This is a genomic window from Synergistales bacterium (genome assembly GCA_021736445.1).
Taxonomy (GTDB): domain Bacteria; phylum Synergistota; class Synergistia; order Synergistales; family Aminiphilaceae; genus JAIPGA01.
Genome location: JAIPGA010000011.1, coordinates 1 through 46,697, shown reverse-complemented (window position 1 = coordinate 46,697; position 46,697 = coordinate 1). Strand labels below are relative to the sequence as shown.

At 64.6% G+C, this 46,697-nt stretch carries 42 protein-coding genes and 1 riboswitch; of the genes, 14 read left to right on the top strand and 28 right to left on the bottom strand.

The annotated features are described in order from the left end of the window. Positions 1-892 (top strand): hypothetical protein (locus K9L28_03395; GenBank protein ID MCF7935376.1); only part of this gene is annotated, 892 nt, incomplete at its 5' end. A gap of 145 nt (positions 893-1,037) precedes the next feature. On the opposite strand, the gene ilvB (K9L28_03390) is transcribed toward K9L28_03395, so the two are convergent. The 8 genes from ilvB (K9L28_03390) to ilvN all read right to left on the bottom strand — a co-directional run bounded on the left by ilvB (K9L28_03390) (position 1,038) and on the right by ilvN (position 10,689). After that, positions 1,038-2,726, bottom strand: a complete 1,689-nt coding sequence (ilvB, locus tag K9L28_03390; protein ID MCF7935375.1) for a biosynthetic-type acetolactate synthase large subunit — start codon at positions 2,724-2,726, stop codon at positions 1,038-1,040. Positions 2,727-2,796: 70 nt separating this feature from the next. After that, positions 2,797-4,482 (bottom strand): biosynthetic-type acetolactate synthase large subunit, encoded by a 1,686-nt coding sequence (gene ilvB / locus K9L28_03385; protein ID MCF7935374.1) that lies wholly within the window; start codon positions 4,480-4,482, stop codon positions 2,797-2,799. Between the two features lie 39 nt (positions 4,483-4,521). Then, entirely contained in the window at positions 4,522-5,655 is a 1,134-nt protein-coding gene (locus K9L28_03380; protein MCF7935373.1) for an isocitrate/isopropylmalate dehydrogenase family protein, read from the bottom strand. Then, entirely contained in the window at positions 5,652-6,164 is a 513-nt protein-coding gene (locus K9L28_03375; protein MCF7935372.1) for a 3-isopropylmalate dehydratase small subunit, read from the bottom strand. Before K9L28_03375 ends, K9L28_03380 begins: the two co-directional genes overlap by 4 nt. Then, entirely contained in the window at positions 6,164-7,447 is a 1,284-nt protein-coding gene (locus K9L28_03370) for a 3-isopropylmalate dehydratase large subunit (protein MCF7935371.1), read from the bottom strand. Before K9L28_03370 ends, K9L28_03375 begins: the two co-directional genes overlap by 1 nt. After that, positions 7,428-8,987 carry a 2-isopropylmalate synthase gene (locus K9L28_03365; GenBank protein ID MCF7935370.1) on the bottom strand — a complete coding sequence of 520 codons (1,560 nt, stop codon included), beginning with the start codon at positions 8,985-8,987 and terminating at the stop codon, positions 7,428-7,430. Before K9L28_03365 ends, K9L28_03370 begins: the two co-directional genes overlap by 20 nt. A gap of 146 nt (positions 8,988-9,133) precedes the next feature. Beyond that, positions 9,134-10,144 (bottom strand): ketol-acid reductoisomerase, encoded by a 1,011-nt coding sequence (ilvC, locus tag K9L28_03360; protein ID MCF7935369.1) that lies wholly within the window; start codon positions 10,142-10,144, stop codon positions 9,134-9,136. Positions 10,145-10,185: 41 nt separating this feature from the next. Next, positions 10,186-10,689, bottom strand: a complete 504-nt coding sequence (gene ilvN, locus K9L28_03355) for an acetolactate synthase small subunit (GenBank protein MCF7935368.1) — start codon at positions 10,687-10,689, stop codon at positions 10,186-10,188. Between the two features lie 472 nt (positions 10,690-11,161). Here ilvN and K9L28_03350 point away from each other — a divergent pair, with 472 nt between their 5' ends. From K9L28_03350 to K9L28_03340, 3 genes are all read left to right on the top strand, one after another. Continuing rightward, on the top strand, positions 11,162-11,407 hold the full coding sequence (locus K9L28_03350) for a ferrous iron transport protein A (GenBank protein MCF7935367.1): 246 nt from the start codon (positions 11,162-11,164) through the stop codon (positions 11,405-11,407). Then, positions 11,404-13,197: a ferrous iron transporter B gene (locus K9L28_03345; GenBank protein MCF7935366.1), complete on the top strand. Its 1,794-nt coding sequence runs from the start codon at positions 11,404-11,406 to the stop codon at positions 13,195-13,197. Before K9L28_03350 ends, K9L28_03345 begins: the two co-directional genes overlap by 4 nt. A gap of 224 nt (positions 13,198-13,421) precedes the next feature. After that, complete coding sequence (locus K9L28_03340; GenBank protein ID MCF7935365.1) at positions 13,422-14,693, top strand: ArsB/NhaD family transporter; 1,272 nt, start codon at positions 13,422-13,424, stop codon at positions 14,691-14,693. Here K9L28_03340 and K9L28_03335 read toward each other — a convergent pair. From K9L28_03335 to K9L28_03325, 3 genes are read right to left on the bottom strand one after another with little or no spacing between them, the layout of a single operon-like run. Then, complete coding sequence (locus K9L28_03335; GenBank protein MCF7935364.1) at positions 14,690-15,502, bottom strand: metal ABC transporter permease; 813 nt, start codon at positions 15,500-15,502, stop codon at positions 14,690-14,692. The genes K9L28_03340 and K9L28_03335 overlap by 4 nt on opposite strands. Beyond that, positions 15,495-16,292 (bottom strand): metal ABC transporter ATP-binding protein, encoded by a 798-nt coding sequence (locus tag K9L28_03330; GenBank protein ID MCF7935363.1) that lies wholly within the window; start codon positions 16,290-16,292, stop codon positions 15,495-15,497. The genes K9L28_03335 and K9L28_03330 overlap by 8 nt, the downstream gene beginning before the upstream one ends. Positions 16,293-16,294: 2 nt before the next feature. Beyond that, positions 16,295-17,071: an enoyl-CoA hydratase/isomerase family protein gene (locus K9L28_03325; GenBank protein ID MCF7935362.1), complete on the bottom strand. Its 777-nt coding sequence runs from the start codon at positions 17,069-17,071 to the stop codon at positions 16,295-16,297. A gap of 276 nt (positions 17,072-17,347) precedes the next feature. Between K9L28_03325 and K9L28_03320 the strand changes: the two genes are divergently transcribed. Both K9L28_03320 and K9L28_03315 read left to right on the top strand, forming a co-directional pair. After that, positions 17,348-17,770 carry a J domain-containing protein gene (locus K9L28_03320; protein ID MCF7935361.1) on the top strand — a complete coding sequence of 141 codons (423 nt, stop codon included), beginning with the start codon at positions 17,348-17,350 and terminating at the stop codon, positions 17,768-17,770. Between the two features lie 98 nt (positions 17,771-17,868). Continuing rightward, positions 17,869-18,078, top strand: coding sequence for a DUF3343 domain-containing protein (locus tag K9L28_03315; protein MCF7935360.1), 210 nt, complete (start codon positions 17,869-17,871; stop codon positions 18,076-18,078). A gap of 34 nt (positions 18,079-18,112) precedes the next feature. On the opposite strand, the gene K9L28_03310 is transcribed toward K9L28_03315, so the two are convergent. Further along, complete coding sequence (locus K9L28_03310) at positions 18,113-18,604, bottom strand: hypothetical protein (GenBank protein ID MCF7935359.1); 492 nt, start codon at positions 18,602-18,604, stop codon at positions 18,113-18,115. Between the two features lie 155 nt (positions 18,605-18,759). Between K9L28_03310 and pepF the strand changes: the two genes are divergently transcribed. The 6 genes from pepF to K9L28_03280 all read left to right on the top strand — a co-directional run bounded on the left by pepF (position 18,760) and on the right by K9L28_03280 (position 25,735). Beyond that, the gene (gene pepF, locus K9L28_03305; protein MCF7935358.1) at positions 18,760-20,637 is read left to right on the top strand and encodes an oligoendopeptidase F; all 1,878 of its coding nucleotides are present in this window, start codon (positions 18,760-18,762) and stop codon (positions 20,635-20,637) included. A 32-nt stretch (positions 20,638-20,669) separates the two neighbouring features. After that, positions 20,670-21,593, top strand: coding sequence for a YitT family protein (locus K9L28_03300; protein MCF7935357.1), 924 nt, complete (start codon positions 20,670-20,672; stop codon positions 21,591-21,593). Between the two features lie 119 nt (positions 21,594-21,712). Next, positions 21,713-23,347, top strand: a complete 1,635-nt coding sequence (locus K9L28_03295) for a PAS domain-containing protein (protein ID MCF7935356.1) — start codon at positions 21,713-21,715, stop codon at positions 23,345-23,347. Then, positions 23,340-23,666, top strand: a complete 327-nt coding sequence (locus tag K9L28_03290; protein ID MCF7935355.1) for a circadian clock KaiB family protein — start codon at positions 23,340-23,342, stop codon at positions 23,664-23,666. Before K9L28_03295 ends, K9L28_03290 begins: the two co-directional genes overlap by 8 nt. Further along, positions 23,659-25,179 carry a circadian clock protein KaiC gene (gene kaiC, locus K9L28_03285; GenBank protein ID MCF7935354.1) on the top strand — a complete coding sequence of 507 codons (1,521 nt, stop codon included), beginning with the start codon at positions 23,659-23,661 and terminating at the stop codon, positions 25,177-25,179. Before K9L28_03290 ends, kaiC begins: the two co-directional genes overlap by 8 nt. A 97-nt stretch (positions 25,180-25,276) precedes the next feature. After that, the gene (locus K9L28_03280) at positions 25,277-25,735 is read left to right on the top strand and encodes a hypothetical protein (protein MCF7935353.1); all 459 of its coding nucleotides are present in this window, start codon (positions 25,277-25,279) and stop codon (positions 25,733-25,735) included. On the opposite strand, the gene K9L28_03275 is transcribed toward K9L28_03280, so the two are convergent. The 8 genes from K9L28_03275 to K9L28_03240 form a co-directional block, all read right to left on the bottom strand. Continuing rightward, positions 25,732-26,898 carry a ribonuclease H-like domain-containing protein gene (locus K9L28_03275; GenBank protein MCF7935352.1) on the bottom strand — a complete coding sequence of 389 codons (1,167 nt, stop codon included), beginning with the start codon at positions 26,896-26,898 and terminating at the stop codon, positions 25,732-25,734. The two genes, K9L28_03280 and K9L28_03275, sit on opposite strands and share 4 nt — an antisense overlap. A gap of 129 nt (positions 26,899-27,027) precedes the next feature. Then, entirely contained in the window at positions 27,028-28,212 is a 1,185-nt protein-coding gene (locus K9L28_03270; GenBank protein MCF7935351.1) for a thiolase family protein, read from the bottom strand. Further along, positions 28,209-28,898, bottom strand: a complete 690-nt coding sequence (locus K9L28_03265; protein MCF7935350.1) for a 3-oxoacid CoA-transferase subunit B — start codon at positions 28,896-28,898, stop codon at positions 28,209-28,211. The genes K9L28_03270 and K9L28_03265 overlap by 4 nt, the downstream gene beginning before the upstream one ends. Further along, positions 28,882-29,544, bottom strand: a complete 663-nt coding sequence (locus K9L28_03260) for a CoA transferase subunit A (GenBank protein ID MCF7935349.1) — start codon at positions 29,542-29,544, stop codon at positions 28,882-28,884. The genes K9L28_03265 and K9L28_03260 overlap by 17 nt, the downstream gene beginning before the upstream one ends. A gap of 53 nt (positions 29,545-29,597) precedes the next feature. Beyond that, on the bottom strand, positions 29,598-31,562 hold the full coding sequence (locus K9L28_03255) for a TRAP transporter permease (protein ID MCF7935348.1): 1,965 nt from the start codon (positions 31,560-31,562) through the stop codon (positions 29,598-29,600). A 104-nt stretch (positions 31,563-31,666) separates the two neighbouring features. Continuing rightward, a complete protein-coding gene (locus tag K9L28_03250) occupies positions 31,667-32,617 on the bottom strand; it encodes a TAXI family TRAP transporter solute-binding subunit (protein ID MCF7935347.1) in 951 nt (316 codons plus the stop codon). A gap of 157 nt (positions 32,618-32,774) precedes the next feature. Continuing rightward, positions 32,775-34,118, bottom strand: coding sequence for an aspartate aminotransferase family protein (locus K9L28_03245; protein ID MCF7935346.1), 1,344 nt, complete (start codon positions 34,116-34,118; stop codon positions 32,775-32,777). A gap of 47 nt (positions 34,119-34,165) precedes the next feature. Next, a complete protein-coding gene (locus tag K9L28_03240; protein ID MCF7935345.1) occupies positions 34,166-35,020 on the bottom strand; it encodes a MurR/RpiR family transcriptional regulator in 855 nt (284 codons plus the stop codon). Positions 35,021-35,274: 254 nt separating this feature from the next. Between K9L28_03240 and K9L28_03235 the strand changes: the two genes are divergently transcribed. Next, entirely contained in the window at positions 35,275-36,237 is a 963-nt protein-coding gene (locus K9L28_03235; protein ID MCF7935344.1) for a hypothetical protein, read from the top strand. 60 nt (positions 36,238-36,297) lie between these two features. On the opposite strand, the gene K9L28_03230 is transcribed toward K9L28_03235, so the two are convergent. The 5 genes from K9L28_03230 to K9L28_03210 form a co-directional block, all read right to left on the bottom strand. Further along, on the bottom strand, positions 36,298-37,689 hold the full coding sequence (locus tag K9L28_03230) for a HAMP domain-containing protein (protein MCF7935343.1): 1,392 nt from the start codon (positions 37,687-37,689) through the stop codon (positions 36,298-36,300). Further along, on the bottom strand, positions 37,682-38,398 hold the full coding sequence (locus tag K9L28_03225; GenBank protein MCF7935342.1) for a response regulator transcription factor: 717 nt from the start codon (positions 38,396-38,398) through the stop codon (positions 37,682-37,684). The genes K9L28_03230 and K9L28_03225 overlap by 8 nt, the downstream gene beginning before the upstream one ends. Before the next feature lie 160 nt (positions 38,399-38,558). Then, complete coding sequence (locus K9L28_03220) at positions 38,559-39,512, bottom strand: substrate-binding domain-containing protein (GenBank protein MCF7935341.1); 954 nt, start codon at positions 39,510-39,512, stop codon at positions 38,559-38,561. 64 nt (positions 39,513-39,576) lie between these two features. After that, positions 39,577-40,605, bottom strand: coding sequence for an ABC transporter ATP-binding protein (locus K9L28_03215; protein ID MCF7935340.1), 1,029 nt, complete (start codon positions 40,603-40,605; stop codon positions 39,577-39,579). Next, entirely contained in the window at positions 40,602-41,399 is a 798-nt protein-coding gene (locus K9L28_03210; GenBank protein ID MCF7935339.1) for an ABC transporter permease, read from the bottom strand. The genes K9L28_03215 and K9L28_03210 overlap by 4 nt, the downstream gene beginning before the upstream one ends. A 50-nt stretch (positions 41,400-41,449) precedes the next feature. Beyond that, positions 41,450-41,565: riboswitch (molybdenum cofactor riboswitch) on the bottom strand. A 719-nt stretch (positions 41,566-42,284) separates the two neighbouring features. On the opposite strand from K9L28_03210, the gene K9L28_03205 reads away from it, so the two are divergent. Continuing rightward, entirely contained in the window at positions 42,285-44,009 is a 1,725-nt protein-coding gene (locus tag K9L28_03205) for a hypothetical protein (protein MCF7935338.1), read from the top strand. A 3-nt stretch (positions 44,010-44,012) separates the two neighbouring features. On the opposite strand, the gene sdaAA is transcribed toward K9L28_03205, so the two are convergent. From sdaAA to K9L28_03190, 3 genes are all read right to left on the bottom strand, one after another. Continuing rightward, a complete protein-coding gene (sdaAA, locus tag K9L28_03200; protein MCF7935337.1) occupies positions 44,013-44,882 on the bottom strand; it encodes an L-serine ammonia-lyase, iron-sulfur-dependent, subunit alpha in 870 nt (289 codons plus the stop codon). Position 44,883: 1 nt separating this feature from the next. Then, complete coding sequence (gene sdaAB, locus K9L28_03195; GenBank protein MCF7935336.1) at positions 44,884-45,555, bottom strand: L-serine ammonia-lyase, iron-sulfur-dependent subunit beta; 672 nt, start codon at positions 45,553-45,555, stop codon at positions 44,884-44,886. Further along, positions 45,545-46,697, bottom strand: a 1,153-nt coding sequence (locus tag K9L28_03190) for an AMP-binding protein (protein ID MCF7935335.1), incomplete at its 5' end; no start/stop codon positions are given. The genes K9L28_03190 and sdaAB, both read right to left, overlap by 11 nt.

Genomic DNA, 46,697 nt, shown 5'->3' with positions numbered 1-46,697 from the left:
GGTGGTGGAGACCGGGGCGGGGACGGTTCTCCTCGACCCCGGTATCGCCCTGGGGTACCGGCGATACGGTCTCCTGCCCCACCCGGCGCAGGTCGGCGTCTGCGAACGTCGTCGGGAACGTATCGTGGAGGCCTTCCGACAGGCCGCCCATGTGGTCTTCAGCCATTTCCACGGCGACCACGTGCCGCTGTCGGACGCCAACCCCTTCCAGCTGCACATCCAGACCGTCGGGGCACTCCTGGCCGGACCGACGGTCTGGATGTGCAGCGCTCCCGGCGGGCTCTCCGACCGGTCGCTCTTCCGGCGGAACGTCATCCTCCAGCGGGCACCCCACGCCCGGAGCGCCGTGGGGATAGCCGAAGGGGTGTTCCGTTTTTCCCCTCCGGTGCCCTACGGGGAACCCGATTCCAGGACGGGGAGCGTGGTCATGACGGCGCTGCGGACCGAAGCCGGCATCTTTGTCCACGCTTCGGATATCCAGTTCCTCTCCGACGAGGCCCTGGCCGAACTCCTGGCTCTGGAGCCGGAGGCGGTTCTGGCCAGCGGACCGCCCCTCTATCTGGATGTCCTGAACCGGGAGGCCCGTGCTGGAGCATGGCGACGGTTGCAGCGGGTGGCTGCAGGAGTGCCGCTGTTGATTCTGGACCATCATCTCCTGCGGAGTCGGGAGGGAGCCCAGTGGGTGGAACGCCTGGACGCCCAGGCGTGGGGACGGGTGGTGACGGCGGCGGCCTTTATGGGTAAGCCCCTGCAGCAATTGGAAGCCCGCCGGAAGATGCTCTACCGCGACATCCCTGTTCCCCCGGGCTGGCACGAGGCCTACGCCGCCGGGGCCGAGGAGACCGGTCCCTACTTCGAGGAGGCCCGGCGGCGCTATCCCTGGTTCGTTTAGCTGTTTTCCAGCAGTTCCAGTGCCCGTGCCGCTACGCGTCGGTGGTTGACAGACACCGAGGAACCGTCCATCTTCCATCCCCCTCTGTCTCCCATGATACACCGGCAACAAACAGGGGGCCGCCGAAGCGGCCCCCTGCCCCGGGTTACGGTGCTGTCGTGTTTCCGTCGTAGAGGAAGTCCCGCAGGCCCTTGCCGGGGGGGACCATGGGCATCACGTTGTCCTCCTGGGGGATGAGGCATTCCAGGAAAAAGGGCCCCTCGGCGGCGTAGGCTTCGTCAAGGGCCTTCCCGAAGTGTTCCGGATCGGAGACGGTGACCCCCGGTATCCCGAAGGCCTGGGCCACGGCGGCGAGCCGGCAGGTGGCGGTCGGGCAGGTCTCGGAGTAGCGCCGCTTCCAGAAGAGCTGCTGCCACTGCCGGACCATGCCCAGGCTGCTGTTGTGGAGCACGATGATCTTGATGGGGAGCCTGTAGCGGCTGATGGTCTCCAGCTCCTGGATGTTCATCAGGATGCTGCCGTCACCGGCCAGACAGGTGACGGGCCGGCCGGGGGCGCCGAAGGCCCCGCCGATGGCCGCGGGAAGGCCGTACCCCATGGTTCCCAGTCCACCGGAGGTGAGAAAGGTCCTGGAGCGGCGGCACTCCCAGTAGAGGGCCGCCCACATCTGGTGCTGTCCCACCTCGGTGGAGACCACCCCTTCGTCGCCGGTCTTCGCGCGCACCCGGGTGATGACCTCCTGCGGGCTGAGGGTGTCCCCGGTGCTCTGGTGGGAGAGGGGGTACCGGTTGGCCCAGCCGTTCAGGCGTCCCAGCCAGGCGGAGCGCTGCGGCACGGCCTCGGTGCGGGCGTTGAGTTCGGCGAGGATCTCCCTGGCGTCTCCGGTAAGGGTGATGTCGGCGTGGATGATCTTGTCGAGCTCCGCCGGGTCCAGATCGATGTGGATCACCGCGGCCCCGGGGGCGAAGGCGTGCTTTGCGCCGGTGGTGCGGTCGCTGAAGCGGGTCCCTGCGGCGATGAGCAGATCGGCGTCGGAAACGGCGAGATTGGCCGTGGGGGTGCCGTGCATGCCGAGCATGCCCAGGGCCAGAGGGTGGTTGTCGGGGAAGGCCCCTTTGCCCATCAATGTGTTGGCCACGGGGATCTGCAGCCCTTCGGCCATGCGCCGCAGCTCGGCTTCGGCGCCGGCCAGGATGCATCCGCCGCCGGCCAGGATGACCGGCTGCCTGGCCCGTGCGATACGACTGACGGCGGCGTCGATCTCCGAGAGATCCAGCCGGGACTGGGGATCGTAGCCCGGGAAGGAGAGGTCCGGCGGATAGACGAACTCGGCCACCTGCTGCTGCACGTCCACAGGCAGCTCCAGCATGACCACCCCGGGCCGGCCGCTGTTGGCGATCAGGAAGGCGCCCCGCAGGGCCTCCGGGAGGCCGGCGATATCCCTGACGAGGAAGCTGTGTTTGACGATGGGCATGGAGCAGCCGTACACGTCGGCCTCCTGGAATCCGTCGGTACCGATGTTGGCGGTGGTGACCTGTCCGGCGATCACCACCAGGGGTACCGAGTCGATATTGGCGTTGGCGATGCCGGTGAGGACGTTCGTCGCTCCGGGACCGGAGGTGGCGATACAGACCCCGGTCCTGCCCGTGGTTCGTGCGTAGGCGTCGGCCGCATGGCAGGCGGCCTGTTCGTGTCTGGTCAGCACATGGGTGAAGGAGCCGTCGGCGATGGCATCGTAGAGAGGGATCACGGCACCGCCGGGGATGCCGAAGACATGCTGGACTTCCTCCGCCTCCAGGGCGGCCACGACCATCTGGGCACCGCTCATCTTCATTCTTCCATCTCTCCTCTCCCGGGGGATTCCGGATTCTCCGTTACGTGATGTCGCCGAAAGGGGACCGCCATCAGGAACTGACGTCCTCCTCGCAGCGGAGGTAGGCCTGCAGGCCGTAGCCCGGCGGCACCATGGGGAAGACGTTGGCGTTCCGTTCGATACGGCAGTCCAGCACCACCGGTCCTTCTTCCGCGAAGGCCCAGTCTGCTGCCCCCTCCAGCTCATCCAGGCTCTGGACCTTCCGGGCCGGGACCCCGTAGCCTCTGGCGATCCGCTCGATATCCAGCGGGCACTCCTCGCAGGTGTGGGCGTAGCGTTCGTCCCAGAAGAGCTGTTGCCACTGCCGGACCATCCCCAGACCGGCGTTGTTCATGACCACAACCTTCACCGGCAGATGGTAGCGGAGGCAGGTGTCCAGCTCCTGGGCGTTCATGAGAAAGCTCCCGTCGCCGGAGATGCAGACCACCGGCTCGCCGGGGCGGGCGAACGCCGCCCCCACCGCGGAGGGGAGGCCGAATCCCATGGTGCCCAGGCCTCCGGAGGTGATGAAGGTGCGCGGCGCCCGGGACCGCCAGAAGAGGGCGCTCCACATCTGGTGCTGCCCCACCTCGGTGGTGAGGACGCCTTCGGGGCTGTGGCGTTTCTGGATCTCCGCGAGCAGCCGCTGAGGAGTCAGCGCCTCTTCGTCGGTTTCCGTGCCGGGATAGGGCCAGCTCTCGATCCTGGTGCGCCAGCTCGAATGGTCGCGGTTGCTGTCCACCTTGTCCGCCAGCAGGCGGAGCACCTTGGTGGCGTTGCCCTTCAGGGCGATGTCGGCGTGGACATTCTTGTCCAGCTCGGCGGAATCGATATCCACGTGCACCACCGTGGCCGACTGGGCGAAGCCTCCGTCGGTCCCGGTGGAGCGGTTGCTGAAGCGCGTGCCCACCGCCATGATGAGATCCGCCTCGGAGACGGCGTGGTTCGCCCTGGGGGTACCGTGCATCCCCAGCATCCCCAGGGCCAGCGGGTGGTCCTCCGGAAAGACGCCCTTGCCCATCAGGGTGGTGGCCACAGGGATCTGAGCCGTTACGGCCAGCTCCCGCAGTATCTCCGCAGCGCCACCGGCGATGGCGCCGCCGCCGGCGAGGATCACCGGGCGTTCGGCGCCGTTGAGTGCGTCCACAGCCTCGTGGAGCCTGGTCAGATCCTGCCGTGTCTCCGGGTCGTAGCCCGGGAAGCGTACCGTCTCGGGATAGTCGAACTCGCCCACCTGGTACTGCACATCCACCGGCAGATCGATGAGGACCGGTCCCGGCCGGCCGGTGGCGGCGATCTGGAAGGCGCCTTTGACGATCCTGGGCAGCTCGGAGACATCCCGCACCAGGAAGCTGTGCTTGACCAGAGGGAGCGACGAGCCGTAGATATCCGCCTCCTGGAAGGCGTCGGTACCGATGCTCGACGTGGCCACCTGTCCGGTGAAGATCACCAGGGGGATGGAATCCATATGGGCGTTGGCGATCCCCGTCACCAGGTTGGTCGCCCCCGGCCCGGAGGTGGCGAAGACCACGCCGACCCTTCCCGAGGCGCGGGCGTAGCCGTCGGCCGCATGGCAGGCTCCCTGTTCGTGTCGGGCCAGCACATGGGTGAAGGGGGCGCCGAGGAGCGCGTCGTAGACGGGGATCACCGTCGCGCCCGGAAGACCGAAGACATACTGGACATGCTCTCTCTCCAATGCGGAGATCACCATCTCCGCACCATTCATCCGCGTAGACATGGGCTCACCTCTCCCTCTCGAAATCCCCGCCGAGTCCCGTTACTCGGCGGCGTACCCGGCGATGGTCCCGCCGACCTGTGTCGTTCCCGCCTCTCCGCCGAACTCCATGGGGAGCCTGGCGGTCGGTGCGGTGGCGAGGTAGCGTTCCACGGCGCGTTCAACACGTCGGGCGGAGGCGCTCTCCCCCAGATGTTCCAGCAGAAGGCGTCCCGACAGAATCGCCGCCAGGGGGTTGGCCCTGTCCAGACCGGCGATGTCCGGTGCCGAACCGTGGACCGGTTCGAACATGGAGAGACCGTCGCCGATGTTGCCTCCGGCGGCCACCCCGAGGCCGCCGCTGATGCCGGCCAGCAGGTCGCTGACGATATCGCCGAACATGTTGGGCGTCAGGATGACGCTGTAGCGACTGGGCGCGCGTACCAGGTGGTAGCAGAGGGCGTCCACATTGGCCATATGGAGGGTGATCCCCTGTTTTGCCGCTTCGTCGGCGGCGACCTCGTCCCAGAAGCCGTAGATCTGGGGGAGGGCGTTGGCCTTGGAGGCCAGGGTGATCTCCTTCTCGCCCCGTTCCCCGGCCAGGTTACAGGCGAAGCGGGTGACCCGGCGGATCGCCTGCTCCGTGGCGAAGCCCAGCTGGACGGCGGCCGCGTCGCCGTTGCCGAAGTCCACGTCCAGGTGTCCCGAGGCGGTGTAGAGGCTGCGTCTGGTGTCGATATCGAAGCGCACCCTTCCGTTGTCGCTCCGTTCGCCCACACCGATATAGAAATCCTCGGTGTTCTCCCGGACCACTACCGTGTCGATCTGTTCCCCTTCGTCAAGGCGCACCGGCAGAGGGATCCGGGGATAGCTCCTGGCCGGACGGAGGTTGACGTACTGATCAAAGGCGAAGCGGAGGTTCAGGAGGATGCCCCGCTCGAGAATCCCCGGTTTGACCCCGGGGTGGCCGATGGCCCCCAGCAGCAGGGCGTCGCAATCCTTGATCTCCTCCTGGGCGCTGTCCGGGAAGACCTCGCCGGTTTTCAGGTAGTGGGCGCCCCCGAAGGGGTACTCCCTCCATTCCAGCGAAGCGCCTTCGGCGGAGGTTGCCGCCTCGAGCACGCGGGTGGTCTGGGCGATGACCTCCTCGCCGATGCCGTCGCCGGGGATGCAGGCGATGTTGTAGTGTCTGTTCATGATGGGTCTCGCTCCTTCAGTCGCTGTTGTACGTAGGGAACCAGGCCGCCCTGTTCGATGAGCCGCCGCAGGAAAGGCGGGAAGGGGGCCGTTTCGTAGGTTGCGCCGCTGTGGATGTTGCGGATGACACCGGACCCGACATCTACCTCCAGGGTCTGCCCCTGTTCGGTCTCCCGGGCCGCCTGGGGGCATTCCACGATAGGGAGCCCCACGTTGATGGCGTTCCGGAAAAAGATCCTGGCGAAGGAGGCCGCCACCACGCAGGCCACACCGGCGCCCTTGATGGCCAGCGGGGCGTGCTCCCGGCTGGAGCCGCAGCCGAAGTTCTCGCCGGCTACGATGATGTCTCCCCGGGCTACCTTGGTGGCGAAGGAGGGCAGGGCGTCTTCCATGCAGTGGCTGCCCAGCTCCGTCTCGTCGCTGGTCACCAGATAGCGGGCGGGGATGATCGCGTCGGTGTCGACGTCGTCGCCGAAGGTCCAGACCTTTCCCTGGAATGTGGTCTCCATCAGAGCCTCCCTCCTTCCGTTGCCGCCCTGGTGTACCTCCCGGGGTCGGTGATCCTCCCGGTCAGTGCCGTGGCCGCAGCGACCAGGGGGCCGGCCAGGTAGACCTCGCTCTCGGGATGTCCCATCCGCCCCACGAAGTTCCGATTGCTGGTGGAGAGACAGCGTTCGCCCCTGGCGAGGATCCCCATGTGCCCGCCCAGGCAGGGTCCGCAGGTGGGTGTGCAGACCGCCGCGCCGGCCTTGGTGAAGGTTTCGATGTAGCCCCGCTCGAGCGCCGCCTGGTAGATCTCGTAGGAGGCGGGGATGACGATACAGCGGATCCCGGGCGCCACCTGGCGACCCTTCAGGATGCCGGCGGCCAGCTCCAGGTCCCGCAGGCGTCCGTTGGTGCAGGAGCCGATGAAGACCTGGTCCACCTCGATGTCGCTGCACCGGCTGACCGGCCTCGTGTTGGAGGGCAGATGGGGGAGGGCCACCACAGGCTCCATGTCGGAGACATCGATGGTGACCTCGTCGGCGTATGGGGCGTCGCTGTCGGGGAAGACGGGCTCAAAGGCACGTTGGGCACGTTCGCGGGCGTAGTCGAGGATCCTGTCGTCCGGCGGGAAGAGCCCCGTCTTGGCGCCGGCTTCGATGGCCATGTTGGACATGGTGAAACGGTCGTCCATGGGGAGGTCCCTCAGACTCTCGCCGTGGAACTCCAGGGCCATGTACCGGGCGCCCTGGACACCGATGCGGCCGATCAGGGTGAGGATCAGATCCTTGCCGGTGATCCAGCCGGGCAGCTCGCCGGTGTAGGTGACCTTCAGCGTCGGCGGGACGCGCATCCAGGTCTCGCCGAGCGCCCAGGCGGCGGCCAGGTCCGTGGAGCCCATGCCGGTGGAGAAGGCCCCCAGGGCGCCGCCTGTGCAGGTGTGGCTGTCGGCGCCCACCACGATCTCGCCGGGGAGGATCAGCCCCTGCTCGGGGAGGAAGGCGTGTTCGATGCCCACCCGGCCGACCTCCCAGTAGCGCATGCCCTGGGCGTTGGCGAAGGCCCTGGCTGTCTTGGCCTGTTCGGCGGCGGCGATATCCTTGTTGGGGGTGAAGTGGTCGGGCAGGATGGCGCAGCGCTCCCGGTCGAAGACCTCCGTGGCGCCCATGGTTTCGAAGGCCCGCATCGCCGGCGGGGCGGTGATGTCGTTGGCGAAGGCGAAGTCCACCGCGACCTGGCAGATCTCGCCCTCCACGGCCGATTCGCTGGTGTGTCCGGCGATCAGCGCCCTAGCCATTGTGTACGGCATCGTGCAGCTCCACTCCTTTCGCGGCGGCGAGCCGGTAGAGACGGTTGACGGCGTTGACATAGGCCTTCAGCGAGGCTTCCACCACGTCGGTGCTGGCGCCGCGGCCCCCGGCCTGGACGCCGTTCTGCTTGAGGGTCACCCGGGCCTCGCCGACGGCGTCGGACTTCCCGCTGACGGCGTTCATCCGCCACTCCATCAGCTCCGGGTCCAGCCCGATGATCCGTTTGATGGCCTCGCAGGAGGCGTCGATGGGGCCGTTGCCCGTGGCGGCGTCGCTGATCTCCTTCTCCCCGTCCCAGAGGGTGACCGTGGAGGTTCCCTTGCCGTGTCCGGAGACGTGGACGTTGAAGTCGTAGAGCACAAAGCGCCGCTCCGGTTCCACGGCGAGGATGTCGTCCACGATCAGCGCCTCCAGATCGCCGTCGGTGACGATCTCCTTGCGGTCGCTCAGTGCCTTGAAGAGCTTGAAGGCCTGCTTCAGCTGGTCGTCGTTGAGGTTGTACCCCAGTCCTTCCACCTCGTTGCGGAAGGCGTGCTTGCCGGAGTGTTTGCCCAGCACCAGTTCGCTTCCCGGGGCGCCGACATCCTCGGGGGTCATGATCTCGTAGGTGGCCTTGTTGCAGAGCACGCCGTGCTGGTGGATCCCCGCCTCGTGGGCGAAGGCGTTGAGGCCTACGACCGCCTTGTTCCTGGGCACGATGAACCCCGTGAGACGCGAAACCAGGCGGCTGGCGCTGTAGAGTTTGCGTGTGTCCAGGTAGGTTTCGGCGCCGAACTGATCCTTCCGGGTGCGCAGCGCCATGACGATCTCCTCCAGCGAGGCGTTGCCCGCCCGTTCTCCCAGCCCGTTGATGGTGCACTCCACCTGCCGGACGCCGTTCTGGACACCCGCCAGGGAGTTGGAGACGGCGAGGCCCAGATCGTTGTGGCAGTGGACCGACCAGACGACATCATCCCCGGCCCCGACGCGGTCGATGATGTCCCTGACGAAGGCGGCGAACTCGTCGGGCACGGAGTAGCCCACCGTGTCGGGGATGTTGCAGGTGGTGGCCCCCTCTTCGATAGCGGTCTTGAAGACCTCCACCAGAAAGGCCGGATCCGACCGGCTGGCGTCCTCGGCGGAGAATTCCACGTCCTCCACCAGACTCTTCGCCTGGGCGACGGCCCGCCTGGTCTCCGCCAGGACCTCTTCTCTGGAGAGGCGGAGCTTGTGCTCCATGTGGATGTCGCTGGTGGCGATGAAGGTATGGATCCGCGGGTGTTCGGCTTCCTTCACCGCCTCGTAGGCCGCCTCGATGTCGCCGGAACGGGTCCGGGCCAGGCCGGCGATGGTGGATCCCCGGACCTCCCGGGCGATGGAGCGCACCGCGTCCAGGTCGCCCTGGGAGGCGGCGGGGAAGCCTGCCTCGATGACGTCCACCTTCATGTTGGCAAGATGGTGGGCGATCTGGATCTTCTCGGCGGTGTTCAGATTGATGCCCGCAGACTGCTCTCCGTCGCGGAGGGTGGTGTCAAAGATCCGTACGTGATCAGGCTGCATACTGTCACCTTCTTTCTCTGGTTCTGTGGAACCGCTCTGCTCCGCTGGTGATCTCTTCCGGGATGTGCGGCCCTGAGCGGAGCTCTCTGTCTCGTTTCTCTCTCACCGAACAGGGCCCGTGGGGACGGGCCCTGTCGCAGACGGTTCTACTGCTCCGGGGCCTCCTTGGCGTCCAGCCAGGGCATCATCTCGCGGAGTCCGCGTCCCACCTCTTCGAGCTGCTGGGAGCGTTCCCGCTTGCGCCAGAGCTTCATCCTGGGGCGGCCGGTCTGGTTTTCGAGGATCCAGTCCTTGGCGAAGGATCCGTCCTGCACACGGTCCAGAAGGCACTGCATGGTTTCCCGGACATCCTCGTCGATGACCTGGGGACCGGCGGTGAGGTCGCCGTACTCCGCCGTGTCGCTGATGGAGTAGCGCATCCAGGAGAGGCCGCCTTCGTACATCATGTCAACGATGAGCTTCAGCTCGTTGAGGCATTCGAAGTAGGCGATCTCCGGCTGGTAGCCGGCGGCCACGAGGGTTTCGAATCCGGCCTTCACCAGTTCCGTCACGCCGCCGCAGAGCACGGCCTGCTCGCCGAAGAGGTCCGTTTCGGTCTCCTCGGCGAAGGTGGTGGTGATGATGCCCGCCCGGCCGCAGCCGATGCCCGAGGCGTAGGCCAGGCCGATGTCGAAGGCCTGGCCGCTGTTGTCCTGGTAGACGGCGAGCAGCCCGGGAACACCCTTTTCTTCGGTGTACATGCGGCGTACCAGGTGGCCGGGGCCCTTGGGGGCTACCATGAAGACATCCGTGTTCGCCGGCGGCTCCACCTGGTGGTAGTGGACGGTGAAGCCGTGGGCGGTACCGATGGCGGCCCCGGGCTTGAGATTGGGCCTGACCTTCTCCTCGAAGACCTCCCGCTGGATGTGGTCCGGCATGAGCAGCATCACGACGTCGGCCTTTGCCGTGGCTTCCTCCATAGTGAAGACAGCCAGCCCGTCCTGTTCGGCCTTGGCTCGGGATGAGCTCCCCTCGTTGAGCCCCACGATGGCGTTGAAACCGCTCTCCTTGAGGTTCTGGGCATGGGCGTGTCCCTGACTGCCGTAGCCGAGGACGGCGATTGTTTTGTCTTTGAGGACACCTAGTTTTGCATCCTTGTCGTAGAGCACCTGTTTCATCGTTTTGTTCCTCCTCCTTCTGTTTTCTGTGTCTTTAGGTGTTACGAATCGGATTCCCCGTTGCCCGGGAAACCCGTTCGTCCCATCGCGACGGAACCGCTGCTGGCCACCTCCAGGATGCCGAAGGGTCTGACGGCTTCCAGAAAGGCGCTCATCTTGCCTCGGTCTCCCGTGACCTCCAGGATGACGGCGTCGCCGCCCATATCCACCACACGGCAGCGGAAGACCTCCGCGGTCTGCAGGACATGGGGTCGCACGTCCATCGGCGCGCGGACCTTGATCAGCATCATCCAGCGCTCCACAAAGGTACCTTTGCTGAGGTCCTTGACCTCTACGGTTTCCACGAGCTTGCTGATCTGCTTGACGATCTGGTCGACAACGGCCTCGTCCCCGTCGACGACAAGTGTGAATCGCGACATGCCCTTCTGGGCGGTGTTCCCGACGCTGAGGCTGTGGACGTTGTAGCCCCTCCTGGAGACAAGGCTTGCCAGGCGTGACAGCACGCCGGGATGGTCCTCCACCAAGATGCTGATCGTATGTTGCACCGCTCTCCCTCCCTCAATGTGACCGAAAGATAAAAAAAAGACCGGGGCCCGACAAGTGCGGGTCCCGGTCTCGAAGTGCCCGTGCTCAAACGCCGACGAGCGCTCCGGGAGGGGACCCGCAGCGAAGAAGGAGTACAATAATAAGGACGGACAGCGTGGTTGGAATGGAAATGCTATCTGTTCCCCGCATCTGGTTTCCCCCTCTCGATATTCCGTCGTCGGTGTCGAAGAATGTTGGCAGCTATTCTATCGGCGCTCTGTCGTACTGTCAATGACGGTGTGCCGTTTTCGTTCGAATTGTTACAATAACGCCGCAAGAGTGCGGCGGAACGGATGTTTTCAGAATTTTGAATCGAATAGAATCTATTTTGGAGATATCCGCGCGGTTTGGTGTTGACAGTGGGATACGCAGGGGAGTACGATTAGTTTGGCTGTACAAACTTTTGACGCCACAGCGAGGAGCGTACGATAAATGTCCACAATTCGCGATATTCCAAAGGGCAGTGTTGCGACAGTCACCTCCCTGCCCGGCGGGCAGTGCAGGTTGCGGCTCGAGGCCCTGGGGCTCCGGGTCGGGAAAACGATAACCAAGGTATCGGGGATGCCCTTCCGGGGGCCCACAACCCTTTTGCTGGATGGTCGGCAGATCGCCATCGGCCACGGCGCCGCCGGGCGGGTGGAGGTATCCGTGATCAGGGAGGGACTGGAGAGCGCATGAAACACTGCGGAGGATGCCACGGCCGAGGGGGACACTGCGCCGCCGGGGGGATCCCCAGAGACTGCAATGGTCGGGCCCTGCTGGTGGGCAACCCCAATGTCGGGAAGAGCGTGCTCTTCACCCACCTCACCGGTGTCCACGCCCTCTCCTCGAACTATCCGGGGACCACGGTCTCCTTTGCGGAAGGACGGCTGGCCTTCCAGGATGCCTGCTACCATCTTGTCGATGTGCCCGGCGCCTATTCGCTGGATCCCATCAACGAAGCGGAGGAGGTGGCCGGACGGATCATCGACGAAGGCGCCGACGTGATCATCCTGGTGCTGGACGCCACGGCGCTGGAGCGGAACCTCTATCTCGGGCTGCAGGTGCTGGAGCGGAGGCAGCCGACGGTGGTGGCGCTCAACATGGTGGACGAGGCGCGGCATCAGGGTGTGGAAATCGATGTGGAGGCCCTGGCCGCCAGGCTCGGTGTCCCCGTGGTCCCGACGGTGGCCGTGACGGGCGAGGGGATCCGGAACCTCGTGGAGACCTTGTCGTCACCGCCGGTGCCGACGTGGGAGCCCATGGGCAAGGAGGAACGCTGGAAAGCGGTCGGTGCGATCGTCACCGATGTGCAGCAGGTGACCAGGAAACAGCACACCTTCCGGGACCATTTGGAGGACATCAGTGTCCATCAGGTCTGGGGCGCCCTGCTCGGCGTGGCCGTTCTGGCGGGGAGCTGGTTTGTCATCCGGCAGATCGGCGAGGGGTTGATCACCTATCTCCTGGACCCGCTTTTTTCGGGTGTCTATCTGCCGCTGCTGCAGGGGGTCTCGGCGGCCCTCGCCGAGACCCCCTGGCTGCATCAGCTGGTCATCGGCACGCTCTTCGATGGGGCTATCGATTTCGAGCAGAGTTTCGGTCTTCTCACCACAGGGCTCTATGTCCCTCTGGTGATGGTGCTTCCCTATATCGTCGCCTTCTACAGCGTGCTGAGCATCCTCGAGGACGTAGGCTATCTGCCGCGGCTGGCGGTGATCTTCGATTCCCTGATGCACCGCGTGGGTCTCCACGGTTTTGCTATCGTCCCGTCGCTGCTGGGGCTGGGCTGCAATGTTCCCGGGGTCATGGCCACCAGGGTGCTGGAGTCGGCCCGGGAGCGGTTCATTGCGGCCACGCTGATCTCCGTGGCTGTTCCCTGTGCCGGTCTGCAGGCGATGATCGTCGGGGTGGTGGGCGATTACGGTATGGGCCTGATCCTGCTGGTCTATCTCTCCATGGCCGTCACCTGGGTCGTGCTGGGCCGGTTGCTGCACAGCGTACTGCCGGGGTACAGCCCGGAGCTGGTGGTGGAGATCCCCCCCTATCGGCTGCCCTCCTTCCGCAGCCTGGGGCTCAAGCTCTGGTTCCGGGTGCGGGGCTTTGTGGAGGAGGCGGTGCCTCTGGTGCTGGTGGGGATCGTGATCGTCAATCTGCTCTACGGCAGCGGGGCCATGGCGGTGATCGCTTCGTCGCTGGCACCGCTTTTCGAAACGCTGCTTGGCCTGCCTCCCGAGGCGGCGGGGCCGATCCTGCTGGGGATCCTCCGGAAGGACGTGGCCGTAGGAATGCTGGTGCCCCTGGGGCTTACCCCCCAGCAGCTGGTGGTCGCCGTGGTGACCCTGGCCATGACCTTCCCCTGCATCGCCACCTTTGTGGTGCTCTGGCGGGAACTGGGCGTCAGGCGGCTTGCCGGCAGCATCCTCATTATGGTGGCCACGGCTCTGGTAGCTGGGGGGATCCTCAACGGGATCTTCCAGCTGGTGGCCTGAGGGCCCTGAGGGTGGCGTTGCTGTCGATTCGGTAACCAATTGGTAACGAATGAGAGCAAATTGCGCCGGAAGGCGTGAATTCCGAATAGTGTGTGCAATGTGGCTATTGACGTGTCGCGGCTCTGTGGGAAGATATCTGCCTGGACAGAGATCCTATCCCAACGAGCTCGACACGTCCTGTGCTGTGCCGGCGTGCCGGACCCCGTGACAAAGAGGTGGTTTTCGTGCACGGCCCCCAGTGGATCGCGCTCGCGGTCTTCATCGTAACCTACACCTTCATCGTAACGGAGCGTCTCCACCGCCTGAAGGCGGCGATGCTCGGCATCTCCGGAGTGCTTTTGCTCCAGATCATCGAACAGTCCCGTCTCTTTTCCTTTATCGATTTCAATACCATCGGTCTCCTGCTGGGGATGATGCTGCTTGTGGGCATTGTCCGCAAGACCGGGCTGATCCAGCGGGTGGCCATCACGGCGGTGCGGGTCAGCCGGGGGAATCCCTGGTTCGCCCTGGTGCTGCTGTCGGCGATCACGGCGGTGACCTCGGGGCTGCTGGACAATGTGACCACCATCCTTCTGGTGGGACCGCTGGCCTTTGCCGTGGCCGAGGTCTTCGATGTGGACCCCGATCCCTTTGTCTTCGCCGAGATCTTTTCTTCCAATATCGGCGGTACGGCGACACTCATCGGCGATCCGCCCAATATTCTCATCGGTTCGGCGGCGGGGCTTTCCTTCATGGATTTCGTGACCAACCTGGGCCCGGTCGTGGTGGTCTGTATGGGGGTGATGTACGGGTTGCTCTATCTCTGGTACGGCAAGGATCTCAAACCGACAGAGGAACGGCGGGAGCGTGCCGAGGCCTTCCACACGCCGGAGCGGCGGGGCGACCCGCGGATCGCCCCGCGGATCCTTCTGGTGCTGGGGCTTGTCCTGGCGGCCTTTCTCGTCCATGGTTTCTTCGGTATCGAGGCGGCCACCATCGCCCTTTCGGGCGCCACGCTCGGTCTGATCCTCTGTCCCGTAGATGTGGAGGAGATGGTCAAGGAGGTCGACTGGGTGACCATCCTCTTTTTCTCCTCTCTCTTCATGCTGGTGGGGACCCTGGAGCATCTCGGCCTGATCCGGATGGCCGCCGAGGCGATGATCCGGGTGGTGGGGCCCAATCAGGGGATCCTGAGTGTGCTGCTGGTCTGGGGATCGGGAATCCTGTCGGCCATTGTGGACAACGTTCCCTACACGGCGGCGGTGATCCCGCTGGTGGAGCATATCGGCACCCTCCCGGGCATCCACGCCGAGGGGCTCTGGTGGTCCCTGGCGCTCGGAGCCTGTCTGGGCGGCAACGCCACCCTGGTCGGCGCGTCGGCCAACCTGGTGATGGCCGGCATCGCCGAGAAGGGCGGCGTCCGCCTCACCTTCCAGCGTTACCTCCGGTTCGGGGCGCCCATGATGGCGGCGACCCTGGGGGTCGCCACGCTCTATGTCCTCTTCCGCTATGTCTAGCTTCTCCGACGGAGCGCCGCTGTCACCAGCCGGTTGGCGAAGTAGGCTGTGGCGGCGAAGAGGATGATCGTCGCTCCCGAGGTGAGGTTGAAGCTGTAGGCCATCCAGAGCCCCCCCAGTGTGAAGACCGCGCTGAGCAGGGCGGCGATGACCATCATGCCGCCGAGGGAGCGGGACCATCCCTCCGCCATATGCGGCGGGATGGATACCAGAGCGATCACCAGGATCAGCCCTACGATACGGATGATCAGCACCACCGAGAGCGAGAGCAGCACCACCAGCAGCAGGTGGACGGTCTTGACGGGGATCCCTCTGGTCCAGGCGAATTCCTCGTCGTAGACAAAGGCCAGCAGCGGCCGGTAGTAGAGCACCACCGCCAGGGTGCTGATTGCTGCGACGGCGGCCATGATGTACAGATCGGCTCTGGTGACGGTGAGGATACTGCCGAAGAGATAGCTCATCAGGTCGACGCCGTATCCTGGCGTGATGTCGGTGAAGACCACCCCCAGAGCCATCCCCAGCGCCCAGATGATCCCGATCACCGTGTCGGAGCGGGATTCGTCGGACCAGATCACCCATGACATGAGCAGCGCCATGATCATGGAGAACCCCATGGCCCCCAGCTGCGGAGAGATGCCCAGAAAGACGGCCAGCCCCACCCCGCCGTAGGCGGCGTGGGCCACACCGCCTGCGAGGATCACCATCCGCTTGACCACGATCACCGTCCCGATGATTCCGCAGAGAATGCTGGCCAGCAGCGCCGCCCAGAGGGCGTTCTGCATGAATTCGAACTGCAGCGCTTCAAGCATGGGCGCCACGTCCCGCACTCTGCGGATGATTGTGGGGCGCCAGAACCCGGTGGGGCATGCCGTGGGCGATGATCTCCACGGGGCAGGCGCCGTAGGCGCGCTGGATCATTCCCGATTCGAGCTCCGCCGAATCGTGGTAGTAGAGCGTCCGGTTCACACAGGCCACGGCGGTGGCGTTGGAGGAGATCACGGTCACGTCGTGGCTGACCAGCACAATGGTCATCTCCCGTTGCATCTCCCCCAGGAGGGCGTGGAAGGCTTCCTTGGTGTTGGGGTCGGTGCTGGCCGTCGGTTCGTCCAGGAGAAGCAGCGACGGTTCCGAGGCCAGTGCGCGGGCGATGAGCACCCGCTGCCGCTGTCCCTGGGAGAGCTCGCCCATCCGCTCGTTGCGCCGATGGCCCATCTCGACCTTATCGAGCGCCGCTTCCGCTTTCTCCCTGTCGCCGTCGGCGATGCGCCGCCGTTTTCCCCTGGAGATCCGCCCCATGAGGACCACATCCATCACGGAGACAGGGAGGTTCTGGTTTCTCCCCGGATCCTGGGGGACATAGCCCACCCGGCCGGAGACCTGGGAGGGGGAGCGGCCAAGCACCTCGACCGATCCCGACTGCGGCGTCAGTAGGCCCAGCATGAGCTTGAGAATGGTGGTCTTGCCGCCGCCGTTGGGTCCGATCAGGGTGAGGAACTCGCCCTGCGGGACGGTAAAGGTGATCCCCTCCAGCACGGGGACACGCCGATAGGCGAAGGAAACCCCCTGAAACCGGATGGCCGGTGCCGGGGAGGCGTCCACGGCTACTCTCCCTTCCACTGGGGGGTGCGTTTCTCGAGAAAGGCTGCGATCCCCTCTCCGGCGTCCTCGGTGGCGGCCAGCCCGGCGAAGAGTTCCCCGGCGTACTCGATGGCCTGGTCCAGCGGCATGTTCTCCGTGGCGTAGAGGCCCCGTTTCCCGGCGGCGATCGCCAGAGGGCTCTTGGCTGCCAGCTTCCGGGCGAAGTCCTCTGTGGCCTCCTCGAGCTGCTCTGCCGGCACCACTTCATTGACGATGCCCAGGTCGCGGGCCTCCTCTGCCGGGATCATCCTGCCCGTGAGCACCATCTCCAGCGCCTTCTTGCGCCCCACGGTTCGCATCAGCTGGATCCCCGGTTCGAGGCAGATCAGCCCGACGTTGATCGCTGTGGTGCCGAAGGCGGCGCCCTCGGCGGCCACAACAAAGTCGGTGGTGCAGCAGAGGCCGGCGCCGTTGGCCAGTGCGTAGCCCTGCACGGAGGCGATGACCGGCGTTGTCATGGCGGGGATCCGATGGTTGTGCAGATCCATGAGACGGATAAGCTCCCGGATCTCGCCGTGGCTCTTCCCGTTGAAGGCCTTGAGGTCGATGCCCGTGGAGAAGTGTTTCCCGGCGGCCTTGACGACCACCGCCCGGATATCCCGGTCCTCGTCGAATTCCCGGAGTGCCCGATCCAGGGCAAGGGCGAAGGATGGCGTGAAGGTGTTCATGGCTTTCGGGCGATTGAGGGTGATGTATCCGACATGCTCGCTGCGCTGGGTGAGGATCTCCTGTTCCGGCATTGTTATGCTCCTTTCCGTACCGATTGTTGGAGGACCTCCTTACGGAGTGTCTCCGGAAAGAGGGGCCTCTTCGTTTCTTGTCCCCTTCCGGCGGAGGAGGGGCCATAAATATGATATCATTATCCTTTAGGAAGTGCGCTACTTTCGTGCCCTTCCGGCGGACGGAGCGTCGATTCTGCTCGGTACGCCGGAGGGAAAAGCAGCGTGTCGCTTTCGAAACCTGTAGGTATGTCGTATTGCGTTCCAGGTGTTTCCTGGAACGGGAGGAGAGATGGAATGGCTCTTGTCTTCAGCATCTTCCGGATGATCCTCCCTGTACTCCTCTTTGCGCTTCTGATGCATCTCTTCCGTCGTTTTCTCTACAGCACCACCTCCCAGAGGTACTGGAAGGAACAGCGTCAGAGCGGAAATGGAGGCCGGCGGGATGGAAACGGAGGTAATCGGGACTACGCAGGGGGCCGGGCTGAGGGAGGCTTCGGATCCCGGAGCAGACGTGATCCCTATGTGGTGCTGCGATGCAGCCCCGGCGATTCCGATGAGGTGATCAAGAAACGGTACCGGCAACTGGTGTCGAAGTACCACCCCGATCGGTTTATCGGGCTGGAGCTGGACGAGGAGTTTGTCCGGCTCGCCAGTGAGCGTTTCGAGGAGGTCAAGCAGGCCTACGAGGAGATCCGCAGGGTGCGCGGCCTGGCCTGAACGGCGGGGCAGACCCTCTGACCGGTGGGGCCTGTTGGAATGACGAGAGGACCGCCCGGAAGCGGCGATTCCGGGCGGTCCGTTGTGGGGGACTGGATATGTTCGGCATTGCCACCTTTGACAGCAATCACATGGTGATGCAATTTCAGAAGGTCTGTGAAGAAGCGGGGATCGAGGTCAACGTGATCCCCGTTCCGCGGGAGCTGGCGGCGAGCTGCGGATTGGCCTGCTTCTACCCAAAGGGGGAAGAGGAGCGCATCAAGAGGCTGATGGCGGAGCACAATGTGGAGGTCCACGCCTACCATTGATGACGTGTGGGGTTTGGGTGCGGAAATGGTGTGCCTAGCCCCGGCAGCGGAGGATGATGCCCTCCAGTTCGGCCATCTTGAGGAAGTGGTTGATCACCTCGTCGTAGGGCATATTGAGGATGACCCGACCGGTGCGCCTGTCCTTGAAGCGCACCTGGGCTTTCCGGATATCGCTGAAGTATCGCCATTCTACATCGATGCTGTGGCCCGCAAGGTAGGCCTCCAGGGCCCTCTGGGCCTTGTCGGCCTCCACCCGGGATGCCGCGGAATGCGTCGGCGCTTTCGGTGGAGGGGATGTCTGCGACGTGGTTGTCCCGAACCCTCGGCCGGATGGAGGCGGCGCCTTGCCGGCGTGGTGCAGGGTGTTGCCCTGTGGCCGGCCGCGCTCCGGGGCGATGTCACGGGGCGCACTGGTATCGAACAGTCTGGAAAGCTCCGCCTGGAGACGACAGAGGAGGGGCAGTCCCTCGCTGCCCTGCAGCTGTACTTGCTCCTCCTTGTGGATCTCTGCTATTCGATCGGTCATACCGACCACCGGACCTCTCCGGGTTGGAGATCATGATGAAGTGATGCCCTGGAAAACCCTGCACGTACTGTACGCCCTTCTTCCCGGGCTGTCAAACAGAGAGTGCCGGAGTGTGCGACAGCGGCGGCAGAGGGGCGATGAGAGGAGGAAGATCGATGCACTCCAGATACAGAGGAGGCATGGAAACACCGTCGCTACGGCGGCTGTGCCGCTCCGCCGAAGGGGATGGCGCGGCGGGAGAGCTGCCGGAACGGCACGAATTGGATCCGGAATTCATGTGGCGCCCCGGGGATATCTTCCCCGACGAGGTGTCCTGGGAGAGGGCCCTGGAAGAGGTGGACCGCAAAGGACGGGAGATCGAGGGATACCAGGGTTCGCTGGCGGCCTCGGCGGCGACGCTCGCCGCCTGTCTGCGCCTGGAGGACGAAGCAGAGGAACAGCTCGGGCGGGTCTGTGCCTACGCCTCGCTCAGGAGCCACGAAAACACCGGCGATGCCCACTGCCAGGGGCTTGAAGACCGGGCCACGGAATGCGCCGTGCGTTTCGAGAGCACTGTCTCCTTTATCAGCCCGGAGATCCTCTCCATTCCGGAGGAACAGCTTCAGGCACATCTCGAAGCGGAAGCCCTGGCGCCCTTCCGCTTTGCCATGGAGCAGCTGCTCCGGGTGAAACCCCATGTGCTCTCCGGGCGGGAAGAACAACTGCTGGCCAGACTGGGCAGTGTCACCCATGTGCCGGAGACGGCCTTCAGCATGCTCACCAACGCCGATCTGACCTTTCCCCTGATCCGCGACGAGGAGGGGCGGGAGGTGCGTCTTACCGAGGAGCGCTTTTCCCGCTTCCTGCTCTCTCCGGAGCGTCGGGTCCGGCGGGAGGCCTTCGAAGGGCTCTTTACCACCTATCGGGGGGTGCGGAACACCCTGGGGGCCACCCTGGCCGGAAGCGTCAAGCACGACGCCGTAGACGCGGACCTGCGGGGCTACCGTTCCTCGCTGGAAGCGGCGCTCTACCCCAACCGCATCCCCGAAGCGGTGTACCACAGCGCCCTGGAAGGCGTCCATGGTCACCTCCACCAGCTGCAGCGCTACGTGGAACTCAAGAGGAAAGCACTCCGGCTCGAGGAGATGCATATCTACGATCTCTATACCCCCGTTGTCCCGGAACCGGAGAGCGTCATACCCTATGATCGGGCCAGAGAGACCGTGGTCAAGGCCCTTTCCCCGCTTGGCGTCTCTTACCAGAGGCTGCTGGAGCAGGCCTTCGACGGGGGCTGGATCGATGTCTACGAGAACAGGGGCAAACGGGGCGGCGCCTATTCCATGGATGTCTACGGCGTCCACCCCTTTGTGCTCCTCAATTACAATGCCACCCTCCGGGATGTCTTCACCCTGGCCCACGAGCTGGGGCATGCCGCCCACAGCCGGCACACCCAGGAATCCCAGCCTCATCTCTATGCGGGCCACGAGATCTTTGTCGCCGAGGTGGCCTCCACGACCAACGAGGCGCTGCTGCTCCGGCATCTCCTGGCGACCACCACCGATCCGCAGCAGGAGCTCTATCTGCTCCACTACGGTCTGGAGCAGGTGCGGACCACCGTCTTCCGGCAGCTGCTCTTCGCCGAATTCGAGCTGGCCGTACACCGAATGGCCGAACAGCAGCAGCCTCTGACGGCGCAGACCTTCAGCGATCTCTGGCTGGAGCTCAAGAAGAGCTACTACGGCGAGGCCGTCGTGATGGACGACGGGATCGAGGTGGAGTGGGCCCGCATCCCCCATTTCTACGCCGGATTCTATGTCTACCAGTACGCCACGGGGCTTGCGGCGGCGACGTCCCTTTCCCGGGCGATCCTGGAAGAGGGGGAGGAGGCCGGAGAACGGTACCTCGCCTTCCTCCGGAAGGGGCGGTCGGACTACCCCATCAACCAGTTGCGTGACGCCGGCGTGGACATGACCACGCCGAAGCCGCTGGAGGCCACCTTCGATCTCTTTGCGCAGCGCCTCGACCGGTTCGAGCAGCTTCTGGGGATCAACTGAGGCGCCCGTTGTCCGGTGGAGGAGGTCTTCTCATGCGGGTACTGCGACGGATTCGCCGGCGTCTCCCGGTGTGGTGCAGGGCGGAATGGAAGAACCTTGCCGCGATCACGGTGGGGGTCGTTCTGGTGGCCGCGGGCTATCTGACGCTGCTCATGCCCATGCAGCTTCCGGCCGCCGGCGTGAACGGTCTGGCGGTGCTCTCCAACTATGTCTTCGGCATCTCTCCGGCCTGGGTGATCGGTGGTGCCAATGCCCTGCTCCTTGCCTGGGCCTGGCGGGGGCTCTCCGCCCGTTTTGCGGCGCTCTCGGCCTATGCGGTGGCCCTGATGGCGGTCCTTCTGAAGCTTCTGGAGCGTATGCCCCACCCGGTGATGGAGGACAAACTGCTGGTGGTGGTCCTCGCCGGGGGTCTGGTGGGATTCGGTGTGGGGTTGATCTTCCGGGTCGGCGGCTCCCCCGGAGGGGTGAGTGTCATCGTGATGGCCCTCAGACAGCGCTACGGTCTTGAAGTGGGGATCTGGAGCTTCTACCTCAACTCCTCGGTGCTTCTCCTGGCCGTATGGCTGGTGGGGGTAGAGCGCGCCGTCTACGGCGGAATGATGATCTACATCTCGGGGATCACCATCGACGCCGTGCTCCGTTCCTTCGACCGTCGGAAGCAGGTGATGATCATCTCCAGCCGGATGGAGACGGTGCGGGGCTACATCATGGATACCCTCAAACGTGGGGTGACCGTACTCCACGGAGAAGGGGGCTACTCCAACGAGCCTCGGCCGGTGCTGCTGACCCTTCTGACCCCACGGCAGACCATGGATCTCAAACACTTTCTGGCCGAGGGCGATCCCGGGGCCTTTGTGGTGGTCTCCGATGCCTCGGAGGTTCTGGGCAGAGGGTTCAAGTCCTTCGGGAGCGTTCCGCGCGGCTCGCGCGGCAGGAACGCGGCAGCGAGGCGGTGACGAGGGCGTCTGTACATCGTCGGGTATAGACAATTTGCTATCACGCCGGTACAATCGCTGCAATACGCGGAGAACAACCGCTCCGGCGCGGTCTCTGTGTGGCCGGAGGAGGGGTGTGTATGCTGGGAAAGATTGAGAGGATCCACGTTTTCGGATCCCACGGCGGATGGCTTGACGAAACCGTCGACGCAATCCGAAGGTACGCCGAAGACGCAAGCGTCTCTTCTTCCGTCATAGAAGACATCCACGGAAACGAAGCGTTCCCCTGCGGAGAGCGCGGTGATGTGATCATCTTTGACGCCTCGCTTGTGCGGGGTCCGGGGGAGCGCAGGCAGCTTGCCGGAAGCAAATGCCCCGTGGTGGCTCTCTTTCGGGACGGCGCCTCTCCACCCATGCAGGGTGAAGGGGCGCTCCATTTCTTTCCGGAAGCCCATCTCCCGGCCATCCCGTATTTTCTGGCCGCCCTCCTCTCGGCGCAGCCCTCCCGGAGCGGCTTTGACGAGGTGTCCTGCAAGGAAGAGCTGGCCTTCCGCGACCGACAGACGCGATTCTTTATCGAATTTGCCGAACTGGTGCAGCAGCCCGGCATCGATGTGCCCGGGCTGCTGCGCGGTACGGTGAACCGTCTCCCTTCGGTGCTGCAGTACAGTGACCGGGCCTGGGCTTCTATCGAGTATCCCCTGGGGACCTTCTACAAAAGAGGGAAACCCGAGAGCCGGGGGCCGTCGATCGGGATGCCGCTGGTTGTGGACGGGAAACGGGAGGGGCGTGTCTCCGTGGGCTACGGGAGCGCAGCCCCACAGGTGGAGGGGGCTGCGGAAGAGTGCTTCCGCGAGCGGGAGCGACGGGTCGTTGCGGCGGCCACCGAGCGTCTCGGGCGGGTGCTCGAGCGGCTCCGCGCCTCGGAGGATCTGGAGTCCGAACGCACCCTGCGCGGGAAGGTCATGGAGCTGGTGCCGGTTCCCATGACGGTGGTTGACAGACACGGGCGGATTGTCTTCGCCAACGCCAGGGCTGAGGAGCTCTTCGGACTGGCCCGGGCGGATATCACCAGACGCACCTATGACGACGACCGCTGGCAGATCGCCGACCCCGAGGGCGGTGCCTTCGAAGACGAATCGCTCCCCTTTGTCCAGGTCCGGAAGGCCGGGGAGCCTCTCTACGGCATCTACCACAGCATCACCAGGAGTGACGGCAGACAGCTCCTGCTCTCGATCAGCGCCGCGCCCCTGTACGACGAGCGCGGCGAGTTTGACGGAATGGTTTCGGTGCTGGAGCCCCAGACGGCGACAGGGGTGGGAACCTTCGGGGAGCTGGATCAGGAGCGTGGTGCCGTGGACTCCATGTACGGTGGGGGGACGCAGAACACGGCGCGGAGCTACGGTCAGGAGCCCATGAAGCGGCGGTCCCCCACGACGTTCCGCGAGCTTGTGGCGACCTACCGCGAACTGCTTGACAATCATTTCAAGGGTAGAGTGAAGAATGCGGAGACGCCGCAGGATGAGCGGACCAGAGAGCTGGCATTCCGCCTCGGCGGTCTCCGGGCGGGTCCCAAGGATGTTACCGATCTCCACACCAGCGCCCTGGCGGAGGTACAGCAGCAGGACCTCTCTCCGGCGAAACGGATGGCCTACATGGCGGAGAGCAGGCTTGTGGCGCTTGAACTGATGGGATACCTGGTGCTCTTTTACCGGAGGCACTCTGTATCCCTTCCTGGCCGGGATTCCCAGGGGAGGGGGCAGGAGCATGGATGAGAAGGGGAAGCGGCAGATCCATCTGAAGCTCTTCGTGACGGGGATGACGGCCCGTTCCAGCAAAGCCGTAGATAATCTGGATCATATCTGTTCTGTCTATCTCAAGGATCGGTGTACCGTGGAGATTGTCGATGTGCTCGAACAGCCCTGGCTGGCCGAGCAGGACCGGATACTGGCGACACCGACGTTGATACGGGTTCGACCGGAGCCGGAGCGGAGGGTGATCGGCGATCTGGGAGAGATCCCCCGGGTGCTCGAGATCCTCGATGTCGGTCGGGGGCGGAGCAGTTCTGAAAAGAGAGGTGAGAACGATGACTGAAAGGGCGCAGGAAATGGGCAAGCTGAAGACCGGGATCCAGGGGTTCGACCTGATCGCGGAGGGAGGGCTGCCGCAGGGGCGCACGACGCTCTTTACCGGTACCGCCGGGAGCTGCAAGACGCTGTTCGCCTGTCAGTTCGTGGTCAAGGGGATCGCCGATTACGGCGAGCCCGGCGTTCTGGTCACCTTCGAGGAGGCCCCCGAGGATATCAGCCGGAATGTCGCCTCCCTGGGCTGGGATCTCAGGGCATACGAGCGGCAGGGAACCTTCGCCTTTGTGGATGCCTCGCCGCAGCTGACCCAGGATATCCAGCTGGGTGGAGCCTTCGATCTCGGCGGTTTCCTGGCGAGGGTGGAAAACGCTATCGCCAGGACCGGCGCGAAACGTGTCTCCATCGATTCCCTGGGGGCGCTCTTCACGAGATTCGATGACCCCAGAACGATACGGAACGAGCTCTTCCGTCTCCACAGGGTATTGAAGGATATGGGGGTCACCGCGGTTCTCACCGCCGAGCGGGCCGACGAGTACGGCCAGATCACCCGCTACGGCATCGAGGAGTTTGTGGCCGACAATGTGGTCATCCTCCGGAACAATCTGGAGGGCGAGAAACGCCGAAGAACGGCGGAGATCCTCAAATTTCGGGGGACGGAGCATCAGAAGGGCGAATTCCCCTTCAGCATTATCAGCGGCGAAGGGATTGTGGTGGTGCCCATCTCGGCGATGGAGCTCCGCCAGCGTTCCTCCGACGAGCGGATCTCCAGCGGCAACGCCGCACTGGACAAGATGTGCGGCGGCGGCTTTTTCAAGGATTCGGTGATCCTGGTCTCGGGCGCCACTGGAACGGGCAAGACCCTGATGGTCACCGAGTTTATCTCCGACGGGGCAAGCAGGGGGAAGCCCTGTGTGCTCTTCGCCTTTGAGGAGAGCCGGGAGCAGCTGTTCCGCAACGCCCGGGGCTGGGGGCACGATTTTGAGGCGCTGGAAAAGGAAGGGAAGCTCAAGGTGGTCTGTGAATATCCGGAGGTGGTGGGTCTCGAGGAGCGCCTGATCATCATGAAGGATATCATGAACACCTTCCAGCCCAGCCGTGTTGCGGTGGACAGCCTCTCCGCACTGGAGCGGGTGGGGACCAGAAAGGGCTACCGCGAGTTTGTCATCGCCCTGACCTCCTTTATCAAGCATCAGGAGATCACCGGGCTCTTTACCTCCACATCGCCGTCGCTGATCGGCGGGGCCTCCGTGACGGAGGGGCATATCTCCACGTTGACCGACACGATCATTCTGCTCCGGTACGTTGAGCTCTACGGCGAGATGCGGCGGGGGATCACCACGCTGAAGATGCGCGGCTCCCAGCACGACAAGGACATCAAGGAGTTCCTCATTGACAGCCAGGGGATGCATGTCGGCGAGGCCTTCCGGAATGTGGTGGGGATCCTGGCCGGCAATCCGAGTCACACGGAGCATGAGGAGATGGAACGGTTCCAGAACATGTTCGGCGACGACCGGATCTAGGCACGCGGAGGCACAGACCCGAAACCGGCACGGAGGGGGCAGAAGCGGGCGGCCCCGCTCCTCTGTGATGCCATGCGCCGGAAGGGAGGCGTGAGGTGTGCGAATGCGATGTATGCTTGTCCTGGCGCTCCTTCTGAGTCTGGTCTGGACGGCCTCTGCCGCACAGGACGAACAGCTGGTCAGGCTTGGGAAGAACGAGGAGAGCGCCGCACTCTACCTGGTGGCTTCGGCCTCCGCCTACGATACCAAGACAGACAAGCTCTGGATCAGCTTCAGAGAGGAGCTTCGCCCGGACTTCGTCCGCCGGGAGATGGTGCGTGCCGCCAGGGAAAACCTCGATCTGTCCGGCCTCAGCACCCGTTATACCGTCATGGCCGTGGATCTCGAAAAACGGCACTACTGCGAGATGATCGTGGCCTATGTGGACGATCGGGGGCGCGAGATCTACGAGTACCGCCGTCCACGGGAGGAGATCCAGTGGAAGTCCTACCCGGAGCGCTCGGCCATCGAGAGAGCGGTAGAGATGCTCGGATTCGGGGATTCCGGCGCCGGTTAGTCCGGTTGGGCAAGCGGCGTGCGGTTGCTCCCCATCTTCCCCTGGAGACGTCTGGAACGGTGCTCGAAGGCCTCTCTCCGTCGCTTCCAGGAAGGGCCCAGGACAGCCCGGCGGTTCCGCAGATGTCTCAGTGCCCCCTCTGTTTCCGCAAGAGCCCGGTCGATGTCCTTCAGCCGGTGCTCGTAGATCTTTGCCAGTTCCTCGCAGCAGTCCAGATAACGCTCTCCCTGCCTTCGGGCCTCCCGGAAGTGTCCCTCGGCCTGTTCCCATGTGCCGTTCCCTTTGGCCGCCATCCCCAGGCGCCAGTGCGCCTCTCCCCGGGGGATCGCGAGCTCCCAGTGGTGGCGGGCCCGTTCCGTCTCTCCCCGGGATGCCCAGGCGTCGCCGGCGGAGAGATGCTCCGCAGACGTGGCGTCACCCTCCATCAGTGCGGCGATCCGGCTGCGGATCCGGGCCAGCGAGAGGATGTCTTCCCGATTGTGATAGAACACACCCTCCAGCGGAGCCGCGTCGCCGGTTTCCAGAAAATGGTGGTAGCGCTGGGGGACCTCCCATCCCGGAACGTCCTCCCCGCTGCGGAGGAACCCGAGGATATGCCGTTCCACGTTGCCTAGCGAGCAGGAGTCCAGCTCCTTTTTCCAGAGTCGACGAACCATGTGCAAAAGATCGAGGTGCCCCATGCCGTACCAGGGGGACCCCACCCCGGTGAGGATATGCCTGGTCTCCAGCAGGGGGATATCGAAGCGCTTGCCGTTGTAGGTGACCAGTCCCGCCGTTTCCGTGGGGAGTGACTGGAGGATGCGCGACAGCCACCGGCTCTCCGCTGCCGGTGTGGCGAGAAAGAGCTGGCGCACCACCAGGCGATCCTCCCGAAAGAAGCCGATGCCGGCGAGAAAGGCGTAGGTGCCTGTCCCGCCGGCGAGCCCTGTCGTTTCGAGGTCTATAAAGAGCGGCGGCAGGGCCTCGCCCCAGGGCCCGAGCAGCGGCTCTCGCTCCTTGTGGTAGGGGAAGGCCGTTGCGGGGATGCTCTGTTCCATGCCGTAGACGCCTTCGTCGAGCCATTCACCGGTGGGCAGGTTGTGCGGGGCGGGGGCCTCCGGGGCGTGAGGTGCCGCGGCGGGCTCCCCGAGCATGCGTCGGAGACGCTTTCTGGTGGTCCCCATGGTCTTCCCTCCAGGGTGTCTGAACGTGCCGTATCTGTAGAATCACCGCCATTATACATGAGGGAAGAAACACAGGGCATCCAGCCGGGAGGCCGGATGCCCTGCGGGTATGGGAGCGTGAATCGGCGGTCAGACGAGACGCCGGATCACCATGGCTACGCCCTGACCGCCGCCGATGCATGCGGTGGCCAGACCGAGCTCCCTGTCGGAGTGTTTGAGGGCGTAGTAGAGGGTGGTGAGGATCTTGGCGCCCGTTGCGCCGATGGGGTGTCCCAGAGCGATGGCCCCGCCGTGGACATTGCAGCGGTCCATATCGAAGGGCATGTCACGGTGCACCGCCAGGACCTGGGCGGCGAAGGCCTCGTTGAGCTCGATCAGATCGATATCCTCAAGGGAAAGCCCGGCCCGCTCCAAGGCCTTCGGCACGGCGACAGTGGGGCCCATCCCCATGTGGTCCGGTTCGGTGGCACCGGAGTCGTAGGCCAGGATCTCGGCGATCGGCTCCAGACCGTTGCCCTTCGCCCACTCCGGGGAGGTGACCGTTACGGCGCTGCCGGCGTCGCAGAGCGCCGAGCTTGTGCCCGCGGTGACGGTGCCGTTCTCCTTGAACAGGACGGGCAGTCTCCCGAGCTTCTCCATGGAGGTGTTCCGGCGGGGGATCTCGTCGGTGTCGATGGTGACCTCGCCTTTTTTGCGGAGCGTGACCGTCACGGGGAAGGTCTCCTCTGCGAAGGCGCCGCTGTCGATGGCTTCCAGCGCCCGCTGGTGGCTCCGCAGGCCGAAGGCGTCCTGCTCCTCCCGGGAGATGTCGTGCTCCTCGGCGAGGATCTCCGCCGTGGCACCCATCATCATCTCCGCCAGGGGGCACATCAATCCGTCGCGGTGGAGGGCGTCGTAGGTCTTCTTGTCGCCCATCCGATGGCCCCAGCGGGCCTCCTCGAGCAGATAGGGGACATTGGAGGCGCTTTCCATGCCGCCGGCGACGGACAGGTCGATGTCGCCGAGACGCACCCGGTCGGCGGCGTTCATGATGGCCTTCAGCCCGGAACCGCAGCGTTTGTTCACCGTATAGGCGGGCACGGAGACCGGCAGTCTCGAGCGGTAGGTGGCGATGCGCGCCGGATTGGCGCCCACCCCGGCCTGCCATCCGTTGCCCATGACCACCTCGTCGACCACATCGTCGCTCACCCCTGCCCTGCGCAGGGATTCCCGGATCGCCAGGGCACCCAGGTCGGTGGCCTTCAGGCCGGCCAGACCGCCGCCGTACTTGCCTCCCGGCGTTCTGCAGGCGCTGACGATGACGGCATTGCTCATTGGTGGACCTCCTCTTCGACAGCAAGCATGGTCTTGACCTCGTCGGCGGTTTCGAACCGTGCTTCGGTGACCTCGCGCAGATCGTCCACGGTGACCTGTGGCGCCAGCTCGGTGAGCACCATTTTGCCCTCCTGGAAGCGCATGACGCAGTATTCGGTGACCACCATGCTCACCACGCCGATGCCGGTGAGAGGGAAGGTGCATTTCGGGATCAGCTTGGCCTCCCCCTTCTTGGTGGTATGTGTCGTGGCGATGATCACCCGTTTGGCGCCGGTGACCAGATCCATGGAGCCGCCCATGCCGGGGACCCGCTTGCCGGGCACCATCCAGCTCGCGAGGTCGGCGCTCTCGTCCACCTGCAGGGCGCCCAGCACCGTGGCATCCAGGTGGCCGCCGCGGATGAGACCGAAACTGAGGTCACTGGGGATCAGGGCTCCGCCGGGCAGAATGGAAAGGGGCCTGCCTCCGGCACCGATGAAACGGAGGTCCGGTTCTTCCGGCTTCGGGCCGGCGCAGACGGCCCCGTTCTCGGTCTGGAAGATGATCCGCACGCCTTCGGGGATATAGTCCGAAACCAGTGTCGGGATCCCGATGCCGAGATTGACGATCTGGCCGTCGTGGAACTCCTGTGCGATGCGACGGGCGATGCGGTTCCTGATGGTATCTTTATCAAGTTCTGGCAGCATAGTAGGAATCCCCCTTTACGACAAGAATATCCACAAGCATCCCCGGTGTGACCACTTCGACGGGGTCGAGCTCTCCTACCTCAAGGATGGCGTCCACCTCGGCGATGACCAGTTCGGCGGCGGTCGCCATGGCGGGGTTGAAGTTCTGATTGGTCCCGAAGTAGGTCAGGTTGCCCATCCTGTCCGCCTTGTGTCCCTTGATCAGGGCCACATCGGCGGTCAGCGGTTTCTCGAGGATGTATTTTCTTCCGTCCACTTCGATGATTTCCTTGCCCTCTTCCACGACGGTGCCGATGCCGGTGGGGGTCAGGATGCCTCCCAGTCCGAAGCCGCCGGCTCGGATCCGCTCGGCAAAGGTGCCCTGGGGGGACAGTTCGAGATCGAGTTTCCCTTCATGATAGAGGGCGCCGGTGGTCTTGTTGAGTCCTACGTGGGAAGCAATGACGCTGTCCACCTGTCCGTTGCAGACCAGCTTCCCGTGCCCTACGTCCTCATAGGCGGTGTCGTTTGCGATGAGCCTCAGATGCCTGGTCCCTGCCTCGACCAGGGCGTCCACCAGGGTGTAGGGGATCCCGCCGTAGTTGAAGCCGCCCACCATGATCCGCTGGCCGTCCCTGACATGTGTGATCGCTTCTTTTGGGGACATGACCGATTTGATGATTGTTGTTGCCACGTTCTCTCACCTCCAACAGGTATGTATTATTCGGATGACTCGTGGGGTTTCTCTTCCGGTGCGGGCTTCACGCGCTGCATGTAGTAGGCCCCAACGAGAATGGCCAGTCCCACGAGGTCGGTGACCCAGCCCGGTTTGATCAGGGCGATGGCCGTTGCGGCAAGGACGAGACGTTCTACAAGATGGAGCTTGCGCATGTAGAAGGCCTGGACCGCGGCGGCCAGTGCGACCACCCCCAGCAATGCCGTACCCACAGAGAGGAGCACCTTGAGAAGCGGGGCCTGGAAGAGCAGCGCCGGGTTGTAGACGAACATGAAGGGGACGATGAACCCTGCCAGCGCGAGCCCCAGGGCGGCGAAGCCCGTTTTCATCGCGTTCGCTCCGGCCACACCCGCTCCGGCGTAGGCCGCCAGGGCCACCGGCGGTGTGACGTCGGCGATGACGCCGAAATAGAGGATAAAGAGGTGCCCCGCCAGCAGCGGCACATTCAGCTCCTTCAGAGCCGGGGCGGCCAGCGTGGAGAGGATGATGTACTTGGCCGTCGTGGGAAGCCCCATACCCAGGATGATGGAGGCTATCATCGTCAGGATCAGGGCCAGCCAGAGGATCCCCTGGGAGAGGCTGAGGATAAAGGAGGTGAAGGCCAGTCCCAGACCGGTGAGCCCGACGACGCCGATGATCAGCCCCGAACAGGCGCATGCTGCGGCGACCTCCACGGCGGCGATCCCGCCTTCGATCATCGCCTCCATGACCTTTTGAGGGGTCACCCGGTTTTCCCTGGGCCCCAGCCAGCTGGCGGCCACCAGGAGGACGATGGACCAGAAGACGGCCTTGATCGCCGAGTATCCCAGGGCGAGGAAAACGATCAGGATGATCACGGGGAAGAGCAGATGCCAGCCCCTTTTGAGCGTGTACCCTACGCGGGGAAGCTTGCTCTTGGGCATGCCCATGATGCCTTCCCGTCCCGCCCGGAAATGGACCATCATGAAGACGGAGAAGAAGTACAGCAGCGCCGGGATCGCCGCGGCGATGACAATGTTCCAGTAGGCCACCCCCAGAAACTGTGCCATGATGAAGGCGGCGGCGCCCATTACCGGCGGAAGGATCTGGCCTCCCGTCGACGAGGCCGCTTCCACCGCACCGGCGAAGAAGGGCGGGTACCCCACGCTTTTCATCAGCGGAATCGTGAAGGATCCTGTGGTGACCGTATTGGCGACAGAACTGCCTGAGACGCTTCCCATGAGGGCGCTGGAGACCACGGCGGCCTTGGCCGGCCCGCCCTTGGTGCGTCCGGTGAGCGCCATGGCCAGGTCGATGAAGAACTGGCCGGCGCCGGAAACCTGCAAAAAGGCTCCGAAGAGTACGAAAAGAAAGATGAACGAGGCGGAAACCCCTAAGGGTACCCCAAAGATGCCGTCGGTCCTGAGATACTCGTAGGGGGCAAGCTCGGAGAGAGGAAAGGCCGGATGTCGGAGGATGCCCGGAAGATGAGGCCCGAAGAGGGCGTAGAGGAGGGCGATGATCGCCACGATGGGAAGCGGCCATCCTACGGTCCGCCGGGTCGCGTCGATGGTGAGGATGATCATGATGGTGCCCAGGACGACATCCGTCTGGGTGGCGAAGCCCGCCCGGTTGGCGATTTCCGTCCAGTTGATGAGGATATAGAGGCAGCACCAGACAAACATGGCCATGGTTCCCCAGTCCCAGATGTCGATCCTGTCGCGGGGACGCTTTTTGGAGATAGGGTAGAGGAGGAAGATGATGCTCCCCATGAGCATCCAGTGGATGGAACGCTGCTTCATGGCGAAGAAGAGGCCGAAGGCTCCCGTGTAGAGGTGGAAGATGGAGGCGGCGATCGCCAGGCCTGCTATGACCCAGTACTGCCATCCCTCGAGATGGCGCTTGCCCCGTTCGATATCCTCCTGGAGTTTTTTGGCACGGGCTGCCTCCTCTTTCCCTTGCCGCTGCGAGGTGTCTTTGTATTCGTCCATTCCGTCTCACTCCTTGTTATGCAACCTCACCTGTTCCGTTGGCCTGAGGAAAAAAGCGGGGGCTGCGCGAGCCCCCGCTTCAGTGCTGCATTCTGCCGAATCAGCTATTTCGTGGGGCAGGGGTAGCCCTGCTCGTCGAAGTACTTGGCCGCGCCGGGGTGGAAGGGGATGATGCCCTTACTGGCTTCCTCGGGCACGAAGTGCTTGGCCTGCTGGGTGACGTCCATGAACTTGTCCCTGTTTTCGATGAGCACCTTGGTCAGGTTGTAGGCCATGTCCTTGTCCATATCCTTGTTGACGATCATGTAGTTGCCGTCGGCGATGGTCTTGGCCGGGGCCTCCATGCCGGGATAGGTGTCCGGGGTGATGGTGTAGGGCATCAGGAAGGGGTTGGTTTCCACGATCTTGTCCACGAGGGCGCTGGGCAGATCGATGAACTTGATCTTGCGGACCGAGGCCACATCCATGACGGCCGAGCCCGGTGCGGAGAAGTTCCAGAAAACGGCGTCCACGTTGCCGTCTTTCAGCGCCATGACGGCCTCGGGCTGGGTGAGCTGCGCTGCGTTGAAGTCCTCCTTGGGATCCATCCCCGCGGCGTCGAGGATCATGTGGGTCAGCACCTGGTTGCCGCTGCCCGGGGCGCCGATGGAAACGTCCTTGCCCCTGAGGTCCTCGAAGGTCTCGATCCCGCTGCCCTTGACGGTGAGGATGTGCTGGGGGGCGGGATACATGTTGAAGAGAATCCGCAGCGGCAGGGCCTGATTGAATGGGCCGGTGCCTTTGTAGGCCTGGTAGAGCGTGCTGCCCATGGCCATGCCGAGCTGGGCCCTGTCGGTGGCCACCAGCCGGGAGTTCTCCTTCGACGCCGCCGTGGTGCGCGATGTGGCGTCCACACCGATATCGGCGTTGCTCAATACCTCGGCCATCGAACCACCGAGCGGATAGTAGGTACCGCCCACCCCGCCGGAACCGATGGTGATAAAGGTCGTGGCAAAGGCCACGGAGGCAAAGGTCAACACCGCCGCTACTGTTCCAAGAATCATCAACCGTTTCATTACTGTTCAACTCCCCTTTCCTCTGTTGCTTCCTGCCGATTTGTTTCCCCTGCAGACGTCTTCTCCATTCCTCTTCGGGACGGTTGTCACGTCCTCTCTCCGAGCGAACCGATCACCCCCTTTGGCATGGTGTGTCCTCGCGGTTCCCGAAGCGCTCCTAGCGGTGGAGTTCGTGCCGTGCCGCGTCGAGGCCTTCCTCGAGCCGGTTCATGATCTCGTTGATCTCCTCTTCGGTGACCACCAGCGGCGGCGCGATCATGAATTGGTCCCCTGCGACACCATCCACCATGCCGCTGCCGGGATAGATCATCAGCCCCCGTTCGGCGCAGGTCCGTGCGGCCACCCAGGTGGCCTTGCGGGAAGCCGGGAAGGGTTCTCCGGTTTCCTTGTCGGCCACCAGCTCGACGCCGCGCATCAGTCCGAGGCCGCGGACGTCGCCCACCAGCGGGTGGTCGCGGAGACGCTCCATTCTGGAGCCCAGGAGGTCGCCCATACTCCTGGCGTTTGCCACCAGTTTGTGCTCCTTGATGTAGCGCACCACCGCCGCCACGGCGGTACCGCTCAGGGGGTTGCCGTTGTAGGTGTGGCCGTGCGTGAATGCCCCGCTCCCTTCCCGGATGGCGTCCGCGATGGCCTCGCGGACGATGATGCCTCCGGTGGGGACATAGCCCGCCGCCATTCCCTTGGCCACGGCGATGATATCGGGAATCACATCCCAGTGGTTGACGGCGAAGTACTCGCCGGTCCGGCCGAAGCCGGTCATGATCTCGTCGGCCACCAGGAGGATGTCATACCGGTTGCAGATCTCCCGGATCATCGGCCAGTACTCCTCGGGGGGATTGAGGGCCCCCACCGAGGAACCGACGACCGGTTCCGCAACGAAGGAGGCGATGTACTGCGGTCCGATCCGCTTGATCGCCCGTTCCACGTCCGTGGCGCAGCGGAGCCCGCAGGTGGGGTAGGTGAGTCCGTAGGGACAGCGGTAGCAGTAGTGGGTCGGCACCTTGGGCTGCTCCATGAACATGGGGGAGAAGAGGCGTCGCCGGGGCATGTTCCCGCCGACGGCCAGGGTCCCCAGGGTGCTCCCGTGGTAGGAGTTCCACCGGGCCAGGGTGAGATGCTTGGCGCTGCCCGCTCCGTCGCGCTCCACGTAGTACTGCCTGGCGAGCTTCACCGCCGACTCGATGGCCTCGCTGCCGCCGCTGACCAGCCAGAGGTAGTCCATATCCGCCGGTGTGATGGAGGCCACCTCCTCTGCCGCCTCCATTGCGGCCTTGTTCCGCCAACGCGAAGGATGCGCGAAGGTGAGCGTCTGGAGCTGCTGCTGCAGGGCCTCCACAATCTCGGGAACGCCGTGTCCCAGATTGGAGATCAGCGCGCCGCTGCAGCCGTCGATGTAGCGCTTTCCTTCCTCATCCTCGATGTAGATGCCCTCCGCCCGGACCGCCGTGGGCATGGCGCGCGCGAAGGATCGGGGAAAGACCTTGCCCTCCTGTGACATGTGTGCCAACACCTTTCTGCAAATGTTTGGGTTTCACCGCTTCTCCTTTAGCGTTTCTGCCGTAGGTAGATACCCTGTCCGGCCCAGAGCTCCTCGAAGTGTTCCAGGCGCTTTTCCACCCTGTCGTGGCCGACCCGCCCCGCCACCTCCAGCAGAAGGGCGTTGAGCACACTCATGGGGGTCGTGAAGGAGTCGATGAACGAAACCGGACTGTAGGGGGCCGTAAGGATCAGATCGGTGCTTTCGGCGACGGGGCTGGCCACGCTATCGGTGATGGCCCCGGTGGTGAGACCCTGTTCCTTCGCCTGCTGGAGGATCGCGACGGTTTCCGCCGTGTACCGGGGGAAACTGAGCCCCACGACGAACCATCCCTTCGGGCGCATGAGGAACCTCTCGCAGTGGAATTCCCCTTCCAGCAGCTCCACCTGTTCGTGGAGCCAGGAGAGATAGTAGGAAAGGTAGACAGCCAGGGATTTGGCGCTCCGCCGACCGACGACGAGAATCTGTTCCGCCTCGGCCAGGGCTTCCGCGAAGGCGCTGAGTTCGTGCTGGCTGACGTGTGAGGTGGCCTCGCCGAGGCAGCTGTGATCCATATGCATCGTGTAGGAGGCCAGTTCCTGCTCCGGCAGCTGTGTCTCTTCCTGAAAGCTCTGGAGCCGCTCCGCCGTGGACAGCTGGTTTTTCAGCTCCTCCTGCACCGCCCGCCGCAGCTCCGGATAGCCGGAGTAGCCGAGAAGCGTGGCGAAGCGCACCACTGTGGATTCGCTGACGTCCGTACGGTTCCCCAGTGCGGAGGCCGTGAGGAAGGCCGCCTCCCTCGGCTTGCTCAGCAGGAAGCGTGCGATGCGTGTCTGCCCTGCGGAGAGCTCCTTGAATCGGTCGTGTATCCGCTGTCGGATCATGGCTCCTCCAAGCAAGTAAGGTTACATCACTGTGGTCATCATGCAGGAAATCCTGCAACGGGGAAAGTATAGCCTTCATTCCCGGTATTGTCAAATGGCTATGCGGAGCCCCGCGATCGCCTTGGCGGAGAGGACCTTACATACCTTTACAGAGGTTGACCGCACCTTAACGCAGCCCGGTGTAGGATATGCATCGTCGGCGGAGCGGCGGGAAACGCGCGCTCCGACTGGAATCCAGAGGGAGGTTGATTGCGATGACGGTTTTGAAAAAAGGTGTTTTGGCTGGCGTTGCCGCGGTGTTTGCGGTGTCGCTGGCGGCGGGGGTGCTGCCGGCTTCGGCATACGGCCCCGGTCAGGGGATGAAGGGTGAAGGACGGTTCATGCAGGAGCGGCGGGACACCGACGAAAGAGCATGGCGCCACGATCCGGCATCCTCCGCGGGCATCCGTCGGGCGGGGCGCGGCGCAGGGATGATCGGCGGAGGACCCGGACTGGGCGGCATGTTCCTCGGAGGTATGGTCCAGGGACTGACCGATGAGGAGCGCGCAGCCATGGATGACCGCCGGCGTGCCTTTGCCGCGGCGCATCTCGATCTCTTGCAGCAGACCGGACGGGACTACGCGGCGATGGTCCGGGGTGTCGAGGTGGACAGGGAGGCGCTCCGCAGCGCCATGATCCGGCGGGAGCGGCTCTGGTATGCCGAGGTGGGGGATATGCTCTCTTCGCTTTCGGCGGAACGGCGGAGCGAACTGCTGGAACAGTGCGGCTCCCACCCCTACAGGAGAGACGATTCGCCCCGTTTTGTCACCGCTTTGGATGAAGCGGCAGGGACACTGGAGCTCTCCCCGCAGCAGCAGGAACAGCTGGCCGATCTCCGTTCCGGCGCGGATCTCGGTGCGGCCGTGGATGCGCTGAGGGAGCGTCGCACTGCCACCATGCAGACGCTGCTGCAGGATCCCACCGGCGGGGCCAGGCTGGATGAACTCGCCGCCGGCAACGCCGATGCCCTGTTGACGGTCACCGAATACGGCAGACAGTGGCGGGAGCGGCTGCCCGAGATCCTCACTCTGGACCAGTGGCGGAAGCTTGCGGTACTGCGGGGCGGACACCGCCGGGGCCCGGGGATGCAGGCCGGTCCCAGGCAGCGGGATGGCGGTCCCGGGGAGACAGCCCCCGGCCAGGGGATGCGCAGGGGGCAAGGGAAACACAGCTGGTAGCGACAGAGCCGCAGACAGGGTATGATGGTACTGCGTGGGCGCCCCCCGGGGCGCCCACGGCTATGTCCGGCGTTCCCTATGGTTTGCGGGAAGGCGCACCACCACCTCCAGGCCCTTTCCTGCGTTCCGTGCCTCCACATCCCCACCGTGGGCGGCGATCCCCTCTCTGACAATGGCCAGCCCGATGCCGGCTCCTCCCTCTCCCGGAGAGCGGGCGCTGTCGGAGCGGTAGAAGGGATCGAAGATGCTCTGCAGCTCTTCTTCGGGGACACCCTCTCCGAAATCCCGGATGCCCACGATGCACCGATCTCCCTCCCGTTTCAGGGTAGCCACAACCCCCGCATCGGGGTCGGTGTGGCGCAGGGCGTTGCGGAGGATGTTCTCGAAGGCCCTGTGCAGGAGTGTTCTGTCGCCGCGGACCGACACGCTTCCCGGTGATTGGAATGCGACGCGCTCTCTCCCCTGTTCGGTTTCCTCATAGGCGGTGTCGTCGATGATCTCACGCAGCAAGGCGTCCAGATCCACATCCTCGGTGTGGATCTCCTCGCGGCCGTTCTGGAGACGCACCAGAGACAGCAGCTGGGCGATCAGTGCTTCCATACGCCGGGATTCCAGCTCGATGCGGTCCAGGTGGCGCTCTGCCTGCCCTCCTCCTCCCCGCCGGGCCAGCTCCAGCGCCACCTGGAGACGCGCCAGAGGACTCCGCAGCTCGTGGGAGATGTCACGGAGGAGCCTGCGCTGTCCATTGACGAGCCCTTCGATGCGGGAGGCCATGTAGTTCATGCTCCGGCCGAGTTCTGCCAGTTCGTCCTTTCCGGCGAGCATCGGGCCCTCTACCCGGGCGGTGAGGTCGCCGCCTGCAAGATGGAGGGAGGTCTCCTGAAGCCGCCGCATGGGACGGGCCAGATGGTCCGCCAGCAGAACACAGAAGAGTGTGCCCGCCGCCACAATGAGGCCGAACCACCAGAGAAGGGGGAGCGCGGTGCGGGGTGGCGCCCCCTCAGGCGGGGGACGGAGAAAGCCTACGGCGAGGTAGGTTTCCCCCGAAGGCCCGGTGACGGCGGCCTTCGCCGTGGGCATGCCGCGGTCGATGGCGAAGTTTTCGTCGCTGCGCCGCATCCGCTCCACCATCCTGGAAAACATCGGTGACTGACCGCCTGGGGTGAGGGGGATTCCCTCGTTCCCCAGGAGAATGAGATGGAGTTCCGTCTCCTGTCGCAGCCTGTGGGCGAAATCGCGGAGGCCTCGACGTCCCTCTTCTTCGTAGAGCGCCGCCGCCCGCTCTCCCTGCGTGGCCACGGCGTGGCGGAGGAGCTCCTTGCGTCCCGAGAAGAGGAGGCCCTCCCGGGTGAGCAGGATGGTCACCGCCGTGCCGCCGAGCCCGGCTACCAGCATGGCGATGAGAAACCAGAACAGGATCCGGCGGAAGAGGCCGGAGCGAAGGCTAATCATGAGGGTCTTCGCCCCTGTGCGGGAAGGTGTACATGTACCCCTCCCCCCGGATGGTCCGGATCCGCTCCGTACCGTCGGGATGGGGGCCGAGTTTCTTGCGCAGATTGCTCACATGGACGTCGATGGTCCGGTCGAAGGGGGTAAGGGGACGTCCCATGGCGTTTCTGCTCAGAGCCTGTCGGCTGCAGACACCTCCGGCCTGGTTGAAGAGCACCTCCAGAATCTTGAACTCCGTAGTGGTGAGCTCCAGCTGCCGCTCCCCCAGCCAGGCGGTATAGGCCCCGCTGGAGAGCGTCAGGTCGCCCCCGATCCGGGCCTGCCGGCCTTCGGTGGGGAGGGTGCGACGGAGGATGGAGCGGATCCTGGCGGCCAGTTCCCGGGGATTGCAGGGTTTGGGGAGATAGTCGTCGGCGCCGAGCTCCAGGCCGAGGATGCGGTCCACGTCGTCGCCCCTGGCGGTGAGGATCAGGACGGGGATGGAGGACCGGCCCCGCAGGGACCGGAGGAGGTCCAGCCCCGGCAGGCCGGGGAGCATCAGATCCAGGACCACCAGGTGATGTCCGCCGTCGAGGGCCCGCCGGAGTCCCTCGTCTCCTTCGTGGACGCATTCCACGGCGAACCCTTCGCCCTCCAGGTACTCCCCCAGGAGTCCGCAGAGCTCCCGGTCGTCCTCGATCAGCAGAAGCCGTTTCGTATGTTCTTCGGCCATGGTGTCCGTTCGTTCCTTTCCGTGGGGATCCCCATTTTCAGTATACCGCCGCCGTCGGCATCTGTCGCGTCGGGCGGACATACGACAAACCCGCGGGTTCGAAGGAACCCGCGGGCCGTGGGTGGGTGGTACGCTCCAGGATCTCGTGGGGGAGGGGTGTCTACTGCACGAGACCCTCGAGGCTCTGGGGGACATTGTCCTCGCCGTGCACCCGTTCGGGGCCGACGATACCCTGTCCCATACTCTCGAAGACAGCCAGACCATGGTCGGGGGAGAGGACAAACTGCATGAACCGCGATGCCAGGTCCGGATGGGGTGCTGTTGTGGGGATGGTGCAGCCGTAGACGATGGGCTGCCCCTTGGTGATGATTGTCTCCCCGGGTTCCCTGCCGGCCCGTTCCACCTCGGCGGTGGAGTAGAGGTCGGCGTAGGCGGGATCGCTGAGGTTGATCTCCGGCGGGAAGGTGACGTAGGGAAGACCATGCTGGACGGCCACGGACTTGTACTCGAAGGCATAGTCCATGGCGCCGGTGTCCACCTGGGCGATCAGCTCGATGGCCTTCGGCCGGACACCCCTGCCGGGATGGGCCATGGCCTCCTCGTGGAGATCGGGCCGATCGTAGTAGTCCTCGGCCAGCTGGAGCACCATCAGGGCGCGGTAGCCGCAGGGATCGGCATCGGGGTTGGAGTGCCCCCAGGTGACGTCGTCGCGCATCAGGATCTCGTACCAGTTGTCGCTGTCGACCTCGTCGGCGTACTTCGATTGGGGGCCGTACATGAGGGCCAGTTCGTTGCTGGCGAACATGGCGTTCCAGTCGGCGTATTCGGGCCGCAGGAGCCGTTCGATGACCATGTAGTCCGCCGAAAAGTAGCAGTCGCATTCCCCGTCCAGGTCGATGATCTTCCTGGCCATGGACGCGCTGCCGCCGGCCTCGCGGAGCACGTCGATACCGGGATTGGCCTTCTCGAACCGGTCCTCGATGGCCTTCATTGGAGCGCTGAGGCTGCCTGCATGGAAGACGATCAGCTTCTCCGCCGCCGAGGCGGGGATCGCCGTCAGGATCGCCAGACAGAACACCGCCGCTACGATAAACCCTTTCCGCATTCCTCTCATAGGTGCACCTCCGTATGTGGTGTGTGGTGGATCTATGGACCAAGGCTCAGGAGAACCCTGCCATCTAGAAGATATGAACGGCCTCCGGCTTGAAACGCATACAGGCCGTTTCGCCGGGATGGAGCCCCAGCTCCATGAAGGAGCTGGCGAGAACGTGGGCGAAGAGGCGGATATCCGCTGTCTCCAGCAGGACTTCCAGCGCTACATCCCGGGGGGTAACGGAGATGATCCGCCCCCAGAAGCAGTTCACGGCGTCGCTCGCCCCCGGCCTGGCGGCAAGGATGATGTTCTCCGGCCGGATGCCGATGAATCCCTCCCGCTGGGCGACCTCCCGTCCCAGGAGTAGTTCCGTTCCCCCTTCGAGCAGTGCGTACCGGCCGTGAAGCGAGGCCTGGAAGATGTTTTTCATCCCCACAAAGGCCGCTACCTCCCGGTTGGCCGGCGTATGGAAGACCTCGGCCACCCCGCCTTTCTGCTGCAGTCTTCCCTGCTGCAGTACGGCCACCTGGTTGCCCAGGGAGAGCACCTCGCCGAAATCGTGGGTCACCATGAGGATCGTCACCCCCGCTTCGTGGACGGAGCGGAGGTGCTCCTGCAGCTCCTCCCGGAATCTTGGATCCAGCGAGGAGAGCGGTTCGTCCAGCAGGAGCAGCGACGGTTTCACCGCCAGCGCCCTGGCCAGGGCCACCCGCTGCTGCTCTCCTCCCGAGAGGGTTTCCGGGTTGCGTCGCAGGAGATGATCCAGCCGTAGTGTCTCGATGAGGTGGGCCACATGGTTCTCGTCCCGTTCGTCGGCGAAGCGGAGCCCGTAGCGGATGTTCTGCTCAACGCTCAGGTGGGGGAAGAGGGCGTAGTCCTGGTAGACCAGGGCGATGCCCCGTCGCTCCGGCGGCTCTGCGGTGATGTCCCGGCCACTGACGGTGATGGTTCCCGAGGCGAGGGGCTGCAGACCGGCGATGGATTCCAGCAGCATGGTCTTGCCCGCACCGCTGGGGCCCACCAGCATGAAGAATTCCCCTTCCTCGACGCGGACGGACAGCGGTTCCAGCGTGAAACCCGGCAGCCGGACGGTGACATCCTTCAGTGTGATCACGACGATTCGCCCCTCCCGATGCGGATCCTTCCGGCCAGCAGCCGGAGGGTGACGAACATGAAGAGCGAGATGCAGATCAGCTGGACGGCGATGGGGGAGGAGTACTTGAGCCCGAAGGTCTGGAAGCGGTCGTAGATCAATACCGGTGCCACCATGGGATGGTAGGCGATGATCACGATGGCGCCGAACTCGCTCACCGCTCTGGCCCAGGACATGATGAGCCCCGAGAAGATCCCCCGTCTGGCCAGCGGCAGGGTGATGTGGAAGAACGTATAGGGCATGGAGCCCCCCAGTGTGCGGCTCACCTTCTCCAGATGCGGCGAGACACCCGCAAAGGCGTCCCGTGCCGAATCGACATAGAAGGGGATGCTCACGAAGATACAGGCCAGGACGATCCCCGTGGCGCTGTTGATCGGCTGGAGCCCCAGGCTCTTGATCAGCGCACCCAGCGGCGCCTTCGGCGAGATCACCAGGAGCACGGCGATCCCGGCCACGGTGTGGGGTACCATGATGGGCAGATCGATGACGGCCTCCAGGACGGACTTGCCCCGGAACTCCCTCCGGGCCAGCAGATAGGCCAGCGGTGTGCCGAAGAGCGCGATGATTCCGGTGGACGCCGCGGCGGTCCAGATGCTGCGCCAGAGGGCTCCGAGCACCTCGGGTTCCCGGGCGCTGGAGGCCACGATCCCCCAGTCGGCCCGGAGGAACATGTTGAGCAGCGGCCAGACCACATAGGCCACAAGGAACGAGCCCATGAGGACGGGAAACCAGGCCCGGCTTTTAAACATTCGCATTGACATCCCACCAAATACAAAAAAAGATCCTCCCACGGCAGAAAGGGAGGATCAGAAATCCACGTTCTCCTTTCCACACCGGGAGGCGACGCCGTTTCCAGCGCCACCCTGTCGGCCCCGCCGCCACCCAGATGGAAGGCCGCGGGGCTCGGAGAAAACATATGATTTTTTAAAGGTGAAAAACAGATGCGTACCGCCCCTGGATGTGCTGATTCCACCAGAACGAACAGCACGACGGGACTACCGTTTTCGGAGAGGACACCGCAGTAGAGAATCCGGACGGCACCTTTCAGCGTTAAAGTCTACATGTTTGCCGGGCTTTTCGCAAGGGAGTCCCCGCCGTTGCGTTCCTGTCGGACTGATGGTCAGGTGTGCCACAGGAACGGGAGCCCTTTGCCCGGCGTTGTTGCGCGAGGATGTTACAGGAGATGCAGATGGCGCTGGGCCGTTATTCCTGCAGGTGAGTGTTAGAGAGGCGTACAATCATTGTGGTAGTGAGAATGACCTTGGGAGGTGGGGGCTACGGTAAGAATCGGGGCAGCGCCATTACTCCCGATATGCTGGAGGGTCTCCCCATAGGGCTGGAACGTACCGGTCCCGCGCCGACGGCGACCCCCACAGCCGTTCCGATGACCGGGGGCGGAGGAGGCTGTACAGTCGGGTTTGGCCAAGGGTTGATGCTGTGTCTCCTGGCTGTTCCGGTGGCGGCCCTGCTGCGGAGATAACATGGGGATATAACGTTTTCTTTTCCGATAGATGCAACCGTCTGTGAAGAACGTTCCCACCATCTTTCCTGGAGAGCTGCAGAAATGGTGCTGTATAATCGAACTGCAATCTATCCTGGAGGACAGGGGCAGCGCAGCCTTCTGTCGGGAGGGATCTTCGGTGAAAGGGAACGGCAGTACTGCGGTAGCGCTCCGGATAGCGGGGCTGTTTGTCCTGTTCGGGGTATTGTGGATCCTCTTCTCCGATCACATCGTCATGCTGGTCGGAGAGGTGCCTGCTGCGCTGAATCGCCTTCAGACCATCAAGGGGGTCTTCTTTGTCCTGGCCAGCGGTGCGCTGCTCTTTCTCTTCGCCCGCCGGGAGGTGGGCAGACGTCTGGAGCTGGAGCGGTCGCTGGTGACCGAAGCGCAGGAATCCTTCAGCCGGCTGGAGCGCCTTGTTGCCGTCTCCGGCCAGGGGCTGTGGGAGTACTTCCCTGGGAGCGATCGGTTTCGCCCAACCAGAAGTTTTCGGGGGATGCTTGGATACCCGGCGGAGGAAGAAGATATCCCCGGTGAACCTCTGGAAGACTGGCTGCTTCTGTCGCACCCGGATGACAGAGGACGTGCCCGCAGCTTTCTCCGTGCGGTAACGGCGGAAGAAGCCGGCGGAAAGAGGTTGATGCATTCCGCCTACGACCGGGAGGGAAGGCTCCGCTGGTTCGCCTCCGCCGGGATCGGGGTCCCGGCTTCGGGGGTGTCCCCCGCCCATGTACTGGGTCTGAGTATGGACATGACGGACTGGAAGGCCTCCGAAGAGAAGCTGGAGCGATCCCGCGCACTCCTGCGGGCGACGGTGGAATCGGTGGGAGACGGTATCCTCGTGGTGGATGGGGAGCACAGCCCGTTGCTGTCCAATCGGCGGTTCCGTCTGATCTGGGGCTTTCCGGTAGAGGAGGAGACGCTTCCACCGCTGGAATCCCGGAAGGAGCGCTACAAGCAGAGGCTTTCCGATGCGGACGCCTTCCTGGAGAGCGTGGACGCACTCTATACGGCGGAACGGGAGGACGAGGAGGGCTACGACCTGCTCCACTTCCACGACGGCCGGGTCTTTGAGTGGTACTCGGTGCCCTTCCGGGTGGGTCGGGAGACCGCAGGCAGGGTCTGGACCTTCCGCGACCTCACCGACCGGGAGCAGGCGCTCGTGGAGTTGCAGCAGTCGGTGGAGGAGAAGGAGGCGCTCCTCCGGGAGGTGCACCACCGGGTCAAGAACAACCTGCAGGTGGTGAGCAGTCTCCTCCATCTGCAGATGGATACCCTGAACGAAGGGGCGGCCAGGGAAGCCCTGATGGAGAGCCGGAACAGGGTCAAGAGCATGTCTCTGGTCCACGAGCGGCTCTACCGGTCCCAGCGTCTCTCCTCCATCAACGTTCCCGAGTATCTGAAGGCCCTGGAACGACATATCCGCACCTCCTACGAGGCGAGGAGCGGCAACATAAAGACTATGGTGGAAGGTGGCCCGGTGGAACTCGATGTGGACAGCGCCATCTCCGCGGGGCTGCTGGTGACGGAGCTGCTGAGCAATGCCTTCAAGCATGCCTTCCCGGATGGCCGCTCGGGGACGGTCTGCGTCAGGGTGACGGCGGAAGGACAGAGCGAGGTTGTTCTCTCCGTGGAGGATGACGGTATCGGCCTGCCTCCGGGCTTCGATGTGGAGCAGACCGAGACTCTGGGCCTGAAGATGGTGACGTTGCTTGCCAGGCAGCTGAACGGGAGCCTGGATGTAGAAGGGCCGCCGGGGGTGCGCTATACCGTCCGCATCCCCGTGGGTGACCGGGCGAGGACACTCCAGGGGCTCTCCCCCCGCCGGTCCGGCCGGGAGCAGGCAAGGGGAGAGCAGCGATGACGATCAGGGGGACTGCTCCCGCAGTCTCTCTGTGAAGCTCCGGCCGGTGGGGGAGACGGCGAGGCCGCCCCGGGCCGTCTCCCGCAGTGTTTCCGGCAGAGCGCGGCCCACGGCGCCCATGGTGTCGATCACCTCGTCTGCCGGTATGGCCGAGCGAACACCGGCCAAGGCCATATCGGCGCCGATGGCGGAAAGCGCGACGAGCGTGCCGTTTCGGACAATGCAGGGCACCTCCACCAGGCCGCCTACAGGGTCACAGACCAGGCCGAGCAGCGATTTGAGAGTCAGTGCCGCCGCCTGGGAGATTTGGTCGGCGTTGCCGCCCCTGAGCTGGACCAGCGCCCCGGCACCCATCGCTGCGGCGGCGCCGCATTCGGCCTGGCAGCCGCCGGATGCCCCTGCCAGTGTGGCCCGTTCGGCGATGACGTTCCCGATGCCGGCGGCGGTGATCAGGGCGTCCACCAGGGCCGCCTCCCCCGGTTTGAAGTGGTGGTCGTAGCTGAAGAGGATCCCCGGAAGGATACCGCAGCTTCCCGCCGTGGGAGCGGCCACGATCCGCCCCATACAGGCGTTGCTCGCCGCCACGGCCAGGGCGATCCGGCCGGCCTCCAGGATGACCCCTCCCGAGAGCGGCCCCTCTGCGGGGCGGTACTCCCCGAGAAGAGGGGCCCGGTTTTCCACAAGCTGGGGTTCCCGGTCCGTGGAGAGCGCTTCCTCCACGGATCTGCGCATGTCGGCGAGACGGGAGGCCATTGCTTCCCGCTGGTGTTCCGGAGATTGGCCGGACTCCTGTTCTTTGGTGTGCAGTATCGTCTTGGGGAGGGAGCACTGCCATTCCTTGCAGAGGGTGGTCAGTTCGTCCAGCGAGCGCATGTCAGTCGCCTCCTTCCGGGGCGAGGAAGAGCACACGCAGCAGCGAGGGGTGGGCGTTCCGGACACGATCGGCCACGTCGCGTTCCGTACCGGCGTCCATCTCGATGGCCATGGAGGCCAGACCGCCCCGGGTCTTGCGGGCCAGCGTGGGGGTGGCGATGTTGATCTCCATCCCGGTGAGGACCGAGGTGACCACCGAGGCGACGCCGGGGCTGTCCCTGTGGAAGGTGACCAGCGTGGGCAGCTCGCCGGTGAGCCGGAGCCGGAAGCCGTCGATCTCCTGCAGCTCCACCGCTCCGCCCCCGACGGAGGCCCCCAGAACCTCCATCCCCTCGTCCTTCCCGCTGCGGAAGACGAAGCGCGCCGAATTCGGGTGGGCGCCGTCCACCTCCTCGGTGTGGAAGGTGTAGACCAGCTGTCGTTCTTCGGCGACCTGGTAGGCCGACCGGATCTGCGGGTCGTCGGGGTCCATCCCCATGAGCCCCGCCAGAAGCGCCCTGTCTGTCCCGTGTCCCTTGCCGGTGGTGGCGAAACTCCCCCGCAGATAGATCTCCACCGAACCCTCCGTGGTCCCCCAGCAGGTCCGGGCCAGCTTGCCCAGACGGGCTGCTCCCGCCGTATGACTGGAAGAGGGGCCGATCATCACCGGTCCGATGATCTCTTCAAGAAGCATTGCCGTCATCGTCCTCTCTGTGGGTGTTCTCAGGCGTTGCCGTTTCGGTACGCCACAGCTCCTTGAGCTCCCTGATTCGGACCGCCCCCTTGAAGTTGCGCGGGACGGCGCCGAAGCGGAGCCGGTCAGGCCTGGCCCCCCTGGAGACCTTCCGCCGCGCCTCCTCGATGAAGGATCGCCGGAGCTCTGCCTCGGTTTCCCTGTCGAGCCGGCTGGTGTCGATGGTCACGCAGCAGCTGTCCTCGTGTTCGCTCTCCATGCGCATCCCCACGACGGCCAGATCCACGCTTGACGGGGCGATCCCGTAGCGTTTCTCCAGGAATGCGGTCAGTTCGGCGCTGATCTGGTCACAGGCGTAGTTCGCCCCGCCCCGGATCACCAGGGCCGAATCCCTGCCCAGCCAGTAGTGGTCCCTTCCACCGTCGGCCGGACTGGTCAGGGTGAAGCCGATGTCGCCGAAACCCAGATACCAGCCGTCCCGAAGCACCTCCCGGGTCGCTTCGGTGTCGTTGAGATAGCCGGCCATGACGTGTCCGCCCCGGGCGATGAGATAGCCTTCCTCGCCGTTGGGGCAGGGGACGAGGTAGCCTGCGTCGGCAGGGTCCGTGCTCCTGACGACCGCCGCCTCGGTATGCGGGGGATGGGGACGCCCGATGTAGTAGCCCGGCGAAGGGGTATGGTGCCAGCCGCGCCGGAAGGCCTCCATGGACTCCTCCGGGGAGAGCGAGGTCGGTGTCCCCAGAGCCTGCAGACAGGTCTCGGTGGAGCCGAAGCGGACCAGCGGCGGGCGTCCCGTCCACGCTCGAATCCGCTCCACTGTGGTCGGGCCCACCGGGGCGGAACCGAGCAGGAAATGCACCCGCGGGAGGACCTCCCGCAGTCTCTCTTCCGGTATGGGGAGCGCGCCCTCCTCCGCCAGGTTGTGGAGGAAATCGATGTGTCGGGCCACCGCCGGAGCGAGAAGCTCCCCTCCGCTGGAGGCGGCCTCTGCGAGGACCCTCCAGTAGGCGGTGCCGTACCGGGGCAGCATGTGGATGACGGCGCCCGGCTCCCGCATGCACCAGTCGGAGAGGGCCGAGGAGTTGGCGTGGTGCAGGGGGTTGGCCATCACCAGCTGGAGGGGACGGAGCCCCAGCGGGGCG

Bases quoted from the DNA above. Each gene is read 5' to 3' on its own strand.
- ilvB (MCF7935375.1), bottom strand. From the start codon at position 2,726: ATGAAGATGAGCGGTGCCCAGATGGTCGTGGCCGCCCTGGAGGCGGAG.
- ilvB (MCF7935374.1), bottom strand. From the start codon at position 4,482: ATGTCTACGCGGATGAATGGTGCGGAGATGGTGATCTCCGCATTGGAG.
- K9L28_03380 (MCF7935373.1), bottom strand. From the start codon at position 5,655: ATGAACAGACACTACAACATCGCCTGCATCCCCGGCGACGGCATCGGC.
- K9L28_03375 (MCF7935372.1), bottom strand. From the start codon at position 6,164: ATGGAGACCACATTCCAGGGAAAGGTCTGGACCTTCGGCGACGACGTC.
- K9L28_03370 (MCF7935371.1), bottom strand. From the start codon at position 7,447: ATGCCGTACACAATGGCTAGGGCGCTGATCGCCGGACACACCAGCGAA.
- K9L28_03365 (MCF7935370.1), bottom strand. From the start codon at position 8,987: ATGCAGCCTGATCACGTACGGATCTTTGACACCACCCTCCGCGACGGA.
- ilvC (MCF7935369.1), bottom strand. From the start codon at position 10,144: ATGAAACAGGTGCTCTACGACAAGGATGCAAAACTAGGTGTCCTCAAA.
- K9L28_03350 (MCF7935367.1), top strand. From the start codon at position 11,162: ATGTCCACAATTCGCGATATTCCAAAGGGCAGTGTTGCGACAGTCACC.
- K9L28_03345 (MCF7935366.1), top strand. From the start codon at position 11,404: ATGAAACACTGCGGAGGATGCCACGGCCGAGGGGGACACTGCGCCGCC.
- K9L28_03335 (MCF7935364.1), bottom strand. From the start codon at position 15,502: ATGCTTGAAGCGCTGCAGTTCGAATTCATGCAGAACGCCCTCTGGGCG.
- K9L28_03325 (MCF7935362.1), bottom strand. From the start codon at position 17,071: ATGCCGGAACAGGAGATCCTCACCCAGCGCAGCGAGCATGTCGGATAC.
- K9L28_03320 (MCF7935361.1), top strand. From the start codon at position 17,348: ATGGCTCTTGTCTTCAGCATCTTCCGGATGATCCTCCCTGTACTCCTC.
- K9L28_03315 (MCF7935360.1), top strand. From the start codon at position 17,869: ATGTTCGGCATTGCCACCTTTGACAGCAATCACATGGTGATGCAATTT.
- K9L28_03310 (MCF7935359.1), bottom strand. From the start codon at position 18,604: ATGACCGATCGAATAGCAGAGATCCACAAGGAGGAGCAAGTACAGCTG.
- pepF (MCF7935358.1), top strand. From the start codon at position 18,760: ATGCACTCCAGATACAGAGGAGGCATGGAAACACCGTCGCTACGGCGG.
- K9L28_03300 (MCF7935357.1), top strand. From the start codon at position 20,670: ATGCGGGTACTGCGACGGATTCGCCGGCGTCTCCCGGTGTGGTGCAGG.
- K9L28_03295 (MCF7935356.1), top strand. From the start codon at position 21,713: ATGCTGGGAAAGATTGAGAGGATCCACGTTTTCGGATCCCACGGCGGA.
- K9L28_03290 (MCF7935355.1), top strand. From the start codon at position 23,340: ATGGATGAGAAGGGGAAGCGGCAGATCCATCTGAAGCTCTTCGTGACG.
- kaiC (MCF7935354.1), top strand. From the start codon at position 23,659: ATGACTGAAAGGGCGCAGGAAATGGGCAAGCTGAAGACCGGGATCCAG.
- K9L28_03275 (MCF7935352.1), bottom strand. From the start codon at position 26,898: ATGGGGACCACCAGAAAGCGTCTCCGACGCATGCTCGGGGAGCCCGCC.
- K9L28_03270 (MCF7935351.1), bottom strand. From the start codon at position 28,212: ATGAGCAATGCCGTCATCGTCAGCGCCTGCAGAACGCCGGGAGGCAAG.
- K9L28_03265 (MCF7935350.1), bottom strand. From the start codon at position 28,898: ATGCTGCCAGAACTTGATAAAGATACCATCAGGAACCGCATCGCCCGT.
- K9L28_03260 (MCF7935349.1), bottom strand. From the start codon at position 29,544: ATGTCCCCAAAAGAAGCGATCACACATGTCAGGGACGGCCAGCGGATC.
- K9L28_03255 (MCF7935348.1), bottom strand. From the start codon at position 31,562: ATGGACGAATACAAAGACACCTCGCAGCGGCAAGGGAAAGAGGAGGCA.
- K9L28_03250 (MCF7935347.1), bottom strand. From the start codon at position 32,617: ATGAAACGGTTGATGATTCTTGGAACAGTAGCGGCGGTGTTGACCTTT.
- K9L28_03245 (MCF7935346.1), bottom strand. From the start codon at position 34,118: ATGTCACAGGAGGGCAAGGTCTTTCCCCGATCCTTCGCGCGCGCCATG.
- K9L28_03240 (MCF7935345.1), bottom strand. From the start codon at position 35,020: ATGATCCGACAGCGGATACACGACCGATTCAAGGAGCTCTCCGCAGGG.
- K9L28_03235 (MCF7935344.1), top strand. From the start codon at position 35,275: ATGACGGTTTTGAAAAAAGGTGTTTTGGCTGGCGTTGCCGCGGTGTTT.
- K9L28_03230 (MCF7935343.1), bottom strand. From the start codon at position 37,689: ATGATTAGCCTTCGCTCCGGCCTCTTCCGCCGGATCCTGTTCTGGTTT.
- K9L28_03225 (MCF7935342.1), bottom strand. From the start codon at position 38,398: ATGGCCGAAGAACATACGAAACGGCTTCTGCTGATCGAGGACGACCGG.
- K9L28_03220 (MCF7935341.1), bottom strand. From the start codon at position 39,512: ATGAGAGGAATGCGGAAAGGGTTTATCGTAGCGGCGGTGTTCTGTCTG.
- K9L28_03210 (MCF7935339.1), bottom strand. From the start codon at position 41,399: ATGCGAATGTTTAAAAGCCGGGCCTGGTTTCCCGTCCTCATGGGCTCG.
- sdaAA (MCF7935337.1), bottom strand. From the start codon at position 44,882: ATGCGCTCGCTGGACGAACTGACCACCCTCTGCAAGGAATGGCAGTGC.
- sdaAB (MCF7935336.1), bottom strand. From the start codon at position 45,555: ATGCTTCTTGAAGAGATCATCGGACCGGTGATGATCGGCCCCTCTTCC.